The sequence below is a fragment of the Alishewanella maricola genome, assembly GCF_016343785.1.
In the GTDB taxonomy this organism is placed as follows: Bacteria; Pseudomonadota; Gammaproteobacteria; order Enterobacterales; family Alteromonadaceae; genus Alishewanella; species Alishewanella maricola.
In genome coordinates this window covers 1-57,671 of the sequence record NZ_JAEINI020000009.1, presented here as the reverse complement: position 1 = coordinate 57,671, position 57,671 = coordinate 1, and the positions used below count along the sequence as shown (strand labels likewise).

The following is a 57,671-nucleotide window of genomic DNA, read 5'->3' as shown; positions in this document are numbered from 1 at the left end:
CCCGGATTTTAAGCAGCCTATTTTTGGCTTTTTTTGTCCTAATGCCCGGGCTTTAGTGGTGACCTATTTAACCGATCCGTTTTTCCAACAAAATTGTGTGGCGACCGGCCCTAACCCTTACCAGCTTTAAGCTGTTGGCGCATTCGCAAACCAGTGCTGCCAACTTTGCTGTACCTGCGCGCGATGCTGTGCCAAGCCGCTATCCACATTCACCGTAGCAGGCGCAAGTGTATGCCGATGCCCTGCGCCACGTAATACCTGATACGCCTCGGCTAAAGCCGTGGCTTCCGCTTCTGGCAGTAAACCACTGGCCGCTGCGGCCGCTAAAATACGAATATTATCGGTGAATTCAAACAACGCTGGATAGTCTTTACTATAAGCTAGCACTAAATACTGGCTGAGAAATTCCAGATCAACAATACCGCCAACACTGTGCTTTACATCATCCGTCGCGACACCATGATGCTCTCGCAACTTAGCACGCATCTGCAGAACATCTTGGGTTAACTGCGCAGCATCCCGTGGCAAAGTTAAAATGTGTTGCCGGATCTGGCTGAATTCGGAACGCAGTTCCGCCGAGCCTAAGATCATCCGCGCCCGAACTAAAGCTTGGTGCTCCCACGTCCAGGCATCCTGCTGTAAATACTGCTGATAGGTGTCGATATGAATAGCTAACAAGCCAGAATTACCGGAAGGCCTTAAGCGCGTATCAATCTCGTACAGCACGCCACTATTGGTGCGCGTGGTACTTAAATGTAGAATACGCTGCACAAGTTTTAAGTAAAATTGCAACGAATCGATGCTGCGATCGCCAGAGGTGCCTTCTTGGCTGCGGCATTGATGCAAGAATACCAAGTCAAGATCCGAACCATAACCCAGCTCTAAACCACCGAGCTTACCATAACCAATCACCGCAAAACCTTTATCCTGATCACTGGCTCCCGCCGGTAAACCATAACGAGCCACCATTTGTTGCCACGCTAAATTTACCAACTGTTCAACAATCACTTCGGCTAACCAGGTTAAGTGATCACTCACTTTCATCAAGGGCAAAGCCCCCGAAATATCAGCTGCGGCAATACGTAGCTGCTGCGCTTGTTTAAATTGCCGCAAGGTTTCCATTAATAACTCTAAGTCATCTTCCGGCACCCGCAATAAATATAAACGTAAGCGATCACGATAGTCATCAATGGTGGCCACCTGATACAACTGGCTCGGATCAATCAATTCGTCCAGCAACATTGGATAACGGGCCAGTTGCTCGGCCAGCCAACCGCTTTGCGAGCAAAGCAGCACCAATTGCTGCATCGCAGGCGGATTTTCAAAAAGTAATTCTAAATAGGCGGTGCGGGTAACGATTTTACTAAATACACCAAGGATCCGACTTAAAATGGTATTAGAAGCCTGTTGATGCTGTAACCAATGCAACAGTTGTGGCATCAGCTTGGCTAAATATTCACGGCCACGCGGGCCCACTGAGCGGCGTTGACAATCCAATTTAAACTGCTGTAATTGTTCGAGCAGTGCGGTTGCCTCAGCCATATCTAACCAATCAACTTGCTCGGCTAAGTCCGAGCCCACACTATCACTGTCCCACAATAGGCGCCCAAGGCTTAACTCTTGCGATTCCAAGTTGTCTTCTGGCTCAATCACCAATTTAAAATACTGATGAATACGCTGCATAGCCGCTTCAATGTCTGCCTGCAAACTGGCCCAATCGGTTCGCCCTAAACAGGCTAATAACTGTTGTTGACCAACCGCCTCGGCCGGTAAGGTTTGTGTTTGTTTATCGTCAATACCTTGCAGGCCTTGCTCTACTTGACGCAGCCACAGATAGTCTTGCTGCAAGGCGGCAGCATGCTCGGCACTCAGCAACTCGTGCTCTTGCAGTAAAGGCAACACCTTTAACAGCGATTGTTGCTGTAATTGTGGAATACGCCCACCACGAATTAACTGCAAGGTTTGCACAATAAATTCCACTTCGCGGATCCCGCCTGCGCCAAGCTTAATGTTATCGCGCCGATTGCGCCGACGATTCTCTTGTTCAATTAACTGTTTCATCCGCCGCAGCGATTCAATCGCGGAGAAGTCGATATAACGCCGATAAATAAAGGGTTTTAATAAGGCTTGTAACTCAGGCGCGTAACGCTTATCGGGGTTAAGTACGCGCGCTTTTAACATGGCGTAACGTTCCCATTCACGCCCTTGCTCTTGATAGTAATCTTCCAGCGCTGCGAAACTGAGGACCAGCGGCCCGCTGTCACCAAAAGGCCGCAACCGCATGTCCACACGATAGCAAAACCCATCAGCCGTTACCTGATGTAAGGCGGCAATCAGCTTTTGCCCGACCTTAGTGAAAAACTGTTGATGCTCTAGGGGCCTGCGTCCGCCCACCGTTTCGCCGTTACTGGGATAAGTAAAGATCAAATCGATATCAGATGAGAAGTTCAGCTCACCACCACCCAACTTACCCATGCCTAAAATCAGTAACGGCATGGGCTCGCCCTGTTCATCTAAAGGCAGACCACTACTGAGGCTTTGCTGCTGATAAGCCCATTGATAGGCGCTGTTAATCAAGGTATTCGCTAATTGCGATACCGACGTCAGGCTGGCGGCAATTGGTTGTAATTCAAAAATATCCGCCGCCATAATCAAGCATAAACTGGCATTTCGATAACGACGGAGTGCAGAAAATACATCGCTTTCAGCCGTTGAAGTGATGGCAGTTAAGGGATCATGAAAACCAGCGGCTAAATGCTGCTGTAAGCGTTCACTATCACAACAGAGCGCCAGCAACTGCGGCTGTTGCCTGAGCGTACGGCCAATAAAAGTACTAGACTGCAACAGACGAGTCAGCTTAGCCAACGTTGCCGCGTCCAATTGCGGTGATAAGGCTTCAAAATCGGCTTGCCAATAGCTACCCTGCCCCTGTGATGCGGTCATGTTGTACTCCTTTGCTTAAACGTCTTGTAACAGTAAAGCGGATACCTTTAATAACAGCAGATGATACGCCTGACTGTTAAAGACTAAAGCACCGCTTTCTGCCAACTCTCTGGCCGCTGTGCGCGCCTGACTGGACAAGAGTTGTTGTCCTTCATCGGTTAATTGATGCGCAAGTTGCTGTAACGCGTCTTCGACCTCGCTCAACAAATCAGGCGCTAACTCTTGTAAATAGCAGTTTTCTAATTGCTGTAAACGCTGCAAATACACCAGTAGCGGTTGTGCGGCTTGTTGGGCAGCTAACGGCTTGGGTCTGGCGGTGGTTTTGTTATGAAACAGTTGATAACCGCGGGCGGCTTTACTGAGCCAACCGGTGCGTAATGGCAGGGCTTTTAATAAGAATTCGGCGAGTTCAAACAAAGCTTGTGGCCGCCCTGAAAGTAACTCCAGCTCCATTTCCGAAATCGCTTGGCGCCGCTCCCCGGCTCGCACTTCGCCATTATCGTAGACCACTTCAATTTCAGCATCCGGCAATTGTACCACCCAGCTACTGCGCTGAAAGTCAGTACGAAATAGCTCAACCAGCTGTGTTTGCAATGCGCTGATATCTGTGTCTACGGGCCACACTTCAGCTGGAAACTGGTCAAGCTGCGGTATAACGCCATGACAAGGTACATTGTATTCTGGGCGAATTTGCAAGGCGCCATGTTGTTGCCCCGCTAGCTTTAAGGTTTGCTCAAAACGCCCTAACTTTAAGCGCGAGCGCAATCCCATATCATGTTGCCGAAACCAATGCTCTGCCGTATCAAAGTAAGCATTTAGCAGTGATTGCGGTTCAGTTGTACGTAAAATGGGGTAAAGCTGCAACAGATCCGGCAGTAACGCGGCATCTGCAGCACTAATTAAATACTTAAGTTCAAGTTCCAGACTCATTACCACTCTCCGACAGCGAACTGGCCTTACGGCTATTAGTCCTTGTCAATTGCCACACAACTGCCTATTATCGCCGATATTGTTATATGACATCTGTTTTCAATTAAGTCTCAGGATACCTATGTTTAGATTATTTCGCAGCTCTGTTCGTTCGTTATTTTTACTCAGTCTCTTACTATGCTGGTTACCGGCACAAAGCCAAACTGAGCAAAAACCGGCTTTTATCAGCGATGCCTTAGTGGTGTACTTGCACTCTGGGCCGGGTAATCAATATCGTATCGTCGGCACGTTAGCGGCCGGTAGCAGCGTGGTATTCCTGTCTGAAGACAATAACTATGCGCAAATTCAGTATGAAGAAGATAAAACCGCTTGGTTGCCAAAAGAGCATCTGACGTTTACGCCCGGTTTAAATGCCCAACTGAGTGAATTAACGGCCACTTTTCAAGAGCAAAGCTCGCGCTTAAATAGCCTTGAGCAAGGCGCCAGCCAACTGCAAGCCACTTTAGATCAAGTGACACTCGAGCGTGATTTAGCCGTACAAGAATTAGAACAACTGCGACGTAATAACGAGCGTTTAACGACTGAGCTGAATGCCACCCAAGCGAGTTTTTGGCAGCAGCCAATGACCATTGGTGGTGTGATTTTAACCTTCGGTTTAGTGTTCGGTTTATTGTTACCCAAATTAATTCCAAGCCGTCGCAACAGCGACCGCTGGATGTAACACGCCAACGCCCCTATTGCGGGGGCGTACTGGCATCAGCATGTGTTTTTAAAGGTAAACCGCGGTCGTTTTTCACTTGCTCAATCACCACATAGGTGTGGGTTTGCGCTACGCCGGGTAAATCGACTATCTTGGCAAGGATCTGCCGGTAAGCTTCCATCGTCGGCAATCGCAGTTTCAGTAAATAATCAAAACCCCCAGCAACCATATGACACTCTGCCACTTCCGGGATCTGCACCACGGCATCGCGAAACTTATCAAACACATCACTGGTGGTTCTATCTAACGTTACTTGTATAAAAGCCGCGGTGCCATAACCTAATTTGCCACTATTGAGCCTTGCGCCATAACCTTCAATAAACCCTTCTTTTTCAAGGCGTTTTACTCTATCAATACACGGGCTAGCACTTAAATTGACTTTTTTGGCTAAGTCAACATTGGCAATTCGACCTTCTTTTTGCAACGTATCGAGAATACTGATGTCAATACGATCAAGTGCTTTCGCTTTGGGGTTCGAGTTCATAGCAGTATTTTCTTGGGTATTTGATATTGTTGACAGAATTATATACGGTTAAACCGCAAAAATAACCACCCTATGCTGTGGTCTTTTCTCTAAAATGCCGCTGATAACAATAAAGCCAAAGGCATGTTCGTGCGGGTCATTAATGACAACGCCAATTCACGTATCGACAATCAGGATAATTCTATGCTGTTTAATGGTTCTTTGGTCACCACAGACCCTATCCGCCAACTCATTCGCGATTATTACCGCGCCGATGAAGATGACGTTCTAGACTTTTTGTTGCCACTGGCAGAAGTGGATGCGAAGACACGCAGTCGGGCCTGGGAGCGTGCACGGCAACTGGTTTTATATATTCGCCAAGCGCAGGTGGGTAAAGGCGGGGTTGATGCCCTATTAAACGAGTTTTCACTGTCGACAGAAGAAGGCTTGGTATTAATGTGCCTAGCCGAAGCCTTGCTGCGTGTGCCTGACAGCCTAACAGCCGATCGACTGATCCGCGATAAATTATCGCAAGGCGATTGGAGTGCTCACCTGGGCAACAGCAACTCGTTATTTGTTAACGTTTCAAGCTGGGGCTTATTGGTCACAGGTAAATTAGTTAATTATTCTGATGACGAGAAAAAACAACAATTTGGTTTGCTCAAGCGTACCTGTGGTCGCTTAGGCGAGCCAGTGATCCGCCAAGCCGTGCGCTATGCCATGCAAATTATGGGTACGCAATTTGTCTTGGGTACCACCATTGATAAAGCACTAGAACGTGCTAACGTCATGGAAGCCAAAGGGTTTAGTTATTCTTACGATATGCTGGGCGAAGGCGCCCGTACCATGGCCGATGCAGATCGCTATTTTGAGGCTTATTTAACGGCCATTGAAGCTATTGGTAAAGCAGCCAAAGGTCGGGGCCCCATTGTTAGCCCGGGTATCTCGGTAAAATTATCAGCCATTCACCCACGCTATGAATTTAGCCATTTAGATCGGGTGCATGCCGAATTAGTGCCGCGCTTAAAACAACTGGCGTTAGCCGCTAAAAAATACGATATCGGCTTTACCGTGGATGCGGAAGAAGCTGACCGCTTAGACATGTCGTTAGATGTGATTGCTAAAGTGTTTAGCGATCCCGATCTGGATGGTTGGGAAGGCTTTGGTTTAGCCGTACAAGCCTATCAAAAACGCGGCTTCTATGTCATTGAATGGCTGCGCGAGCTCACGGTGAAAGTTGGCCGTAAAATGATGGTGCGCTTAGTAAAAGGTGCTTATTGGGATACTGAAATTAAGTTATCGCAAGTAGAAGGTTTAGCCGACTTCCCAGTATTTAGCCGCAAACCGGCTACCGATGTCTCTTATCAAGCTTGTGCCAAAAAACTGCTCAGTTATCGTGACAGTATTTACCCGCAATTTGCCACGCACAATGCCTATACCGTCGCCACCATTATTGAAATGGCAGGTGATCTGACTGGCTTTGAATTCCAACGTCTGCACGGTATGGGTGATGCACTTTATGATCTGATTGTCGAAAATGAAAAGATCCCGTGCCGCATCTATGCCCCGGTAGGCGAACACTCTGACTTATTAGCCTATCTGGTGCGTCGTTTATTAGAAAACGGTGCCAACAGCTCTTTTGTTAACAACATTATCGACGATTCTATTCCGGTTGAATCCTTACTGCATGACCCGGTAGAAATCGTGAAAGGTTGGCAAAGTAAACGTAACCCAGGCATTCCACTGCCCATCGCCTTATTTGGCCACAGCCGTAATAACTCGCGGGGTTTAGATCTCACCGACATCAACCAGCTGACGCCGCTAAAACAAAGTATGGAAGAGTGGGAAGACAAACTGCACGTCGTCAGCAGCGACGCGGATGACGTAGCGGTAGTAAACCCGGCCAACTTAAAAGAAGTGATTGGTTACCTGCAATATGCTACCCCTGAAGCCATGCAGCAAATGTTAAGCGATGCCGACGCCGCTTTTGCCAGTTGGGCCGATACGCCGGTTGCGGAGCGTGCCGCCTTATTACGCCGCTTAGCCGATGCCATGGAAGCACATCAAGATGAATTACTGACCCTCTGCGTTAAAGAAGCCGGTAAAGTGCTGGCCGATGCTGTAGCGGAAGTACGAGAAGCAGTTGATTTTTGTCGTTATTACGCGCATCAAGCTGAGCTGTTGTTCGCTAAACCACAACAAGCCCGTGGCGTGTTCTTATGTATTAGCCCATGGAACTTCCCGCTAGCCATTTTTATCGGCCAAGTGGCCGCCGCTATTGTTGCCGGTAATACTGTTGTTGCCAAACCGGCAGAGCAAACCAGCTTAGTTGCCGTGCGTACGCTCGAGCTGTTAAGTGAATGCGGCATGCCTAAGCATGTGGTGCAGTTGGTCATTGCACCAGGGCGCCAAGTGGGTGAGCACATTGTGCCGGATCTGCGTGTGCAAGGTGTGATGTTTACCGGCTCAACAGAAACCGGTTGTTGGATCGCCCGCAAATTAGCTGAGCGCGGCGGTGAACCTGTGCCGCTTATCGCGGAAACAGGCGGTCAAAACTGTATGATTGTCGACTCGACAGCCTTGCCTGAGCAAGTGGTCGATGATGTGATCTCTTCGGGTTTCCAAAGCGCGGGTCAGCGCTGCTCGGCTTTACGCGTATTGTTCCTACAAGAAGATGTTGCAGATAAAATTATCACCATGATCAAAGGCGCCATGGCAGAGCTACACGTAGGTGATCCGGCGTGGTTAAGCACCGATTTAGGCCCGGTTATCGATAGCAAAGCACATGAGCGTTTAACCAATCATGTACAGTATTTGCAAGATAAAGCGACGCTGCATTTTGCTTGTCCGATCCCAGCAGAAGGGGAGCATTTCTTCTTTGCACCACACTTATACGAAATTAGCGATCTCACCGTGTTAGAGCGTGAAGTGTTTGGCCCTGTGGTGCATATTATTCGCTTTAAAGCGGAAGAGATTGATAACGTGATTGCGCAAATCAATGCCACCGGCTATGGCCTAACCACCGGTGTGCACAGCCGTATTGATCAGTTAACGCAAAAAGTTCGCCGTGAAATTAAAGCCGGAAATATTTACGTAAACCGTAACATGATCGGTGCCGTGGTTGGTGTGCAACCCTTTGGTGGTCGTGGTTTATCGGGTACCGGCCCCAAAGCCGGTGGCCCACTGTATTTGCAGCGCTTAGTCAAAGATAACCTGAGTGTTGATTGCCCAGCGTTAGATGAAGGTAAAAAAGTGCGTTTGCTGGCAGAAACCACCAGCCGTGCCGTGGCTTATGCCATGCCAGCGGCGGATATTGCACAGCATAAATGGGCAGCCTTACCCATTAATCAGCGTACATCTGTGTTACGGCAGTTCTTAGCCTCTTTGGCTTCTAACAAGGTTGTCAGTCGACAAGAGCCTGATTTAGAGCAAGTGTTAACCGTGGCCCGCAGCAAGTTACAACGTGTTGAACTGGAGCTGCAACGGCCGATTAATCTGCCAGGGCCGACAGGTGAAAGCAACACTTTAACGTTAGATCCACGCGGGATCTTAGCGTTACTGCGTGATGACACCAGCAGCTTTAGCCATTGGTTATTAAGCATTATTACTGCTTTAGCCGCAGGTAATGCCGTGATCACCGCGGTTGAAGAAGACGATGTTATCGAAGCGGAAGCCTGTATAAAAGCGTTAATTGCTGCCGGTATGCCACAACATCTGTTAGCGGTAGTTCGCTTAGATTGCTTAACGACGTTATTAGCGCATACCGATCTGGCCGGTGCCGTAATTGAAGTCAGCAGTGCTTTAAAACCGCTGGCAGCAGAACTCATCGCCGCGCGTGAAGGTGCAATACTGCCGTTAATCACCGCGCCTGCCGATGAACGGATGTTACATCGCTTAGTCACTGAAAAAACTATTACCATCAACACCACAGCAGCTGGCGGTAATGCCTCGTTAATGACAATGGCTGAAAACGTCGGTTAACGCGGCAAAATAGAAGCTTGTGCTACTAAAAAAGCCCGCTTAAATGCGGGCTTTTTGCTATGCTAGGAATAAGACCTAGTTGAGTCTCATCACTTTTCACGGATGCAAAGATCATTAGATGCCATATCAAAGAGTGTCGATAGCCCAATTACAGCCCGGCAGCTATATTGTCAAAGTGCTGGAGCAAACCGGACAACTGGCCATCAAACATGCTGGCTTTGTCCGCACACGTGAAAGCATCCGCAATTTAAAAAATCAAGGCGTGCTTGTGGTTGCCATTGACCCGAGCAAACAACTGACCCCACGCCCAGTCGAAACAAAACCGCCACCACCTGAAAAAGAGCCCGAAGCATTTCGTGCAGTATTTGCCGAAGAGCAACCCAAAGCCGAGCGCAGTTTAGAGCAAACTAAAAAAACACAGCAGCAGGTGCTAAAAGCCGCCGCCAACGAAGAGCCTATTGATTTGAGCCTGGTACATGAAGTCAGTGCCGGGTTATTTGATTCGGTTAGTCGCAATCCGGATGTTTTGCTGTATCTGACTCGTATCGCCGAAAAAAGCGATATGCTGCTACAACACTCCATTAACTGTGCCGTTTATATGGCCGCTTTCGCCCGTTTTTTAAATTTCCCCAAACACAAAGTCCAAAACCTGATCACGGCAGCCTTGCTGCATGATGTGGGTAAAGCGCAACAGCCGATGCTGTTGCAACAACCGGATGCTAACGCTATTAGCACCAGTTTGATGGTGTTGCAGCAAAGCACGGCTTTGGCTGGCGAAGTGTCTTTTTGGATCAGCCAACATTGTGCCTTGTTAGATGGCAGTGGCTCACCGCCACTCCAAGAACAACAAATCAGTAATGGTAGCCGTATGCTAACCATCGTTAATTTGTATGAGAAATTAAGTAATGTGCAAACCAGCTACGTGAATCCGCTTAATGTGATCCGGCAACTGATGGCGATGGCGCCAGCACAATTGGATAATAGTTTATTACAATTGTTCATTAAATGTATTGGCGTTTACCCGCCAGGTAGCGTGGTACGCTTAACGACTGGGCGGCTAGCCTTAGTATTGGAGAATAATCAGAAAAAGCCGACGTTGCCACGGGTAAAAGTGTTTTACCACAGTGTGCATCAGCATCATCTGCCGCCGCGAATCATCGATTTATCGCGGCAGCAAGAAGAACAAATAGAAGGCTGTGTTGATTTAAGAAAATATGGCTTAGAAGTGCGTAACTATTTGTAACTCACCACTCGCTTAACGCCCGCATACTAAAAAGTTGTTGGCCAAATTCGAGCAACACATATTGTGGTGTAATTTCCCGTAAGCGCACGTCAGCCGTTATCCATTGCCCTTCTTGTAATGATTTACCATTCACTTTCACCCAACGCTGAGCAGGCTGAGTAGCAAAAACATGGGCTTCAAAACGTAACTTGGGTAATTGCCGCTGTAAAGTGAGATCCAGCATGGCAATATCTTGCGCCGGCGCACTGTGTGTTGTCAGATTATTCGAGGCAGAACGCGGATTACCTGCTGTTTCGGCCAGTGCACTGGCAAAACGCTCACGTAACTCAGCCGAGATTTCCGGCTCGTTCACCGGCTCAGCTTGTGGTGTATTCGCTGTCACAGTTACCACCTGTGGCTCAGGCGCAAAACGCTCTGGCTCAGCGGCCGGTTCTGGCTCTGTTGTTGCAACCACCGGTGCTTCAACCGCTTTAGTCTCTAGGGTTTTTGCGATTAACGCTGGGCCTGCGGGTTGCGCTGCCTCGGGGATCAGTGCGGCCGGTTGAGTCACATCGCTTGGCGATTGTTTGCTGGCTAACAGCATATAACCGGCTACAAAACCAAGGGTAGTGGCTAAAATTAAGGCAAGGCTAATTGCCACATTGCGCCAAAAGGTGGATGGCACCTGAGGCGCGGGTTGTTGCTGTTTTAACGCATCCATTAAAATGGACATAATCTTTACTCTCCGCGCAGTATCGGCACAATTTGTAGCGCCAATAAAAACCCAAGTATTATACCTAATAGCGCTAACAGCTGCCATAACCAGTTAGGTAAAGCTTGTCGCTGACTTGTGGCTGGGTGACTAGGCAAAATTTCGGCTGCGGCCCGTTGCACATGTGTTAATTCGACTAACGCTTGCTGTTGACTATAGGCTGCTAATAACGCTCTGTCGGCGAGTAAATTCAATAACCGTGGAATACCGCCGCTTAATTCAAACAGTTTTTTTACCGCCTTGTCACTGAATACCGGTCGCTGACAACCCGCCACTTGCAGACGATAACGCATATATTGCTGCACTTCGGCTAAATTAAGCGGCAATAAATGATAACGCGCCGTAATACGTTGAGCTAATTGCCGTAAATCGTTACGTTGCAACAGCTGCTGTAATTCTGGCTGGCCAATTAAAATCACCTGCAATAATTTTTTGGTGTTTGTTTCTAAATTGGTGAGCAAGCGTAACTGTTCCAATACAGCAGGCTGTAAATGCTGGGCTTCATCAATAATTAAAATGGTTTTCTTGCCGGCATCATGGTTTTTTTGCAGCCGTTGGGTAATTTTGTCGCCTAATAGTTTTAAGCTCGCATCAGTTTTGCGGTAACGAATTTTCAACTCGTCACAAATGGCCGCCAGTAATTCTAATTCCGATAACGTGGGGTTAAGAATAAACGCCACATCGGTGGTCTCATCTAACTCTTGCAGCAAACTGCGTGAGACGGTCGTTTTACCGGTACCTACTTCGCCGGTCAGTAGCACAAAGCCGCCGGCATCCCCCAAGCCATAACGCAAATGAGCTAACGCTTCAGCATGACGTGGGCTAAGATACATAAAGTCGGGATTCGGCGCTATTGAAAATGGCGCACTGTTTAAACCAAAAAATCCGGTGTACATCACATTCCTTTAGCAAGGCATTTCATCGCAAGGCAGGTATAATGGCAAAAAAACCAGCAGCAGGAAAGCTTGTGCAAATTTATCTTGTCGGCGGCGCAGTACGCGATCAATTACTCGGTTACCCTTTTCACGAACGTGATTGGGTGGTTGTGGGGGCAACACCCGCAGAATTACTCAGCCAAGGCTATCAACAAGTTGGTAAAGACTTCCCAGTATTTCTGCACCCGAAAACGAAAGAAGAGTATGCCTTAGCGCGCACAGAGCGCAAAGCGGGTTCAGGTTATACTGGTTTTACGGTATACGCCGCCCCAGATGTCACTTTAGAACAAGATTTAGCCCGGCGCGATCTGACCATCAATGCCATCGCCCAAGACGCAGCAGGAAACTATATAGATCCTTTCCACGGCCAGCGTGATATAGAGCAAAAACAGCTACGCCATGTCTCTGACGCCTTTGTTGAAGATCCGCTGCGCGTGCTTCGTGTCGCGCGTTTTTATGCGCGTTATGCTCATCTGGGTTTTACGGTAGCGCCTGAAACCTTAGCACTGATGACACAGCTTAGTCAGCACGGTGAATTAACCACACTCAGTGCCGAGCGCGTTTGGGTTGAAACCGCTAAAGCGTTAAATACCGAGCAGCCTGCTGCTTATTTTCAGTTATTACAGCAATGTGGTGCACTGTCGGTATTGATGCCCGAGCTTGCCGCGCTTTGGGGCGTACCACAACCCGAGAAATGGCATCCAGAAATTGATAGCGGCATTCATAGCTTATTAGTGCTGCAACAAGCGGCCGCGTTAAGTCAACGCTTAGACATCCGCTTTGCTGCGTTGGTGCATGATGTAGGGAAAGGGCTGACGCCAACAGCAGAATTACCCGCCCATCATGGTCATGAACATCGTGGTTTAGCGCTCATTACGGCGTTATGTAAAAGACTACGCGTACCCAACGACTGTCGCGATCTGGCATTGTTGGTCTGTGAATACCATCAGCTGTTCCATCGTGCCGCAGAACTTAATGCTAAAACCGTATTAAAACTGTTTAACGCTATCGATTTGTGGCGAAAGCCTGAGCGTTTGAGCGATATTTTACTGTGCTGTACTGCTGATTTACGCGGTAGAACAGGCTTTGAACAGGCAGACTACCCGCCTGCAGTGCTGTTACCCAAGCTGGCCGAAGCAGCGATGGCGGTAAGTGCAAAAGCCCTGATCGCACAAGGCATAACAGGGCCCGCCATTAAAGAGGCCTTGCAAAAAGCACGCTTGCAAGCCATTAGCCACGCACAACAAACGCTAAATGGTAATTAGTTCGCAGACAGGCTTAAAAACGCCAACAAGCCGATACCTAGCAACATGCGGTAAATGACAAAGGGCAACATGCCCATGCGGCTGATAATCTTTAAGAAGAAGTGAATACAAATGGTGGCACTGATAAAGGATAACAATACCCCTAACAAGATGCCGCCCATATCATACTCGGCTGGCTCACTGAGCAGTTTGCTGGCCTGATAGCCACCGCTAAGTACGATGATCGGGATCGACAGTAAAAATGAAAAACGCGCAGCGCTAACTTTATCTAAACCAATTAACATAGCCGCCGTCATGGTGATCCCCGAACGCGACGTACCCGGGATTAAGGCAATGGCTTGGGCAAAACCAATAAACAAGGTTTGTTTTAAGGTTAATGCATTCATCGGAATATGCTGTTTTGCCGTGACATCAGCCCACCATAGCGCCAAACCAAAAACGATGGTGGTGATAGCAATCACCCACGGCGAGCGCAAAAAGGTTTCGATTAAATCGGCCGCCAGTAAACCAGCCAAGGCTGCAGGGATCGTGGCTAAAATCACCCACCATGCTAACTTGCTATCCGTGCTGTGGTGACCACCGAGGCTTTTCACCCAACCCACGGTTAAATTGCCAATATCCTGTCGAAAATACAGCATCACTGCCAGCAAGGTGCCAACATGCACCGCGACATCGAAGGCAATACCCTGATCTTGCCAGCCAAAAACGGCAGAGGGCAAAATTAAATGGGCCGAAGAAGAAATAGGTAAAAACTCGGTTAATCCTTGGATTAAAGACAGGATAATAACTTCAATGGTACTCAAGTTGGCTCACTCCATGAAAATTCAACGGGCCATATTTTTTGGGATTGGTTGTAGCCCTGCCATAAAGCGGCATAGCTTAAACCGGTGGTAGGATGGATCTCATCTGCGGCAATTTCAGCCAAAGGCCACAGTACAAAAGCATTCTCGGTAATTTCTGCCCGAGGTAACACCACGGGTGAATCACAAATTTGCTGATCGTACGTCAACAAATCTAAATCCAGAGTACGACCAGAAAACTTCTCGGCACCACGCACGCGACCAAATTGATCTTCAATGCGCTTTAATAAACTAATGCAATCAACAATAGATAAATCGGTGTCTGCACCGAGCACCATATTAAAAAAGTCATCGCCAACAAAACCTACAGCTTCACTTTGATAAACAGAAGATAACGTTACCGCACTCAGTTCACTGACTAAGGCGCGTACACCATGGCGCACATGAAAATCACGATTAATGTTAGAACCTACACTAATATAAATACGTGGCATCAGTGATTAACCTCTGGCGCAAAGCGCGTGATCTGTACCCCGACCGTTTGCGCTTGAGGCACCGCACCGGGTTTACTGACCGTCACTTCCACTTGGCTGGTACTAAATTCTGTTAATAACAATTGCGCCACGCGCTCAGCCACTGTTTCAATTAATTCAATAGGTTCGGCAGTAATTAACTCAATCACGCGGGCACTAATCACCGCATAATCAAGTGTTAAGCGAATATCATCTGCTTGAGCGGCAGCCCGCTGATCGGCGGTTAAGCGAAGATCTAACAGCAAGCGCTGCTTGATAGTTTTTTCCCAGTCGTACACGCCAATCACGGTATCAACCTGTAGCTGCTTGATAAAAACGATGTCCATCCAGTTAATTCCGCATTGCGTTATTTTTCGTTTCAGGTAGGCTGGTCGGATAGAATATATACAGCAACGCCCGTATTTTGCTGTCCGACAAATATGCCGCAATAGTATCGTAAAAAAGGGTGCTGAGGAACCATGGAATGACCCTGCTGATCTTGTTAATGATGCTTATTGCTTACCTGCTAGGTTCTATCTCTTCGGCTGTGCTGGTTTGCCAACTTTTTCGCTTACCTGACCCACGTTTTCACGGCTCGGGTAACCCGGGTACCACCAATGTGCTGCGCCTTGGCGGTAAACTCCCGGCCGTTTTGGTCTTAGTGTTCGATATTCTCAAAGGCACTATTCCGGTTTGGGGCTCTTATTTCTTAAAAATCGAACCGGTATGGTTAGGGGCTGTGGGTATTTGCGCCTGTATCGGTCACATTTATCCGATATTTTTTGGTTTTAAAGGCGGAAAAGCCGTTGCCACCGCGTTTGGGGCAATGATGCCGATTGGCTTAGATTTAGCAGGTTTATTAATTGGCTCTTGGCTAACAGTGGTATTAGTAACGGGTTACTCTTCGCTGGGCGCAATAATGACCGTGGCTTTGGCACCGCTATTTACCTGGTGGATTAAACCTTTATATACCCTGCCGGTGTTTATGCTTAGCCTGCTGATTATTGCACGGCATCGTGAAAACATTTTGCGCCTCTACCGCGGCCAAGAAAGTAAAATTTGGGATAAATCAAAACGGGTGCGTGAATAAGCACCCGAGATTTTTATAGCGCAGGTAACTGCTCTAGCGGCCAACGTGGCGTTACACCTATGGTTAAATCTTGCTGTTGCCCAGCCTTTAAACGCTGATAACCCGCAAACGCAATCATCGCGCCATTGTCGGTACAAAACTCCTTGCGCGGATAATACACCTTCCCCCCTAAACTACTGAGCAACTCTGCTAATTGCTGTTGCAGCGATTCATTCGCGCTGACCCCACCAGCAATCACTAAACGCTTATAGCCGGTTTCTGCCAAGGCACGACGGCATTTAATCAAAAGGGTATCAACCACTGCTTGCTGGAATGATGCGGCAATATCAGCTTGCACCTGTAAAGCGTTGCCTTCTTTTTGAATTACCATAGAGGCTGCTGTTTTTAAACCGCTAAAACTAAAATCTAAACCAGGACGGTCAGTCATCGGCCGCGGGAATGGGTATTTTTCAGCATCGCCCGTTTTCGCTAACTTAGCCAGTAACGGGCCACCAGGGTAATCTAAACCCATTAACTTCGCTGTTTTATCAAAAGCTTCACCGGCGGCATCATCAATCGACTCGCCCAGTAAACGGTATTGACCAATGCCCTCTACCGCCACTAATTGCGTATGGCCGCCCGACACTAATAATGCTAAAAACGGAAAGGCCGGTACGTCTTCTTCAAGCATTGGCGCCAGTAAATGCCCTTCCATATGATGCACCGCCAGCGCCGGTTTCTGCCATGCAAAAGCTAAGCTGCGTCCCAAAGTGGCCCCCACCAACAAGGCGCCAGCCAAACCTGGCCCCGCCGTATAAGCAACACCATCAATATCTGCTGCCGTTAAACCGGCTTCTTTTAAAGCTTGTTTAATCAAGGGTAAGGTTTTGCGCACATGATCGCGTGACGCTAACTCAGGCACCACGCCACCGTAATCAGCATGAATAGGGATTTGGCTGTATAACACATGGCTAAGCAGCCCTTTTTCACCATCATAAATGGCGATACCGGTTTCATCACAAGAGGTTTCGATACCTAATACACGCATTCTTGGAGCCTCAGCAGATTATTTGCGCCAAGCACGACGAAAATGCAGAAAAACGCAAGCAGACGCTGCTTTTTTCCGTTATGATTGCCGCCCTGAAAACGCGCATTGTAACGGCTTGCAGCACCTATAGCCAGATGATCTGATTTAAGATCGCAGAAGCGCTTTACATCTGGGGCGCTTTTTGCGTAAAATACCGCACCATTTTTAATCGTATTGGTTAACGACAACCAGTTTTGGCCTGAGGTGAGAATTTAATGCCTGTAGTTAAAGTAAAAGAAAACGAACCCTTTGACGTAGCTTTACGTCGTTTCAAGCGCTCTTGTGAAAAAGCCGGCGTATTAGCAGACGTTCGTGCAAAAGAGTTCTATGAAAAACCAACTTGGATTCGTAAGCGTAAGAAAGCAGCAGCGGTAAAACGTCATGCTAAGAAGCTTTCTCGCGAAAACGCACGCCGTATCCGCCTGTACTAATCTACAGCTGCCGGTTATCGGTAGAAAGCGGAGCGCAGTGCTACTGCCAAGTTAATTACTTGCCGCTTTCGAAACATGCTTTATCTGCACACCGTGTTCTTGTAACACGGTTTGTCTTTTTCTGAAACAGCATTAAAAAGGACAAAAGTGGCAGGACAAATTCCCCGTCAATTTATCGATGATTTACTTGCTCGTACCGATATTGTCGAGCTGATCGATAAACGCGTACCGTTAAAAAAAGCAGGTAGTCGCAACTACACCGCTTGCTGCCCTTTTCATAACGAAAAAAGCCCCTCTTTTACCGTTAGCCCCGATAAGCAGTTTTATCATTGCTTTGGTTGTGGCGCGCACGGTAATGCCATCACCTTCATGATGGAGTTTGAGCAGCTAGAATTTGTTGAATCGATTGAAGAGCTTGCCAAAGATCTGCATATGGAAGTGCCGCGTGAGCAAGGCAACCAACCGCACAGGCCGGCACCGCAAGCCGATGATTATAGCTTGATGCAAAAAGCGGCTGATTTTTATCAGCAGCAGTTACAACAGCATAGTAAAGCAGCGGAAGTGCAAGCGTATTTAGCTCGTCGTGGTTTAAGTGCCCAAACCGCTGCCGAATTTCAACTAGGCTATGCCCCAGAAAGCTGGGACGCACTGATGAAAGTACTCAGCGGCCAAGGTGGTAAAGCGATACGAGATCAGTTGTTACAATTAAAACTGATTAGCCGCAACGAAAATGGCCGTGAGTTTGATTTTTTCCGTGACCGACTGATGTTTCCGATCCGCGATAAGCGCGGACGGGTCATTGCTTTTGGTGGTCGAGTACTCGGTGATGGGCAACCCAAATACCTTAATTCACCCGAAACAACCTTATTTCATAAAGGTCGGGAGCTTTACGGTTTATATGAAGCACGCCAACAACCTGGTCATCTAAGCCGACTGTTAGTGGTTGAAGGCTACATGGACGTTGTGGCACTGGCGGAACATGACATTCGTTTTGCTGTAGCCTGTTTAGGTACAGCGACCACTTCAGATCATATTAATACACTGTTTCGGTATGCTCCGCAGGTCATTTGTTGTTACGACGGTGATCGCGCCGGTCGCGATGCAGCTTGGCGCGCCTTACAAAATGCCTTGCCGCAACTAAAAGACGGTGTAGAACTTAACTTTGTGTTCTTACCTGATGGCGAAGATCCAGATTCGTTGGTACAAAAAGAAGGTAAAGAGGCCTTTTTGGCTCGCTTAGAGCAAGCACAACCGCTGTCACAATATTTATTCGAGCATTTGTTGGTGATGCATGATGTGGCAACCGATGCGGGTAAATCGGCACTGGCCAATAAAGGCGCTGAATTAATTAAACAAATACCCGGCAGTTTTTACCGCGAGCAATTAACCGACAAACTGGATAACTTGTTAGGCCGTAAAACACAACGGACTAAACCCAGCAACGCCAGGCCTGTAGCGCCACGCCCAGCCAGTGCTAATCTAAAAATTACACCGATGCGTCGCGCAATGGCTTTGTTATTACAGTATCCGTCTTTAGCAAAGGTTATGCCCTACGCTCCCGAGCTGGCAACAGCAAGCATTCCTGGCATGAGCTTGTTATTAAAAATACAAGAACTGTTATTAGAAAAACCCGAGCTAACTACAGCTCAATTGTTGGAATACTGGCGAGATTTGCCTGAGCATGCCATCCTGTTAAAGTTAGCTACATGGGAACATCAAATCGAACCGGAACAATTAAGTCAGGATTTTCTCGACACGTTTCACTCGATCGAAGATATATATTTACAACAACGACTAGAAGCGTTGGAACGAAAAGATAAATTAAAACAACTAACACAAGCAGAACAACATGAGTATGTTTTGCTGTTAAGAGCTTTAAAAAGCAAAAAACCGCGAACAGTTGGCTAACGCGGCTGGCTAGAAAAGCCCCGCTTTGTTATAATCACTAGTTCGCATTTTTAGATTAATCAACTTTGGTGGAAGATAAGTCTCTATGGAGCAAAGTCCTCAGTCGCAGTTAAAACTCCTGATCCTGAAAGGTAAAGAGCAAGGGTATCTAACCTTTGCTGAAGTTAACGATCACCTTCCACAAGACATTATCGATTCAGATCAGATCGAAGATATTGTTCGTATGATCAACGATATGGGCATTCAAGTGTACGAAACTGCACCTGATGCTGATGATCTGATCATGTCCGATGCCGCCGCCGATGAAGACGCTGCGGAAGAAGCTGCTCAAGCGCTAGTTAGCGTAGATAAAGAATTAGGTCGCACCACAGACCCTGTACGTATGTATATGCGTGAAATGGGTACCGTTGAGTTGTTGACGCGCGAAGGCGAAATCGTTATCGCTAAGCGGATCGAAGAAGGCATCAATCAGGTGCAAACTTCGGTTGCTGAATATCCTGAAGCCATTACTTACCTGTTAGAACAATGGGATAAGTTTGAAGCAGAAGAAATTCGCCTAAGCGACATTGTCTCTGCTTTTATTGATCCGAACGAAGTTGAAGAAGCACCTGTGATGGGTAGCAATATCGGCTCTGATTTACCTGAAGAACATCAGGATGACAGTAAAGATACCGACGACGACAGCGATGATGATAGCGACAGCGACGATAGCGATACGGATACGGGGCCTGATCCAGAAGTTGCTCGCGTAAAATTTGCTGAGTTGCGTACCCAATATGAAGTGACTCGTCACTCCATCGTACAAAACGGCCGCGAACACCCCACAACCAAAGAAGAAATTGAAAAACTGAGCGAAGTGTTCCGCTGTTTCCGCCTGGTGCCTAAGCAGTTCGATCGCTTAGTGAAAAACATGCGTGAAATGATGGACCGGGTACGCGTGCAAGAACGCTTAGTGATGAAACACTGCGTTGAATACGCCAAAATGCCGAAGAAAAACTTCGTGAAAGCCTTTACCGGTGCCGAAACTTCTACTGCTTGGTTATCAGCCGAGATCGCAGCCAATAAAGCCTACTCGCCGAAACTGCAAGAAATGCAGGAAGACTTAGTACGCAATATTGAAAAGTTGAAAAAAGTTGAAGAAGAAACTGGCCTCAGCATCTTTAAAATTAAAGATATCAACCGTCGCATGTCGATTGGTGAAGCGAAAGCTCGCCGCGCCAAAAAAGAAATGGTTGAAGCTAACTTACGTTTAGTTATCTCTATCGCAAAAAAATACACAAACCGTGGCTTACAATTCCTTGATTTAATTCAGGAAGGTAACATCGGCTTAATGAAGGCTGTAGATAAGTTCGAATATCGCCGTGGCTATAAGTTCTCAACCTACGCGACTTGGTGGATCCGTCAAGCGATCACCCGCTCTATTGCTGACCAAGCTAGGACTATTCGTATTCCAGTGCATATGATTGAGACCATCAACAAACTTAATCGTATTTCACGGCAAATGCTGCAAGAAATGGGTCGCGAGCCATCACCTGAAGAACTATCAGAACGCATGCAAATGCCAGAAGATAAGATCCGCAAGGTGCTGAAAATTGCCAAAGAACCTATCTCAATGGAAACGCCCATTGGTGATGATGAAGATTCGCATTTAGGCGACTTTATTGAAGACGGTGCGGGTGAATCACCACTCGATTCCGCCACCATGGAGAGCTTGAAAAACGCTACCAACGAGGTTTTAGCCGGCTTAACCGCCCGCGAAGCCAAAGTTCTACGGATGCGGTTTGGTATCGATATGAATACCGACCATACCTTAGAAGAAGTAGGTAAACAGTTTGACGTAACACGCGAGCGTATCCGTCAAATTGAAGCGAAAGCGTTACGTAAATTGCGCCACCCTTCACGTTCAGAAGTATTAAAAAGCTTCTTAGACGAGTAAGCACAACGCATAAACAAAGGCGCCGATTGGCGCCTTTGTTATTTCTCGGCCATAAAGCCTAAAAAATCAGCAATTAACTCCACTTAGCCTAACAAGCCGGATGACAAAGCGCCGAAAAGTTTTTATACTGCCTGCGATTTAAGTTACTTAGCATCAAGATGTTGAAATGGCCCCATAGCTTAGGTGTAAGGCGGTCACTGCAAGTGGCGAGAAGTGATTTAACACATACATATAATGGCCCCATAGCTCAGTTGGTTAGAGCACTCGACTCATAATCGATCGGTCGCTGGTTCGAGTCCAGCTGGGGCCACCAATCTTTTCAATGACTTACATTCTTTCTTTGGTTTAAATAAATTCTTTTTAAAGCGCAGGGATCAGATAGGGAACATTTTAAGGGTTCTTGGATTAGCTTTTATTAGAATCTTAGTATGATACTGTGGCAATCTTACCAATCTGTTTGGCTATAATCACTTTTCGGAAAGTTTGGTTTTTTTACAATAGTTGAAACTTCGAACTCGTCCATATCACCAATAAAGATAGAGGCTTCAATTTTGATGCCCGGTTGCATATTAATAAACCAGTATTCGTACTCTTCAAGTAAAACCTGTTTTGCCGAATCATCGTTCTCAATGCCGTCCTCATTGACATACCAATATAAAACCGACTCCGAATAGCGTTCGTTACAATTGTTACTCCCATCAGCATAAAGGTTAAATTCAAAACCTCCCGGATTCAACGTAACGCTTAAGTAATAGTTTTCATGGCCGTTTTTATCAGTGACGGATAACCGGAAACCTGCCTCAGACTCTAAGCTACCGTCTAACAAATAACTTACTTGAGCCCTAAATAGCTTACAGTAATCTATAAAGCCATCTCCAAGTGACTCATAGGCCTCCAAATGTTGAATTCTGCCTAACAGGCTCCCTACCCAGAGCAGTATGCGTTTATCTTCATCTGTGAAGTGATGCGGTGCATAAGGGTTGAATACATCAACCTTTTGAATTGAGCTAACAAAAAAACGCTGCGCACCAGGGTGATATTTTAAAGCTGTGTAAAGGCTTTTTATGCAACCGTAAATTTCTGTATGGAACTCTGCATCAAGGTTATATAGCAAATACTCTTGCGCTTGTTGAATTGTTAAACGCTGAGGTAAACATTTGTCGAAACAGGCAGTGAGCAGTAAATTAAGCATCTCCAGATAAAACCCGGTATCAACTTGCGGCAATTCGTCTAAATTGAAACGCCTTACATCAGCCAACGTGCTTTCACGTTGAATAAAAGAAGATGGCACACCATACACTGCGGGGTTAGCCAATATCTGGGCATACAACTGCTTAAGTGTCGGCAATGCTTTTTTCTGATCATAACCATTTTCCCTGCATTGGCCTATCACATAAGCCGCCCAATCCGGAAATAGTGTAATACCAGAGTTAAATGCTTTTATGCCTTGTTGTTTTAAAAAATCCATCTAGTAACCCGGTATTGAAAGTTGATAAGTAAGTTCAATCCCATTCACTTTCAGAGTAATCAATTGAATGATCATGTTCGAAATCGTCATATTTATTCCATTCATTTCTCATTTCTCTAGCATCTTCATCAGCTACCCAATAATATTTTTCATAATCCTCATCAGGTTCCAAATAATCACTATCATTGTAATCAGCAGGATCAGAACGAAAATCATAATTGGATTGATGAAATTGTTCTCTATCATTAGTTAAGGCATTAACCAAGAAAGCTGATGAAGCAAGTCCTGTAAGTAGCAATCCATTATTAGAAAGCGTTGAATTATTAAAATCTTCTACACTGCAGTCTTTTTTGTTAAAAAATGCTATGTATTCAGAACTCTCAGACTTTCTAATTAATACCTCTTTCACCGTGTCTGTTTTTAGTACATCACAAGTAAATTTCGCAGTTCTCCCTTCGGATAGAATATTGACGTTTAGGTAAGGCTCACTATTGCTGTTATATGACATGTTAGGCATGGATGCCTTATTTGATAACCCTTCCAATAACATAACTCCCTTATTCTTATGTAGCAGAATGATTCTATGCTCAGGTTTATAAATCCTCTGAAAATCCTTTAAAAAGTAGTAAAGTAAAGAAGGTTTAAAGCTTAAAAATTGATCAGTTTTACTATCGTAACCATTTAACATTTCACCACTTACAACACGATTTTTTATATAAGCGCGTAAATAAATATATAAACCAATCAGGCCTTTCGAGTTCTTTCCAATGCTTGCCACATGCCCTTCCCCCTCTGAAACACCTATATTGAGAATCATTTTTGCAAATTCATCAGGTAGGTTTCCGACACAACCAAATTCAGACTGCACAGAGACACGGTTAGGGTACTTTTCATCAGGAATGTGCACTAAAGATAACTTTGCACCCTCTCTGAGACGCGATAAGATGTCTTGCCTGTTTGTTCCATTAGTATTGGTAAAAGATACACCTACGACCCTAATCTCTGAAAAAAATAGCGTTATATAATCACTCCTATCTTTCTCAAGGGACTTGGGAAACTCTTTAGCCTTATCAACACTACTGGCAGACTTCCTAACTTCATCTTTTTGAGTGTAGTGGTTTGGAGTGGGGTAATTTTTAGGTGGGTTTAAATATTTAAATACTGAATATATTTGATAACACAGGAGCAAGAATGCAATAAATAACAAACCAGTGCCCATCGTAAACAAAATCAAACATAGAACAGTGATTATTTTTATTAAAAAAAGATAATCCCTCATTATTGCTTTACCCCGCCAACATTCTTAAAATCAACCGCGCAAAATCTTTGCCCTTTTGCTGAGATGCCAGCACTTCGGTGGCCAGTTTTTCGTTATCACCCATTAAATCTAAGATGGTATCAGTGACCAGCTGCGGGAAGCGGCCATACATCACCTCATCAGGAGTATGTTTGCTGATTTGCGCCATGGTTGGCTCGTCCTTGCGGATACGCTCAGCCACGCCACGGGCGAAGTGAAGCTTGTCATCGTCGCTTACCTCAGCGCCAAATAAGTCGTTAAGGGCATCGATAATTTCAGATAGCTTTTTCTTCTCAGGGTCATGCGCTTTACCACTGCCAACTTCGGTAATGCCTTTCAGGTAAGGGCCATCTTCTTCACCTAAGCGAATGGCCAGTTCCTGCTTTTTGGTAATACGGTAATGGGTAAGCTCTGTGCCGGTTAGGTCAAAGTCTTCCGGGTCTTCCAAGCGGTCAGCGCGTAACAATGGCAGCAGGTTTTTACCGTAAACACACAGGGCTTCCAGATCGTTATCTTCATAAGGCACAATCTGCGACATAAACTCGTACAGCCGGATAAACGACGTTAGGTTTTTCTTAAACAGATCTAACTGGTCTACCGTTTCACCCGCCTGCTTTACCCCCTCTTCCGCTGCTTTTATACCGTAGGTATTACCGTCTGCTTGCGCCTTGGCTTTGGCGTCACGGGCTAGTTGATAGGCTTCTTTCGCTTGCCGATAACGCAGCGTAAAACGCTCTTTAGCGGGCTTAGCAAAGAACGACAGTTTGCTAGCACTGGCTTTAGGGTCATAGAAAGTTTGAGCAAAACCACGCACTTCAGACCATTGGTAAATATGCTCATCATCCAGCTTTTTCTGAATGTCATAAATCAGGTAAGGGTCGGTTACTGTCTCAATTTCAGAGCGGGTGTAATAAGGCGCAAAGCTGTTTTTCACATCCTCTGCCGCATTTACAAAATCCAGAATAAAGGTCTGGTTTTTACCGGGGAAGGTACGGTTTAACCGTGACAGGGTTTGCACACACTCCACGCCAGCGAGCTTTTTATCCACATACATAGCGCACAGCTTGGGCTGGTCGAAACCGGTTTGGTACTTGTTCGCCACAATCAGCACATTGAAATCATCGGAATCCAATGCCTTAGCATGGTCACGCCCTTTTAAACCGGGGTTGAGTAGCTGACTGGTTTCTGTGACTTCTTCAGGTATCACCTCATTGGGTAAAATACTGCCTGAAAACGCCACTAAGGCATGCACATCAGCATACCCTTTATCTTTGATGTATTGCTGCATCGCCAGCTGATAACGCACCGCATCTTCACGCCCTGCCGTCACTACCATAGCTTTGGCCTGGCCGTTTAGCAGGTGGCGTACGTTGGTACGAAAATGCTCCACAATAATCTCAACCCGCTGGCTGATATTGTAAGGGTGTAACCGCACCCATTTCGCCAGCTTAATGCGTGCCTGCTTGCTTTCCACTTCGGTATCTTCACCGTCAGGATGGGCAATCTTCCAGGCGGTGGCATAGGTGGTGTAGTTATTAAGCACATCAAGAATAAAGCCTTCTTCAATAGCCTGACGCATCGAATACAGATGAAAGGCAAATGGCTTATTGCTATCACTTAATGGCTCATCAGGATGCTCGGGGCGACCAAACAGCTCCAGCGTTTTACCTTTAGGTGTGGCGGTAAAGGCATAGTAACTAATACGGTCTGTAGGAGTTCTGGCCTGCACGGCAGCGCTTAGTAACTCTTCAGCACTTAATTCTTCACCCTCGGGTTTATCACTACCTAAAATCGCCTTCAACTTGGCTGCAGACGAGCCGGTTTGGGATGAGTGAGCTTCATCGGCAATAACAGCGTAATGCCCGTCAGCTAGCTTAGGGTAGCGCTCTAACGCATCATATAAAGCCGGAAAGGTTTGAATGGTGACAATTATTATACGGGTATTGCTTTGCAGCGCTTCGGCTAACTGTTCTGATTTACTCAGGTTACCAATATCTCGGGTTACCGCTTTAATCATGCCATCGGCATGTTCAAACTGGCGGATGGTATTTTGCAGCTGGCTGTCCAGCACGGTACGGTCTGTTACCACAATCACCGAGCTAAATAGCTTTTTATGCTGGCCGCGTTCATCCTGCTGATACAGTGACGCCAGCTGATGCGCTGTCCAGGCAATCGAGTTAGATTTACCCGAACCGGCACTATGCTGAATTAAATAACGCTTACCAGGCCCTTCGCTACGGGTGGTATTAATCAGCTGGTTAACCACATCCCACTGATGAAAGCGCGGGAATATCAGGGTTTCTTTACGGCTAATACTGCCATCGAACTGCGGCTTTTCATCTACCTGTAAGTGCATAAAGCGGGCAAGTACGTTTAACCAATTGTCCTTGGCAAATAGCTGCTGCCACAGGTAGCTTGTTGCATAATCACCGGTTTTCGGAGTTGGGTTGCCAGCACCGCCTTCATCACTGCCCATATTAAACGGCAGGAAAAAGGTGTCATTACCGGCCAGCTTAGTGGTCATTGCCACTTCATCCTGCGTTACCGCAAAATGCACTAAAGCACCGCGCTTAAACGCCAGCAGCGGCTCGGGTTTACGGGTTAGCGGGTCTTTTAGTGGCCTATCTTTTTTATACTGCGCTTTGGCATGTTCAATGGTTTGCTTAAACTCGCTTTTAAGCTCCAGGGTAGCAGTGGGTATACCATTTACGAATAGCACTAAATCAATACGCGGGTTATAGCTCTCTGTTGAATTGGCCCCCTCACGGGCATGTGGTGAGTACGATACTTCTTCCACTACTCGCAACCGGTTTAAACCATAACGGCGCTCAGTATCCGGGTTCATACCATGATCAGGCTTAAAGGCGCAGATATTGATATGGCCGCCAATCACCTTGAAACCGTGCCGCAGCACATGCAAAGCGCCATCACGCTCTAGCGCTCGGGTTAGCGCCTGAACTAATACTTTTTCAGGGTTGGCCGGGTTACTTTTGACAAACTTCTCCCAGCGTTCAGGATAGGCTTCACGCACAAAGTGCAGTAAATCCTCTGTATAAAGCGCGTTAACCCGGTCATACTTGGCCGCTTTACCTACCAACCAACCTTGAGCTTCCAGGCTGTTTAAAATATCAGTTTGAAAGATGCGTTCTTTGGTGTCAGTCATTCACCACCGCCTGTTGTTTATTACCTTTCGCAGCCGGAGCAGTTTTATTCTCGAGCTTTGGTACTTCTGATTTAGGGCAGTATTTATCCATCAACGCCTTGTAATTAGCCTGAGTTTGTTTATAACGCGCTTGTCGATCGTAATACTCCAGCACAAACTGAAACACCTCAAAGGCGTGCAGCAAATTGATTTCAGAAACATCAGAGGCGTGTGTACCTTCATTACCAATTAATTTAAGTGACTCAAGATAATCTGCTAATTCCGGCTGGATTTTACGTAATGAGCTGATTTGCTGATGTAACCCTTTACCTTCCAACTTCATGTCTTTGCAGAACTGTTCAATGGCACGGCGTAGCTTTGATGCTGAAGATAGTGGGTCGAAATGAAAGTGTTTAAACGCATCGAGCAATTCGACTTTAATCGGCTCGGGGACATTATTAGACACCGGAACAATAGGTATAGTGGGTGTAAAATGCTCTACTTTAACCAAGGTTGTTTGTGGTCTGTTTTGTGTTGCTTCAGCGACAACTTGCATACCTGATGCTGCAACTGACCCATCACAAGCGTGGCAAGTTAAATAACCGGTCATCAAATGAGGTAAGCCGTTAATAGCATCTTGCTGTTTAACTATTGCTTCAGCAAAAATTAACCCAATCCCAAGCAGTTTTGTCCAGCCATTAGCATCGCCAAGTCCATCCAATAAAACGCTAGGTTTCTTATTTTCCTCTTTGGCCTGGCGGTATTTCTTAGAAATACTATCAGCCATATCTTTTGTTACAGGCCGACTATCAACACTTTCAGGATCAAAATGCAATTGCTCTTCGCCACAGTACGGGCAATTAAGTACGGGGTATTCATCAACATTGACGAAGTTGGCAATACGCTGCCATTTACCGATATGGGTGTTTTCTAAATTTTTAATCAACGCATACTTCCTTGTTTGCGGGGTTAATTTTCTCTACCGGAGGCTGCCAGCCCCGAACGTCGATTTTACCAGTAACAGCGGCGGAGATAAGGGCTGAACGCCTTTCAATCAAATAATCTATTGCTTCAATAGACTCTTTTAACAAACGCTCATATTTTTGAGTTTCAAAATCTACGAAATTGGCAATTTCCAGTTGTTCATTTATATCAGGAGGAAGAGTAACTTTAATTCCTAGGACATCACCATTTGAGAGGTTAGCTTGCTTTGTACCAGATGGTAGAGAGTAAAGTGCACTTAGGTATGCATCTGAGCGAAGGACATTAATTAAATAGTCACTAAGAATTTTTAGGTTGTCAGGAATAATTTTCGCAACACGCTGATTCATCAAAAGAGGCTCGCTACTTTCAACTTTAACTGCAAAACCATAATCACGTTTACCTAAAGTTCCAGTCAATGACATTAAAATGTCACCATTCGTTATCACAAAATTTGGTAACTCATCTACAAGCGTTTTTTCAACAAAAATCGGCTGCCGCTCTAGGTCTAAAACGTTCTGATACAAATTGCCAATTCTGACAACCTGAACACCTTCTTCGGTCATCGATTCACTGTTGAAAGCGAAACCACCTTGAATGGTGCATAAGTATTTAAGATTGAGAACAACCCAATGCACCGGAACTTGCCCCAGCCATTCCACACCGGAATCTTTCATCGGTGCATCTGGGTTTAAGCCTTTGGTCACTGCATGGCTAATGACCGCCTGGCGCTTTTCTTTTAACAGCGCAATTAGCTTTTCCTGCTCGGCAATAAGGGCGTCGATTTTGCTGACTTCGTGGTCAAGGAAGCGGGCGATTTGTTTTTGTTCGAGTGCGCTAGGTAACGGAGACTTGATACCTGCCAATAACTCAAGATTTAAACCATCCCTATCATCACCACCAGCTAAATTCCTTATGTTTTGATAGTTAGAGGACAGCCAATAAAACAGAAATCGAGGTTTGATGCGCTTCGGAATAATTGCAGCCATAGATTGATTGCAAGTAGAACCAATATCCAGTTGCGCTACCATGCCCTTGGTTTTTCCTTGGCCTGCTAAAGCTATTACTAATGCACCTTTTGGTATCCATTTAGCACTGCTTTTAGCCAGTGCCTCTTCAGTAATATAAGCGGAGGGCTCATTAATCAAAGTCTGGTTTACAGCCCCTGAGTTTAGCCATGGCACAGTACCGTCTGTCCAAAAGTCGAGGTTGTCTTTGCTAGGCGTACCCCCTGCATAAATCAGTGTTGACCAGCGGAGTGAAATCACGCTCCACTCGACTGGAATTTCATTACACCAATCAATTAAAGAGCTTTTGTACTCTTGATAAACGGCAAAGCTCATGCTGATAACCCTTCAATCATCCCCTTAATGCGGTCGGTACAGGCTTTTAAATCAGCATCAATATCACTCAGAGGCCGTGGCGGGGTAAACACATAGAAATGGCGGTTAAAGGGTATTTCAAAGCCGACTAAACCTACCTCACCATCTAACGGGTCGGTTTTACTGGTATCTATCCATGCATCGGGTACATGCGGTAATACTTCACGGGCAAAGTAGGTATCAATTGATTCAGTAAGCGGCACGTTTTCATAATCACGCAGGTTGGTATCGGGCTCTGGATTACCTTTGGCATCATGGCAAATATCGGCGCTATCGTCGCGCTCTGATAGCGCATTAAGCACCGCCTTTTTAACCGGTGCAGCAATTTTAAAGCTCACTGTTTTCAGCTGTTTATCGAGTAGCTTGATAAAGCTTTCGCGGTTTTTATAAAGGGTATCACCCAGCTTACTGCAGGCCAGCATCAGCTCATTAAACTCAGCGCCTGATAGCTTTTGCAACGCCGTTTCTTGTTGCAGCTTGCTCATACGCTCGCTACTTGCGCAGAAATTTAGCCGCAATGGCCGCTCAACGGTAATACGGCGATAGCCAAAGGCTTCATTCGGGAACAGCTTACTGATGGCCGACTGCTCCATACTACCGTACACGCGCACCAGCTCGTTGATATGCTCTTCAGTTAGGTATTTACGCTTACTACCCAGCGATTTACGCATTTTGGCAAAGTGGTTACTGCCATCAATCAGCTGCACTTTACCTTTGCGGCTAGCCGGTTTGCTGTTAGATAAAATCCAGATATAGGTGGCAATACCGGTGTTAAAGAACATGTCGGTAGGAAGTGCGACGATGGCTTCAACCAAGTCATTTTGCAGCAGGTAGCGGCGAATTTCAGACTCACCCGAACCGGCCGAGCCGGTAAATAACGGGCTACCGTTAAGCACTATGCCAATACGCGAACCGCCTTCTTTAGCATCACGCATTTTGCTCACTAAATGCAGTAAGAACAGTAAGGAGCCATCGGATACACGGGGTAAGCCAGGGCCAAAACGACCATCAAAGCCCTGCTCTTTATGCTCTTTGTCGATAACCTTTTGCACGCCTTTCCAGTCAACACCAAAGGGCGGATTACTTAGCATGTAGGTAAAGCGTTCACCCCGTAATTGGTCATTCGATAGCGTGTTACCAAGCTTAATATTACCCACCGCTTGGCCTTTAATCAGCATATCGGCCTTACAGATAGCGTAAGACTCAGGGTTAAGCTCCTGGCCAAGCAGGTTAACGTCTACGCCTTTGCTGATGCTTTGAATATACTCTTCAGCTTCCGATAAAAACCCGCCTGTCCCCGCTGTGGGATCGTAGATGGTAACAATGCTATTGGGCTGCAGAATATGATCCTGCCCGGTAAGCAGTAATGAGCTGGCTAAATGCACGCAATCACGCGGGGTAAAGTGCTCACCGGCAGTTTCATTGGAGCTTTCAGCAAACTTACGGATCAGCTCTTCAAAGATAAGGCCCATACCAAAATTGCTGATGGATTTAGGTGATAGGTCAAATGACGCAAAACGCTGGGTGACCTGATACAGCAAATCAGCTTGCTGTAGCTGATGCACAAACTCTTCAAAGTTAAAGTGCTCGAAGATTTCCCGTGCTTCACGGCTAAAGGATTGCACATAGCTAATCAAATCTTCAGCAGTCTGGGTATCAGATAAGGTAGTTAAACTCAGCGCAGAGCTGTTGAAAAACTCTTGCCCAGCCGCACGGCGTAATAACTGCTCACGCACTTCATCCGGTTTATTGCTATGCGCCGCAGCAGCGTATAACACATCGGCTTTGGTTGCTTCAAGCACACACTCCATTCGACGCAGCAGCGTAAAAGGCAACACCACCCGGCCATACTGAGACTGTTTAAAGTTACCGCGCAGTAAGTCAGCGACAGACCAAATAAAAGATGCAGTTTGGGAGTGATTTTCAACGACCATATAAAACCTCTGAGGCAGCAGCGGTTTTGCAGGCCATTAGGGGTTAATGGCAGGTGAAAAGGCAAGTCCGTTGCTGCGTGTTGTTATTTTGAATACTTATATCATTTAACAACAGAGATCAGGAGGTTGCAAGGACTTAAAATATTAACATATTAAGTCTTTACGAAAATACAAAATGAGTTTATCGATGAACTTGAAGAGTTTTTGACTAATAAAAAAGCCGGTCATTTTAACCGGCATCAGATATTTTATTTTTAACCTACAGCAGCTTTCAATGATTCAACACAATGCTGCTGTGGTTCTACTTGAATTTGCATAGCTTCATTTCTAGCTGCAAGGATTTTACGTTCAGCCACAACAAATCGTTTAAGCAGTTGTCGAACCATTGGTTGATAACCGATTCCATGTAAACCAGCAATTTCTTTTAAATCAGCTATTAATTCATCTTGTAAACGAATTGAAATCAACGTCATAGAAGCAGCCTTATCAAACTGAGTCATAACGTCAAGTGACAACTCGGCTTTAAGTACATGCTCTTCACTGGTACCGTAAGTACCATCGTCCCACTTGACGTCTTGTGAATCGTCGTAGGTAGGTTGTTTCATTTTTTAACTCTCCGTTGTGGTACTAAGCGTATTTGTTGTATATAGCTAACTCTCGAGGGTTTGCTTCATACGCTGTTCTGATGATCAAGGTGTCATCTTTATAAATGAATGCGACTTTAATTTTTTTTCCAAAATCTGTACTGCCGATAAACCAGTATGTTGGCGGGTCGCTTTTATGCTCCTCTCTGGTATCTGCAAGGAAACCAGCGAGCCGACCAGATATAGCTTCGTATACTTCATCAAGCGTTAAACCATGTTTTTCTTGTATTTTATTTTTCACCTTATCTGAAATATATATAGCCACTACTTAGTTCCTTGCCAGTTAGTGTATATACAGTATATATATATAGAAGATAAAGTGATAGCTTTAAGAGAAAATAATATTCTGCTTAGCTTGCGCTTTATACTCTATTAAGCAATAACAAATTTTCTCGGAAGCAATATCAAATGTCATTGATCAAAAGTTGCAGTGTTTCTAAGCCTTTGCAAGACCGAAAATTCATCTGCAATCGCCAAAATGGCGATGTTTCTCAGCTTGCGATAGCGCTGCACTAAACGCTGATAGGTATGTAAGTGCATACCTTTAGGTCTGCCGCCTTCCGGGTATAGAATACCGAGCTGCCATCCAAGCTTTGCTCGAATGCCATCGGCTTTGCGAGCCATTCTGTCCATATGGCTTTCGTTTTTGCTTTGATGGCTCAGGTTTAAGCAATGCCTGCAACCAAGCCTATGCGCAATATAAAGCTTCTTTACTCTTGTGCCGCACTGGTTATAAGGGCATAAAAACCATGCACGCTCTCCATTAAACTGAGTATCTGTAAAAGACAGCGGTACACGGTACAATTCATCTTTGTAATCCCCCCCTTGTTTGATGGCATAGCAAAACCAAACAGCACTGTCGTCTGTTTCACCAGTGATTGCACCAAAATCGTTGGCAAAGACAATATCAAATTGCGCGCCAGGCATTAACACCCCAGCTTTTTTCAGTTCAGCCACATCAATGCATAAATGCGAAGACACAACGGCCTTACCATCATAGCGCCTACCACTGCCGTAACCACCCATACCAACCTCTTTGGATTTACCGAAATCATCTGCAAAGTTAAGCTTAACGTGTCTTTGTTTTTTTGCCGTTACACACGTTACAGCCGTTACGCGTTACAAGCTTAACTTTGCAGCACACCCTATTGACTGCTACTGCGCATCGTTTGGTAAGCAAAGCGCATGCACCTTAACGGGCTTGCCATGAATACGCTTTACCAATGCGCGCTCCTTCGGCCCCGTTTGATAGTACAAACCAGCTTGAAAGAGTGCCCTCACCACCCGCTTGCTATCCATGCTAGGAAACATATCTTTTAGGCCAGTACTGGTAACGTAATACACGCACTGACTATTGATAAACTCAAAGAATCCAGTCCTTGGGCTTGCCCGATGATCCGCATCGCTTAAGGCGCTAAAGCGGGTATCGCTGTAGCGGGTTATGTAATCAATAAAGCCAGTAATAATAGCTTGATCTTCATGACTGCCCTGCGGCTGTGACGCTTGCCATTCAGCATAGAGTTGCAGGCAAAGCGTAAGCGCATGCTGTTGTGGCCAAGGTAACAATTGCCAACGTTTTGCTAGCTCGGCAGCAAAAGCAATAACAGCAAAGCGTTTTGCTATGCGATTGCCTTGCCCATGCCCAGCATCAAACTGTTGCAAAAAGCCCGCAAATTCCTTTTTTAACTCGCTAGTATTCTGCTGCACCAACCTACGCACAAAGGCCGTACCTAGATGCCCGTAGTGTTGATTGCAAGCTTGATTTAAGTGATCAGCCAGCTCTGCACCTCTGGTAAAAGCATGCAAGGTGTCAAAGCAACCATGTTGGCGCAGTGCAGAGATGGATGTTAGCCGCACTTGCTGCCCTGCTTTTAATTGCTGTCGCGCTTGCTGCAACACCGCTTCAATAGGGTGCTCGCCATTTGATAACAGCATCAAACGCCAGGTTTGTACCGGCCTTACCCCACCGAGTTTATCTGCCCGGATTTTGCCCTGGCCATTACCGAGCTGGTAGATAATTTTACCGACTTCAGCCGGATCAGACTCGCCTATTTCATCGAGCACTAACAAAGTATCATTCCGACTGGCAGCAACGCCCTCTTGACCATTCAAAGTCGCAAGCCATGTTTTGATAAACTTATCCGGTGCTCCCCACACACTGCAGGCAACCCGGCTTATTGTCGACTTACCTATGGACGAATCACCGTACACATGAAAGCCACCGTTACTCAGTTCAAGCTTTAATAATAAGGGGCCAGCCAGTGCAGAGCCTATTGCCACTACCAACCAAACGTTATCTTGCGCATAAGCGGCGACCTGTTGCTGCCAGTCTTGCATGGTTCCTGCAATACCATAATCTGCAGAGCCAAATGGGTTGTGAGCAAGTACATAATCACCGGTACCAATATCCACATCAGGTAAAAGAAAGCTGTGTTCATCGGCCCACCCCGTTTTTTGTGCCAGCTTTATCCGGCGCTTGGGTTTTGCTTTGTTGATGTAATCTCGCAATAAATGAAAACGCTTCAGCTCAAGGCTTAGGCCCATATCTAAAAAAGCACCCTTAAGATCTTCGGCTTGCCCCTTAAGCATTTGCATTGGCAGCAAGAACTCGCGCTGCTGATCCTCTGCATCAACAAAATGCAGTAACTTGGAATAGCTGTGGCCGGTGTCTGACGCCATAGCTACCACCTCAAGCGATGCACATAACCAATGATCACAACTTCGCTTGCTGCGCCCATCGTCTATGCTGTCATGAAAGTACAACCCAGCGTCATAGCGCTTGCCGTTAACTTTAAAAGCTTCGGGATAACAGCGGTAACATGGCCGCTGCTCCTCAGTTGGTAGTGTTACGCCTTTTTTGGCAGCCGCCGTGCTAGGCACGGCAGCTAAGTGGCTGTTTTTATTTATAGTTACGTCTGTTACGGCTGTAACTGCTACTTGCGATAACTTTTCACTCATAGCTGGTTACCCCCATGCACCAGACATCCAGAAAATCACCGTATGTATTTGCTGGTAGGTAATACGATGGACAGTAAACCTTGACCTGCCGCCCTTCTTTGCGCAAACGTGCAGCAAGCGCATGTGCAGCCTTGGCACCTTCACCACTTAAATCATGATCTGCAAAAATATGCACATCACAAATCTCAGCAGGTAAGCGTAGCGTGCGCATGCCACCGGCAGTTAAGGTAGCCCATACTGGTAAACGTGGTCGCATGCAGCGCACGGCCAGCGCAGTTTCAATACCTTCTGTAATGCACAGCGAGTGCTTGGCAGGATATAACCGCACTGCAGCGCCATGCATGGCACCTTCAAATGCAGCAGGTAAACTCTTTTTGGGAGTGCTAACGGGGGCTTTTTTGCCGTCTGCACTCAGGTAGACGCGATGCCCGCCAATCAAACTGGCTTCAACATCATGCACTGCAGCAAACATGCAGCCAAAGCGTTGCGTTCGCTCGCCAGGGTTTCTGTATTGTAAGTTCGGAATGAAGTACAGATTGTCTGGCAAATCGTTTCCGTCGATCAGCACGCCTAAGCCTCTGTTACGCAAATATTGCGTTGCTGCATTGCGATTCGCGCTTTGTAGTTGCTTACTTTGCTGCAGATGCTGCCTCAAGACCCGCAACCGCTTAGTGGGATCGGATATACTTGCGTTAACAGGACGTGCAACTTGAATGTGTGCCGGTACTCTTTCATCTTCAAGCATGCGCGTTACACTGCAGAATGACATATTAAAGCTTTTCATTAGCAGCCCAATGCCGTTGCAGTTACCGCATTGATTGCAGATAGACGCGCCGGTTTCTGGCCAATCACTAAATAGCCGGAACCGGTCTTTTCCGCCACAAGCCGGGCACGGTTGGTGCCTGGTATTAAGCCGCAACTCTGGCAAGCATTGCTTAAAAACCTGCTCCCAGTTAAAACCACGGCACGCTGCATTAGGTTTCACAAAGGTTTGGTTACTCATAATTAAGCTACCTCGCCATTGATTAGTGCCTGAATCGCATCAGCTGGCCACAGTAAGCGGCCTGATGGGAGTTTGATCGGTTTAATACCGTAGTAGCTGCCCGTCTTGCAAAGGCGGGTGCGGATGGTGCTGGGTTTGCCATGAATAGATTCGGCAAATTGCTCAGTAGATAAATAAAGTGATAAAACTGTGGTTTGTTGCATACCAATTCTCCTGTGTTGATTGGTATGCGTATTTAAAAACTTACCTCGTGCTAGCCACGGCTAGTGCGTACTTTTTCAGCTAATGCATCACGAAATCTTTTGTAATGAACCATCTCTAACCCGCTAACTTCCTCACCTTTTAATCTACGAAAAGTAACTGACCAAGTTTCAGGATTAGTTGAATTTCTCTTTTCCTCTTTTACATCATCAGTGAACATCGAATTATCTAATGCACTGATGAACTCTTGCCATAACTCTTTTGGAGTTAAATCTGCCCCTGATTTACGCTTAGCTAATTTTGAGTAAATGTCACTCAGTAAAGGGTCGCGTGGTTTTTCAGAATTCTTCTTTTGTGATGGGCCTATTGTGTGATAGTGATCCCACAATGTAGTGACATGTCCAAATGCAACTGCATGCTCCAACCGAGTTATCGTGTCTAACTCCTGATCAATCATCTCTTCAATGTGCCAAATGAAACGTGCTGCCAGCGCCTCAAAAGAGTCATGCTCTAATCCATACCCACCATGCTCCAGATTAGTAATGAGATAATCGAATAGATTTGAAAAAAGTTCCTCTTTATTGTCAGGAACCTTTAGTGGCAAGCTTTTTGAAGCTAAGTACTTTTTTGCGAAATCTAAATCATCCGATACTTTTTGTAGAAAGTTAGTTTGATTCTCGTGCATGTACGCAACAGCTTCTTCATGCGAACTAAATTGCCTATCGATACGTTCGCTTCGGGAGCGACCAACTTTAGCCTTTGCGGTTACACCAGATTTCTTTTCAGATTCTAATATTGGTAATTGTTCACCTTTCAGCCGTTTTTTCATGACACTACCTTAAGGTTAGATTTTGGCGTTTTGTTGCTAGCACTCAACCCTGCCTGCTCTAAAAACCAGGCTTCTATTCGCTCATGCCAAACCCTGAGCAAGTCCAGCGGCCTTTGCTTGTAATGCTTTTCAGCGGTAGCACTGGGTTTATGCCCCATAATCTGCGCTACGACCCCAGCGGGTACTTCTACCCATTCCGATAAGGTGGCAAAGCTACGGCGTAAACCGTGTAAGGTTAAACCCTCAATACCTGCGGCGATTACTGCGGGGTCAAAACTCTTGCGGGGGTCTACTAACCTGCCGTCTTTACTTGAAGGGCTAGAAAAAACCCACTGATTGCGGCGGGGTAGTTGGTTTAGCAGGCTGGCAACATAAGGCGTTAACGGAATGACGCGCACCCCGGCAATACTGCCTTTACTGGTGCCCTTGTCGCGTATAGTCATGCTTTGCCATTTAAAATCAACATCAACCCATTGCAGGCCCATTAATTCATTGCGCCTAGCTCCTGTTAATAACAACGTTTGAACATAAGCGGAAATTACATGGTTTGATATTTTTAGCAGCTCGGCAAAAAAGCCGGGTAATTGTTCACGCTGCAACACATCATCGCGGGGCTTTAACTTGGTAACGGTCTTTTTCACAGCTTTGCTTTTAAGCCCTGCAACATCAACCAGCCCAGCATAGTCTGGCTGCTCATTGCACCAACCTAAGCAGGCAAACAACAAACGATAGCTTTGCGCTGCAACGCCGGGGCGGGTTTTGTTTTCGTTGTCTAACCAGCATTTAATCACTGCAGCAGTTAGCTCGCCAAGCTTTACATTCATTAGTGGATACAGGCAACCGGCTTTGGTAACACGCCGGCCACGGTCACAAGGTAAGCCCGGAGCTTGCACAAAATTAAGGTGATCACGGTAATGCTTTTGCCCCCAGTCGCCTTTGTTAGCTTCTACATATTCAGCCCATACCGTACCGAATGTAACAGATCCGCGTTTTACTTCTTTTTCTTCTGCTAGTTCAGCTGCTGCTTTTTCCCGCTTCAATTTAGCCGGACTAATGTTTTGGCTGGCTAATACGCTTAATCGTTTGGCTTCCACTCTGGCTTGAGTTATGTCGTAGCTATCAACATTCCCGATACGACTGCGGCGCGTTTTGCCGTTTACTGTTCCCTGAAATACATAAGCACGGTCCCCCGAAGCTTTAGCCCTGATACCCAAACCAGTCGTTTGAGTGTCCCATAAATAGGCTTCTGCTTTATCGTCAGGGCATTTAAATCGCCTGACAACATCTGCTGTGAAATTGACACGATTGGTTTTTGCTTTAATGGTAGAATCTTTTACAGCCATTTGAACCCCCTTATGGTTCGTCTGGTAGCCCCGTTTGTGTTGACGCACTAGCGGGGCTTTTTGTTGCGTTTAACCCCAGGGATCAGGCCGGGAACATTCCAGGGATCAGATAGGGATCAGATTAACGTCAATATACATCAATTCCGGACAACGCGCCAGCAAAGGGGTTTGGAGGTAAATGCTTGATATTTAGTGGTTATGACATGCAGATAAATATAGAAAAACACGCTATACACTCGACTCATAATCGATCGGTCGCTGGTTCGAGTCCAGCTGGGGCCACCATTCTTTTCAATGACTTACGTCAATTCTGAAATTCTACAAATTCTTATATTTTCTCTGCGGAGCACTAGAGGATCAGAATTGCGGAAGAACACCCTTTAATCTTCACGTAATCTGCCCACTCAATATCCTTTTTCATGACCATTTTTCCATAAATAATATGCACCGCGATTATCTTGGTCATCCCTACAAAGGTTAAGATAAACTGCTGGGATTGAAAGAATTCACCATATCGGGCTGCACTTTAGACGGAATAACGCGTCGGTTGAAGAAAGTATGAACGCTATTGCTGAATATGTCCTTCCTCATTTTCATGTAAATACGGATAAAAAATGTAATTACAACTAAGGCACAAGTTAATTGCTGACACCTAGCCAACATTGCTGCATCTGAGCGTTGAAAAGATAAGAACATTACGACTTGAAAAAACACACACTATTGCGCAGCAATCTGCTATCGACTACTCTCTAAAGGCTTCAGCATTTTTGCTTCCTTATGACTTTTTCATTTAAAGCAGATTTAACCTGATAAACAACGCATTAAGGATATATTTCATGATGAAAAACGTATTAAAAGTCGGCATTATCAGTTCGATGTTAATTCTGGGTATGGGCCACGCAACCGCTGGGGTTTATAGCTCTAGCCAGGTAATCGTGAGCCAGCAATATCAGTTTAATAAGCAGCAAGTGTTATCATTTGTAAATAACGCCGACGTGCAAAGCAAACTCGTTGAGTTAGGCGTTAGCGCTGCGGATGCGGAAAAACGCATTGCGAATATGACCAGTGAAGAATTAGCTGCTTTAAACTCGCAGTTAAATGATATGCCCGCGGGCGGTGTTATTGGTACCGTAATTACGGTATTAGTGGTTGTTGCGGTTTTAGATTTAATGGGCTTAACCGACGTATATCCGTTTATTCGCCCTATCGGCCGATAAATGTCGGTGCGTAAACTTCTACAAACCAGCCCTTGGGCTGGTTTTATTTTGACCGTATTGTTACTGTCGGCCTGTCAAACGCCACCACAAACGCAACAATTACTGCGCGAACCACCCAACATCACTTTTTCTTATCTGATCGCGCAAGTGCCCTTTTATCCACAACAACAATTTTACTGTGGCCCAACCACCTTAGCGGAAGTGGCGAATTTTCATGGGCTTGAGGCGTCACCGGATACTATCGCGGCCCATACCTTTACCCCGGGTCTTGAAGGTACCTTGCAAATTGAAATGGCTGCAGCCACTCGGCAGCTTGGGCTGGTTGCTTATCAGCAACGTGGCAGCATGCAACAATTATTGCAGCTACTGGCGGAAGATATTCCGGTTATTGTGTTACAGAACAATTCTGTTGCTTGGTTGCCACAGTGGCATTATGCCGTAGCAATTGGTTACGATTTGAGTAAGGCAGAAATCATCTTACATAGCGGTGTTACCGCAGCGCATCGCTTGAACTTCGCCACTTTTGAGCGCACTTGGCAACGCGGTAAATACTGGATGCTGGCCATGTTACCTAGCCACATCACCAGCGCGCACTTAGACCCTTTTATTTACAGCAAAGCTTGCCATGATTTACTGAACACGCAACAAGCTGCAGCCGGTGTAGCTGCACTAATTAGTGCTACACAGCAATGGCCTGATTACTGGCTACCTTATTTTTTATTAGGGAATCATTACTTTAATAGCCACCCCAACTACGCGGCACAATGGTTTGCCAAAGGCTTACCCTACGCCAAAAATGAAGTGAGTTATTTAAACAACTACGCGATGCTATCAAGTGAGCTAGGCTGCCAGCGTAAAGCTATCGCCCTGATCAATATGGCACTACAGTTAGCACCAGAAGACGCTAACTTGCTCGATAGTCAGCAGCAAATTTTATCTGCCGATTTAAATCAGGAAAATCTTGCGCCGTGTTTAGTTGATTTGAAGTAGCACATAGTTAACGTTGCTAAACTGAACACCGCGCTGTCAACCAGGAAAACAGGCATGTTTGAAATGATCAAGAAAACCGTATTTTTACTCACATTTATGTTGTTGGGCTGTAGCCAAACATTTGTTAAACAGGCAGAAAAGAACGCTGATACAAACAGCTATGTGGGGCCGCCGAAAATTCAGGTGCTCAACCTAGGCAGCTTTCACTTTGGTCAAAGTAGTGATGCCCATACCGTGGAATTTGATGAGCAAGATGCGGCGAACCAACAAGAAGTCAGAGCCATTGCACAGCTGATTGCGCGGTTTAAACCCACCATTATTTGTTTAGAGTTTTTACCCGAGCAGACCGAGCAGATCAATCAGGCTTATCAAGCGTTCTTAGCTGATCCCACTGAGTTAGATACCCGCTATGGTGAACTGAGTATGCTGGGTTTTGACGTGGCCAGATTAAGTGGCATCAGCAAGCTTTATGGTATCGATTATCATCTAGGGTATAACTACAGCCTTGGCGATTTTATTGAACAAAGTGACGAGCTCGAAAACGCTATAGACCGCAGCACCTACTTACAACTTTCACATCAGCCGCTAAAGCATTACCCGCAATTAGCAAAACGCTATGCGCAGTTTGATAGCTTAAACTTGCAGCAAAAGTTAATACTGACCAACGAACCACTGATGCTGGATTACTCTTTGAATACCAATGCAGACAAGTTGTTTTATGTTGGTATTGGCGAGGGTTTTGAAGGTGCCGAGCAAGCCGCACAGTTTTATCTGCGCAATATGAAAATTTATTCCAACCTAAACCGGATCCCACTGCGCAACGATGACCGCGTGCTGATTTTAATGGGCAGCGCACATACAGCAATGCTGCGTGAGTTTATACAACGTAGCCCTAAATTTCAGATGGTCGATACGCTTCACTATCTTAAGCCTTAATTTGATGCGAAAATGCTTAAGCTCACAGCAGCAATTGCAACCGCCTGATAATGCGCTCAACCTAACATACCTAAACAGCCGTTTACGCTGCTGTTTAGGTATGTTAGGTTGTGCAATGGTAAGTGATAACCAGACAACTAAATTCATCATGATCCAGCTAATTCACTTTACTTACAATTATCTCGTTATTCCGCAACTTCAACTGATCTGATCTTGTCTGTTACTCTATACCCTTTATGGTAAATCGAATCCTGTTAATCTCTCGAGGTTTTATGAACATTTTCCCGATGCTTGCACTCGCCACTGCGCTAGGTGTTGCACCCGCAATATCGGCTAGCACCACCCCATTTCAAGCAGAAGATATTTTTAAACTCGCGGCGGCGAATGATGTACAGATCTCGCCTGATGGCAAATACATTGTTTATGTGCGCCAACAAAACAACATTATGACGGATCGTACCGAGAGTAACTTATGGTTAATCGAGGTCGCAAGCGGCAAGCACTCGCCGCTTTTTGCCGATAAGTTCAGTTACAGCCAACCACGCTGGGCCCCTGACAGTAAACGTATTGCCTTTGTCTCGGACCGTGACGGCAGCAGCCAAATCTACGTGCACTGGCTAGCAGAACAAAAAACCGCAGCCATTAGCCAACTGCAAGTGCGTCCCTCGCAACTGAGTTGGTCTCCTGATGGTAAGCACATTGCATTTATGGCTGAAGTGAGCGCCCCCACTACCGATTTTGCGAAAAGTGTTTATCAACCGAAAAAACCGGCTGGAGCGAATTGGTCGCCAAGTCCCATCGTAGTAGAACGCACTTATTATCAGGCCGATGGCCGAGGTGTGATGCGCTCTGCGTATAACCAGTTATTTGTGTTACCCAGTGAAGGCGGTGTAGAGCAGCAACTCACTGAAGGCCCTTATGCGCATCGCGGGCCAGTTGTTTGGACCAAAGATAACAATAACCTGATTTTCTCGGCTAACCGTAATGCCGACTGGGAATATCAAAGCAACCAAGGCGATCTGTATAAAGTTAGCATTAACAATCAGCAACTGACTCAATTAACCCGCCTTGATGGCGCAGAAAGCGAACCCGCTTTATCACCCGACGGTAAAACCTTGGCCTTTACCTTTAGCAGCCCGGCTGCCGTTTCTTACAGCAACACTAAACTTAAATTGTTAGCGTTAGATTCAGGTCAATTTAGCGATCTTGCCGCCAACTTGGATCGCAGTGTTGAAAGCCCTAACTGGGTCGACAACAGCACTTTAGTGTTTCAATATGCTGATCAAGGGCAAACCAAAGTAGCGCAAATCAGTACCCGTGATCGCATGACCGACTTGGTAAACGATCTCGGCGGCACCTCATTGGGTCGGCCTTATTTAAGCGGCATGTTCAGTGTGGCCAACAATGGCACCTTGGCTTACACCCAAGGCACTAGCCAGCGTCCAGCCGATGTAGCGGTTTACTCGAAAAATAAAAGCCGCACCCTTACGGCTTTAAATAGCGGCTTATTGCAGCAACGCCAGTTGGGTAAAGTAGAGGAAATTCGTTATACCTCAACTGCGGGTAATGAAGAAATTCAGGGCTGGTATATTACCCCGCCGAATTTTGACCCGAACAAAAAATATCCGCTGTTAGTCGAAATTCATGGTGGCCCACACCTAGCCTATGGCCCACAGTTCGCCGCTGAATTACAGCGCTATGCAGCTGAAGGTTATGTGGTGTTTTATAACAATTATCGCGGGAGTACCGGTTACGGCGAACGCTTTGCCATGCTATTGCACTATAACTACTCGTCTGAGTTTGATTATCAAGATCATATGTCAGGCGTTGACGCGATGATTGCCAAAGGCTTTATCGATGAAAACAATCTGTACATCGCTGGCGGCTCAGCCGGCGGTATTGCCACGGCTTATGCCGTGGGGTTAACCGATCGTTTTAACGCAGCCGCCGCTACGAACCCGGTGGTGAACTGGACGACTAAGGTACTGACTGCTGATAGCTATATTGGGCAAATTCAGAACCAATTTCCTGGGGTGCCTTGGGAGCATCAAGCCCATTATTGGCAGCGTTCACCGTTATCTTTAGTCGGCAATGTGAAAACGCCGGTACTGCTGTTTACCGGTGAAAAAGACCGCCGCACGCCCATTTCCGAAACAGAACAGTATTATCAAGCATTAAAGCTGCGCCAAGTGGATACTGCGATGGTGCGGGTGCCTGATGCTTATCATGGCGTGACTAATCGGCCATCTTGGATGATTGCGAAGGTAGAGCATGCGCTAGCCTGGTTTAAGCGTTATCAAAAAGCGCCAGCGCAGTAAGTCCACGTTCATTCGCGCAAAAACAAAAACCGGCACCTAAGCTCATCACTTAAGTGCCGGTTTTTTTTATCACAAGATCTACTATCTGAGTAACAACTAAGGCGCTTTGTTGCTGAATAAACCGTTAACTGAGCAACGATTTGTCCATCCCCCGTTTAAAGCCCACCAAGGTACAAATATTTTAAATCGGTATAATCATCTAGCCCGTATTTTGATCCTTCACGCCCATATCCTGACTGCTTGATGCCGCCAAAAGGTGCCGCAGCATTAGAGATAATACCTTCGTTAATACCCAGCATGCCAAATTGTAAGGCATCGGCCACACGAAACACTTGCGCTAAATCTTGGCTGTAAAAATAACCCGCCAAGCCATATTCAGTAGCATTGGCAAGTTGTATCGCTTGCGCCTCGCTGTTAAAACTACTGATGGCCACGACCGGGCCAAAGATCTCTTGTTGTGCTATTTCCATATCAGCACGCACATCGGTTAATACTGTGGCAGGGTAAAATAAACTATCTGCGGCTTGGCGCTGACCGCCACAATGCAAAACAGCCCCTGCTGCCAAGGCTTTTTCAATCAACTGCTCTACTTTTTGGATGGCTTTTTCATCAATTAAGGGGCCAATTTGCGCGCCCTCTTGCTCACCAGCAGCCATTTTTAGTGCCTTCACTTTGGGTAATAGCATCGCTAAAAAGTCTGGTAACACGCTTTCTTCAACTAAAATACGATTGGCGCACACACAGGTTTGGCCGGCATTACGAAACTTCGCCGCCAGCAGGCCTGTTACCGCTTGCTCTATGTCGGCTTTGGCAAACACAATAAAAGGCGCATTGCCACCAAGCTCCATGCTCACCCGTTTTACTCCAGTCGCGCACTGTTGTAGCAGTTTTTTACCAACGGCAGTTGAACCGGTAAAGCTGAATTTATTCACCTTGGGATGTTGCGTAAGCACCTCACCCATGCCCTGGGCATCAGTGCCAACCAACACATTGAAGATACCAGATGGTACACCGGCTTGTTGCGCTAATTCGGCACATGCTAAGGCAGACAAGGGGGTTTGCTGGGCTACCTTGACCACAAAACTACAGCCGGCCGCTAAGGCGGCAGCGGCTTTGCGCATCATCATGGCATTGGGGAAATTCCAAGGGGTGATCGCGGTTACAACGCCCACGGGCTGCCGCTGTACTAAAATGCGTTTATCTGAGGCCGGTGCAGGAATGAGGTCGCCGTAAAGTCGTTTCGCTTCTTCGGCAAACCATTGCAGGTAAGAAGCACCATATTCGATTTCCGCCGCCGCTTCAGTTAGCGGTTTGCCTTGTTCTAAAGTCAGAAGCAGGGCTAAATCAGCTTTATGCTGCAACAACAACTGCTGCCAGCGCAATAATACTGAGGCTCGCTGTTGAGCCGGTTGGGCAGCCCAGGCGGCTTGGGCCGCCGCCGCGGCGACTACCGCAACCTCTGCCATGTCGGCATTAGCGCCATGCACGTCCAGCAGCACCTGTTGTGTTGCAGGGTTTGTTACGGCAAAACTATCAGGGCCGGCTTGCCATTGGCCATTAATAAAGGAACAGGTTTTCAATAAACTCGCATCTACGTTAGTCAGCATCGCATCGGTCTCCTTGTATCGCGATTAACCAGCCTAGACGTTCAGACTACAGGAAACAACCCTAACGCTTATATTGTGTTGGACAATACGCCCGACTAACGGCGGGATCACGTAACTGTAAATGTTTCGTTTTACGGCCCGTTACTCGCGCTCGCCATAGCCGAAAACTTCCGGCTTTGAGTGTTTTGCGCATTAATTTAATGACAGCACTTTCATTTAAGCCATACAGCCCTTCGATCGCCTCAAACGGCGTACGATCTTCCCAAGCCATTTCGACAATACGAGAGACATCTTCTTCAGATAAGGTCTGCATCGTTACTCCTTAAGCGCATACTGCTGATACAGCGCTAATTCGGCAAACTGCAGCGCTTTGCTATGACAAGCCGATAGCTTTAATAAGGGCGCAACGCCGGCCTGCTCGGCTTCTAACCAACGCATGGCACAAAGACACCAAAAATCGCCCGGTTGTAAGCCAGGAAAATGCCACTCGGGCCGGGGCGTAGTCAAATCATTGCCCTGACTTAAGGTAAAATCTAAAAACTCCCTGCTGATTTGACCACACAGCACATGACTGCCGCTATCTTGTGCGGTTGTTTTGCAAAAACCATCACGAAAATAGCCGGTCATTGGTGAGTAGCAACACGCTTCTAGCGCACCGCCAAGAATATTTTTATCCATATCATCTGCTTTTTGACACTGTTAAGCTTGTTAAACGTATAGAATCCCCGAGTCGATTAATCATCTGCAAAATATTTAAACAGGAGTGGTTATGCGTTTTTTCTGGATCTGCCTATTTTTGCTAACCGGTTGCACCGCCGTGCCCGATGGCGTAACGCCGGTGCAACCTTTTGAGCTAGAGCGCTATCTTGGTACCTGGCATGAAATTGCCCGGTTAGATCATTCTTTTGAGCGAGGCTTAACCCAAGTTACCGCAGAATATCAACGGCGTGACGATGGTGGTGTGAGTGTTATTAACCGTGGCTACGATGCTAAAAAACAACGCTGGAACACCGCCAATGGCAAAGCTTACTTTGTGGAAGCCGCTAATGTTGGCCGCTTAAAAGTGTCGTTTTTTGGGCCTTTTTATGGCGGCTATAATATCGCTATGTTAGATGCCGATTATCAAATTGCCTTGGTAATAGGCCCTAATACGGATTACGCTTGGCTACTGGCACGCCAACCGCAATTAACGGCGGCAGAATGTGCGCCCTTCTTAAAAGAAGCCGAACGGATCGGGGTGGCGACTGACAATTTGATTTGGATTGGCAGCTGCAAATAGTGCGCTAGCCCAAGAAAAAGCCGCAGTAATGGCTCACTGCGGCTTGCTTAGTGACTTAAGCTGCGGTCTTTTCCGGGATACGCTCTAGTACTGCTAACAGCAATTGCCAATACTGGCCGACCGTTTCGATATTCACCATTTCGTCAGGGCCATGCGGATAACGAATGGTTGGGCCAATCGATACCATATCCATCTCAGGATAAGGCTTTTTAAATAAACCACATTCTAAACCCGCATGGATCACCATTATCACTGGCTCTTTATTGTAGATGTCTTCGTAAGTGGCTTTAACGATAGCCATTACCGGTGAATCAGGATCCGGCTTCCAACCTGGATAAGCACCGTTAAATTTGATCGAGACACCGGCTAATGCCGCCAAACTGGTCAATACCGACTCAACATGCTCACGGCCCGAATCGATCAGTGAGCGAATTAAACACACCACCTGTACACTGTCGCCACCGGTGGTGATCACACCTAAGTTTAACGAGGTTTCAACCACACCCGCCACGTCATCACTCATCCGCATCACGCCATTCGGACAAGCATGTAATAAGTTTAATAGCGTTTGTTCACACTGTGGCGCCATGACTTGTGAGGGTAAAATGGTTTCCGCCATAGCAAAGCGGATCGCTGGCTCAATAGCCGCTAACTCTTGCTGTAATAACGCTTCAAAAGCCGCGACTTTTTCAGCTAACAAGGCTTGATTCGCCGCAGGCAAGGTCACCGTAACACCGGCTTCACGCGGAATGGCATTTCGTAAAGAGCCGCCGACTATTTCACTGATCCGCAAACCTAATTCAGCGGCCGACATCACTAAAAAGCGCGCTAATAGTTTGGCGGCATTACCGCGACCTAAGTGAATATTCACGCCCGAGTGGCCGCCCTTTAAACCGGTTAAACTCAACCGACATGCTTGATGTCCTGCGGGGATCGGCTGCCACTGCATCGGCACACTAAATTCGGCGTCTACACCACCGGCGCAGCCCATGTAAATTTCACCTTCTTGCTCTGAGTCGGTATTAATTAAAATTTCCGCTTCTAACACACCGGGTTGCAAAGCAAAAGCGCCCGTCATGCCCGCTTCTTCATCTACCGTTAGTAACACTTCTAATGGGCCGTGTTTAATGTCATCACTGCCTAAGATGGCTAACGCAGATGCCATACCGATACCGTTGTCTGAGCCCAGCGTGGTGCCACGTGCCGTGACCCATTCACCATCAACGTAAGCATCAATAGGATCTTTTGTAAAATCATGCACTTTATCGGCATTTTTCTGTGGCACCATATCAAGGTGCGCTTGAATAACCACGGCTTTACGGTTTTCCATGCCTGCAGTAGCGGGTTTTTTAATAATTAAGTTGCCAACCTGATCTTCATGCACGGCTAAGCCTTTATCTCGCGCCCAGGCTTGAATATGCCGGCTAAGTGCTTGTTCATGTTTTGAAGGATGAGGAATAGCACAAATTTGCGCAAACCATTGCCATAAGGGTTGTGGATATAAGCTAGATAAAGCAGTCACAAAGGCTCCTGAAAATCGAAGAGAACGACAGGCTCTGCGCGAACATGCAGGCAAAGCCAAATTGACGCCAGTTTAACATAAGCCAACATCAGAGTTGAGTTTCTGCCGCAGCGCACACACCGGCGCAGGCTAAAGAGATCGCAGAGCTGTAAAGGTAGGCTGCCAGTTATAGCGCAATAAGTTAATTTATCGGCAACGTGCTTTCGCCCATTTAAAACCGCGAAATGACGAAAGGCGGCGAATTTACATTAACAACCTCACCAATATGCTTTAGTCTTAGATGCATTACCTGATCTTATCTGCAGACAACAAGGTTTCATTATGAAGTTAAGCACCCTGCTCAGCATGGTTTTTGTCGCCACACTCAGTTTTACCAGTCAGGCGAATAATACCGCCGCAACTCACCATAGCTTGACTCTAGCCGAAGCTAACAAGCTGGTGACATTACCGCTGCATTGTGTCGAAACACCTTATCCATACAAAACGGGCACCGTATTGGGCAGTGCCGCGGATTTACAAGAACCGTCGGTAGTGCACCCGATATTTTATGGCTGCTTTGATTGGCACAGTGCGGTGCATGGCTATTGGTCAATGGTTACCTTACTGAAACAGTTTCCTGAGCTGGCGCAAGCTGAAGACGTTAAAACCATTTTAAAACGTCATATCACCGCTGAAAAAGTGGCACAAGAAGTCGCGTTCTTTAGCAAAGATATCAATGCGTCGTTTGAACGCACTTATGGCTGGGCCTGGTTGTTAAAGCTCTCCGCAGAGCTGCACAGTTGGCCCGATCCGCTTGGCCAACAATTGGCTAAAAATTTACAACCACTGGCCGATGTGATTGTGAGCCGCTACGAAAACTTCTTACCGCGCTTGGTTTATCCAGTGCGAGTGGGTGAACATACTAATACCGCCTTTGGTTTAAGCTTTGCTTACGATTATGCGCTTACCCTGCAGCATACCGCGTTACAACAGCTGATCAGTGAGCGTGCCAAAAGCTATTATTTAGACGATGCCAACTGCCCCATCACCTGGGAGCCCAGTGGTTACGACTTTTTATCGCCCTGCTTAGAAGAAATTGGCCTTATGCAGCGCATTTTACCTGCCGGTCAGTTTTTACGCTGGGTAAACCGCTTTATGCCGCAATTAGCCAATAAGAACTATAAACTGGCCGTTGGCCAAGTTAGCGATCGCAGCGATGGTAAACTGGTGCATTTAGATGGTTTAAACTTCAGTCGCGCTTGGAATTTATCGGTGCTGGCCAAACAATACCCACGCTATGCCCATTTACAAGCCATTGCCGATCAGCATGTTGCACATTCCTACCCGAACCTAATCGGTGATAGTTACGAAGGTGGTCATTGGTTAGGTAGTTTTGCAATTCATGCTTTAAATAGTGCTAAACCATAAAGGGATTAACATGAACAGCTTTGTGAAAAGCCTATTGAAAGGCTTGGTGATCATTTTACCCTTAGTGATTACCATCGAGATCTTACGCTGGCTGCTGCATACCATCGAAAGCAGTTTGGCACCGTTGTTTAAAATGGTTCTGCCGGGTGAATGGTATTTTCCGGGTTTAGCGATTGTCGGCTTCCTATTAGTCTGTGTTGCAGTGGGGTTTAGCTCACGTTGGCGCAGCCTGAATTGGCTGTGGCAATTACCCGGCAAAACGCTGATGAAATTGCCCGGCACCAAACAAATTTACGGCATGCTGCAAGATATTATTGATGTGATGTCGGGTAAAAACTTTAAAGATGGCTCGGTGGTACTGGTTAAGCTGCCCTCATCCGAGATTGAGATGATTGGTATTGTCACCAAACAAGGCGGCCAAGCCGATGACCGCATGTCGAGCTTAATGCAAGAAGAGCAATTAGCCGTCTTTTTACCGATGGCTTACAACGTGGGCGGTTATACCATTATTGTACCGCGCAGCTGTACCCGCACAATTGATATGAAACCCGCAGAAGCACTACAACTGGTGTTAAGCGGGGGTATTGGCAGTGCCAAAGCACCGCCTAAGCCCGATTAAGCGTTAATCGACTAGCATCCACAGCGCCACGCCAAACATCAGGCTGGCGCCGATGCGATTGAGATATTGCACCCGATTAGACCGTGTTAAAAACAATGCCAAGGCTTTACCGCCACTGGCATACAGCAGCATAGATAAAAACTCTAGCAACAAAATAATACTGATCAAAATAGCCAGTTGTGGCCAAAACGATAGCGAACTGTCGATAAACGGCGGTAATAACGCCATATGAAAAGCCCAGCCTTTCGGATTGGACACTGCGGTGATAAAGCCCTGACTAAACAAGGCGCGGCGCGATAACAATTGCGGTACGGCGCCAGCACTGGGTAAAGCTAACTTGCCTTTAGCCCGCCACATTTGGATACCCACATAGCTAAGATAAACAGCGCCAACAATTTTGAACCACTGAAATAACGCCGGAAACTGCAGCATCAAGGCTGCGACACCCAAAACTGCCAATACGGCAACTAAGCCGACGCCAAGCATTTCGCCCCACATCATCCAAAAGGTGCGGCGCACGCCTTGGCTCATACCCAGCGTCATTGCCAGCGTCATACACATGCCCGGTGTTACCGACACAAACAAAAACGTCGGAATAAACGCACCCAGCAAAGCTAAATTAACCATAGTGACCTCATTGCAGTAGGCGGCTATTTTGGCGATTAGTTGGGCACTCAGCAAGTGACTTTAAACAGGAATTACCACCATTTAGGTATTTTGACGGTTTTATCAAAGCAAAAAGCTGGATTACTCCAGCTTTTTATCTTTAAGCACGGCAAACGGTTTTTACTGCAGCTGGATCGCACCACCAAAACTGCGGTAAATAGCCACTAAGCGACCAAAACTTTGTTGCTGCAGTTGCGCTAACTGATCGCGCGCGAACAGCTGCTCGCGCTCGGCATCTAATAACGCTAAAAACTCGCCGCTACCGGCATTGTAACGTTCACGTGCTATACGCAGCGCTTTATTGCTAGCTTGCCATTGCCGCTCAGTGCTCAGTTGCTGCTCACGGCTCAAATTGTAGCTTTGCAAGCTCAGTTGCATATCGGCAATGGCATTGAACACCTGCTGCTCAAACTGGGCTAAGGCCATAGTGGCATTGGCTTCAGCCACACGGATCCGCGCTTTCACCGAGCCTAAATCGGCAGCTTGCCAGCTTAGTGTGGGCGCTATCGCCCAGCTTTGATTATCGCTGCCCAACGAAAAACCCGGGCCAGATAAAAAGCCTAAAAAGCCCGATATCGACACATTCGGATACAAATCGGCGGTAGCCACACCAATATCGGCAGTTCGTGCCGCTAACTCGCGCTCAGCGCTGGCAACATCGGCGCGATAACGCAGATAATTTTCACCGGCGACCACGGCGACAGGCTCGGCCAACTCAGGCAGTTTCGGTACAGAGCCTAAGTTAAGTTTGCCGGGTTGTTGCGCTAATAACGCTGATAAAGTGGCATCGGCAGTTAACAAGGCTACCCGTAAGGCGGGCACCGCGGCTTGCACCTGATGATATTGCACCTCAATTTGCGCTAACTCTAATTCAGACGCTAAACCGGCTTCAAGCCGAGCCAGCACGATGTCTCGGCTTTGTTGCAAATTCTGCAAATTTTGCTCTGCCACTAATAACCGCAGCTGAGCACCGCGATATTCACCATAGCTGGTGGCAACTTGGCTAATCAGCTGCACTTGCGCATCATGCCACAAGATATCGGCTTGCTCTGCCGCCGCGGTTGCCGCTTCGGTGGCCCGCCGTAGCTTACCAAATAAATCGATATCCCAACTTAAGCTAGCGCCATTGCTAAAACCACGGGTAATGACACCGTTATCGCTGCTTGACACTGTGCCATTTTCAGTTGCTTGATAACTGCTCGCTAAACTCCCCTTGGGCAAGCTATTATTTTGCGTGTCACGAAATACCGCATAGGCGCGGTCAACGTTAGCGCGAGCTTGCACTAAGGTGCGGTTCTCCACTAAAGCACGGCTAATTAAGCGGTTTAACGTGGCATCATCGAACGCTAGCCACCAGCTTTGAGCTTGCTCTGCTTGTTGATAAGGGCTATCAAAGTTAATGGTGGCTACCTGAGTCGGTTGCTGATAATCTGGCCCCACCGTGCAGGCACTTAACGTAGCGACCAGTATTGCCATCGTTGATAGCTTAAACATGTTAGGCATCAGAAGCCTCCACAGTCGAGTTTTGTTGCACTGGCGTCGCGGCACGTTTTTGCTGTTGCCGACTGGCCAGTAAATAATAAAACAACGGGGTTAAAATTAAGCCGAAAATAGTGACACCAATCATGCCGGCAAATACCGCTACGCCCATCGCTTGGCGCATTTCTGCACCGGCACCACTGGAGAACACCATCGGTACTACGCCCATAATAAAGGCAATAGACGTCATTAAAATCGGTCTTAAACGTAAGCGACCGGCCTCTAAAATGGCCTCTAAAGCTGTCATGCCTTGGTCTTGCAACTCTTTCGCAAACTCGACGATAAGAATGGCATTCTTCGTTGCCAAGCCCACCAACACAATTAAACCGATTTGCGTAAAGATATTGTTATCACCGCCGTATAACAGCACACCACTTAATGCCGATAATAAGGTCATTGGAATGATCAGGATTATCGCCAGCGGCAAGCTTAAGCTTTCGTACTGCGCCGCTAACACCATAAACACCAGCAAAATCACTAACGGGTAGATAAACATGCCCGCATTACCGGCTAAGATTTGCTGGTAGGTCAGTTCAGTCCACTCGTAAGTCATGCCATTGGGTAGCGTTTCTGCCAAGATTTTCTCAATAGCCGCTTGCGCTTCACCACTGCTAAAACCGGGCGCCGCACCACCATTTAACTCTGCCGTGGTAAAACCGTTGTAGTGCATCACGCGATCAGGGCCGGCGGTATCGGTTACTGTGATAAAAGAACCAAGTGGGATCATCTCCCCCTGGACATTCGGTACTTTTAACTGGCTGATTTGTTCTGGCGTTTGTCTAAACTTTTGATCAGCTTGCATATTCACCTGATAGGTGCGACCAAACTGGTTAAAGTCATTGACATAAACCGAGCCCATATACGCCTGCAACGTTTGAAACACCGTGTCCAACGAAACTTGCTGTTGTTTCGCTTTGGTGCGATCAATATCTAAATCTAGCTGCGGCACATTAACCTGATAACTTGAAAAGACCCCGGCAAGTTCAGGTGTCTGCCACGCTTTCATCATTACCTGCATGGTCACATTGTACAGCTCTTCATAACCATAATTAGCACGGTCTTGAATTTGCAATCTAAAGCCGCCAATGGTGCCTAAACCTTGTACTGGCGGTGGTGGGAAAATAGCAATATAAGCATCTTCAATACCGGCAAATTTTTGGTTTAACGCCGCCGCAATGGCATTAGCGGATAACGCTGGATCTTGACGCTCGTCAAAGCTGTCTAACGGGGTAAAGACCACACCACTGTTCGGGCTATTGGTAAAGCCATTGATGCTCAGTCCTGGAAAGGCCACCGAATTAGCCACACCTGGCTGTGCTAAGGCGATCCGTGACATTTCTTTCACCACCGCTTCGGTACGCTCAAGTGAAGCGGCATCCGGTAGCTGCGCAAAAGCAACTAAATACTGCTTATCTTGCCCAGGCACATAACCGGTTGGCGTAGTGGCAAACTGCAAGCCGGTTAAACCGACCAGCGCGACATACAGCAACATCACGATGGCACCAAAACGGATGATTTTTTGCACCAAATAACCATAGCCATTCGACAACCGCGCAAAGAAACGGTTAAACGGTGCAAACAACCAACCGCCTAACAGTTTGTCCATACCACGGGTTAGCGCATCTTTTTTCTCGCCATGCCCTTTTAACAAAAGGGCCGACAATGCCGGGCTCAACGTTAAAGAGTTAATCGCCGAAATAAAGGTAGAAATAGTAATCGTTAGCGCGAATTGCTTATAAAATTGCCCAGTTAAACCCGACATAAACGCCGTTGGAATAAACACGGCCGCTAATACCAAGGTGGTGGCCACGATAGGCCCCGTGACCTCTTTCATGGCTTTTTGTGTAGCCGCTACCGGTGATAAACCTTCGCTGATATTACGCTCAACGTTTTCGACCACCACTATGGCATCATCAACCACGATACCAATTGCTAAAACCAAGCCAAATAACGATAAGGCATTTAATGAGAAACCCATTAAGTGCATAAAGGCAAAAGTACCTACTAAAGACACCGGCACGGCAACTAATGGAATAATAGATGCGCGCCACGTTTGTAAAAACAGCACCACGACCAGTACTACTAGTAAAACCGCTTCTAATAAGGTTTTAACAACGGCCTCAATTGAGCCGCGCACAAACACGGTTGGATCGTACACAATGTCGTAAGTTAGGCCATCTGGAAAACTCTTGCTTAACGTTTGCATGGTGCTGCGCACATCATTAGAAATTTGGATAGCGTTTGAACCCGACGCTTGGAAGATCGGTAAAGCGACGGCATCTTTGTTATCTAATAAAGAGCGTAACGCATAGGTGGATGCACCTAATTCAACTCGCGCCACATCTTTTAAGCGACTGATCTCACCGCGTTCACCCACTTTAATAATGATATCTTCAAATTCAGCTTCGGTGGTTAAACGGCCTTTTACATTGATCAATAATTGAAAATCGGCATCGCCACTCGGTTGTGCGCCCAAACTACCGGCTGCCGCTTGTTGGTTTTGCTCACGAATGGCACTGGCAATTTGGCTTGGCGATAACCCTAAGGCCGCAACCTTACTCGGATCTAACCAGATACGCATACTGTAATCACCCGCACCAAATACCCGTACCGCGCCAACACCTTCAATACGCGCTAATTCATCTTTAACATTTAGCGCAGCATAATTTGATAAATACAGCATGTCGTAACGATCGTCTGGTGACGTTAAATGCACCACCATGGTCAGATCGGGTGACGATTTCTCTGTGACAATGCCCAGCCGCTGCACTTCTTGCGGCAGCCTTGGCATAGCGCGATCAACCCGCGCTTGCACCTGACTTTGCGCTAAATCGACGTTGGTACCAATGGCAAAGGTAATGGTTAAGGTCATGCGGCCATCCGAGGTGGCTTGCGATGACATATACAACATATCTTCAACACCGTTGATTTCCTGCTCTAACGGCGAGGCAACGGTTTCAGCAATCACTTTAGGGTTGGCACCCGGATAATTTGCGGTGACCACCACAGTGGGTGGCACCACTTCTGGATATTCCGTTACCGGCAGTTGCCAAACCGCAATGGCACCACTGATAAAAAACAGTAATGAAATAACGGCAGCAAAGATCGGCCGTTTGATAAAAAATTGAGAAAACATCGAAGAGCCCTTAACCTTGAGTCGCGCTGTGTGCGGCTTGTGCTGTTAATGCGGCATGGCTTTGCTCAAGCAGTTGCTGTGCCTGACGAATTTGCGTTAACTGCGTTTCATTTGCCATCTCCACCATTTTCGGTGAAATTTGCATATTCGGCCGTACCCGCTGCAAACCATTGACCACGATCTTATCGCTAGGGGCTAAGCCCGCTTTAACAATGCGCAAATCATTGATTTTTTCCCCTAAAGTCACGGCGCGATATTCCAGTTGATTATTGGCATTCACCACCAATACAAACTTATTATTCAAATCCGTACCAATGGCTTTTTCATCAATTAACACGCCGTCATAGCTGTTACTGCCAACGAGCTTTAAACGGGCAAATAAACCGGGTAATAACTGGTTATCTTGATTAGCAAAACTGGCGCGAAGACGAATAGTGCCAGTGTGTTGATTAACACTGTTATCCACAAAATCGATCTGACCGATATGTTGATAATCTGTATCGTTAGCCAGCGCCATATAAACGGGGTTGCCCGTTGCATCACGCGTATCGGCGCGTTTTCCTTCGTTGCTTAGGCGGGCGTATTTTAAATAGCTTTGCTCGTCTACATCGAAATAGGCATACATTTTGTCAGTCGAGACCACATTGGTCAGTTCAGTTTGCCCAGCGGTCACAAAGTTACCGGCCGTTACCATCGCATAAGACACTCGGCCACTAATAGGGGCCGTTACGCGGGTATAACTTAAATCTAACTCTGCGCGCTGTAAGGCGGCTTTCACCGCAGCAACAGTGGCTGCTGTTTGTTGTTGCCGTGCTAAACGGCTGTCCAGTGCTTCAGTAGAAATAGCTTGCTGCTTGCTTAACCTTTCGCCACGCCGAAATTCACTTTCAGCTAAGCTGGCCGCGCTTTCGGCATTTTGTAATTCGGCTTTTAAACGCGCCACATCTGCGGTAAACGGGCGAGGATCGATTTGCAGCAGTAAATCCCCTTGACGCACCAAAGCGCCCTCGCTGAAATGCACCTGCTCAATATAACCGGATACACGAGGCACCAGCTTCACGGTTTGCGGAGCTTGCAAACGGCCCGTAAATTCGTCCCATTCGGTGATACGCTCAGCGACAACCTGTGCCACACTCACTTCAGGAGCAGTAGGTGCAGTTGCTTGCTCAGCGGCTTCCGGGTTGCCACAAGCGGACAGCGCTAATGCTGCAACGCTGGCTAACATTAAAATTCTCACCTGTTTGAAACTACTCATGACGCACGTCTCCACTTTGTTGCGTAATTTGCATTAAATCCGCTTGTTTTGTACCGGTCGGTAAATATATAGATTTATCTCTTACTGTCAATCTATTTTGTACCAAGTGGTAAATATAATAAGTTTGCCTTTATAACGATTCGTTATAAGCGTTAGCTGGGGGTCAGGTTTTATACCTAGCGGTATATAACCCTTGCTGGACATGGGGCGATTTGCTGTTTACTATATAAACACTATTTTCAGGAGCAGAGCCATGACCGTAACAAGTTGCCCACAAAGTGTCGGCCGCCCCCGCGCCTTTGATACAGATACCGCGCTTGAGAAGGCTCTAGAGGTCTTCTGGCGCAGAGGATACGATGGCACTTCATTAGCCGATCTCACCGAAGCCATGGGAATTAACAAACCCAGCTTGTATGCCGCTTTTGGTAATAAAGAACAGCTTTTTTTAAAAGCCATTGAGCTTTATGAAAGCCGTCCTTGCTCGTTTTTTTTACCGGCACTAGAAAAACCCACTGCCTATCAAGTAGCCGAACATATGCTTTATGGTGCGGCGAATAATATGGCCGACAAAACACAACCCCAAGGCTGTTTTGTGGTGCAAGGCGCCTTGTCTTGTAGCGAAGCGGCATCAGCCGTTAAAGCAGCATTAATTAATCGCCGGTTGGCTGGTGAACAAAAACTGCATGAACGCTTTGCTCAGGCAAAATTAGCAGGCGATCTTCCGGCACACGTTGATGCAGAAGTGTTGTCACGCTTTATGGGAACCGTGTTACAAGGCATGGCGATTCAAGCCAATAATGGCGCCACAGCAGAGCAACTGCAGCAAATTGCTGAAATGACGCTGCAGGCCTTTCCACGCTAAGTTTTACCTGCACTTTTTGCGGCTGAATATTCGTTGATTTAGCCTAAGTGCCGAGGCAAGATTTCACCTGCGGTGACAGACTTTCTTTTGCGTCCCTAAAAGAAAGTCTCCAAAGAAAATGC

49 protein-coding genes, 1 tRNA gene and 1 pseudogene (1 of these 51 running past the window's edge) are annotated in these 57,671 nt (G+C 46.6%); 18 read left to right on the top strand and 33 right to left on the bottom strand.

The genetic code is table 11. The features are described from left to right. Window positions 1–130: the final stretch of a TcpQ domain-containing protein gene (locus JAO78_RS12705; RefSeq protein ID WP_226751735.1), read on the top strand. It extends 455 nt beyond the left edge of the window; only the last 130 of its 585 coding nucleotides appear in the window; the start codon falls outside the window, past its left edge; the stop codon is at window positions 128–130. On the opposite strand, the gene glnE is transcribed toward JAO78_RS12705, so the two are convergent. Continuing rightward, window positions 127–2,943, bottom strand: coding sequence for a bifunctional [glutamate--ammonia ligase]-adenylyl-L-tyrosine phosphorylase/[glutamate--ammonia-ligase] adenylyltransferase (gene glnE / locus JAO78_RS12700; RefSeq protein ID WP_226751734.1), 2,817 nt, complete (start codon window positions 2,941–2,943; stop codon window positions 127–129). The genes JAO78_RS12705 and glnE overlap by 4 nt on opposite strands. Window positions 2,944–2,958: 15 nt before the next feature. After that, entirely contained in the window at window positions 2,959–3,873 is a 915-nt protein-coding gene (locus JAO78_RS12695; protein ID WP_226751733.1) for a CYTH domain-containing protein, read from the bottom strand. Window positions 3,874–3,994: 121 nt separating this feature from the next. Between JAO78_RS12695 and JAO78_RS12690 the strand changes: the two genes are divergently transcribed. After that, entirely contained in the window at window positions 3,995–4,594 is a 600-nt protein-coding gene (locus JAO78_RS12690; protein WP_226751732.1) for a TIGR04211 family SH3 domain-containing protein, read from the top strand. Window positions 4,595–4,607: 13 nt separating this feature from the next. On the opposite strand, the gene JAO78_RS12685 is transcribed toward JAO78_RS12690, so the two are convergent. Further along, window positions 4,608–5,117 carry an Lrp/AsnC ligand binding domain-containing protein gene (locus JAO78_RS12685; RefSeq protein ID WP_226751731.1) on the bottom strand — a complete coding sequence of 170 codons (510 nt, stop codon included), beginning with the start codon at window positions 5,115–5,117 and terminating at the stop codon, window positions 4,608–4,610. Between the two features lie 183 nt (window positions 5,118–5,300). Between JAO78_RS12685 and putA the strand changes: the two genes are divergently transcribed. After that, window positions 5,301–9,077: a bifunctional proline dehydrogenase/L-glutamate gamma-semialdehyde dehydrogenase PutA gene (putA, locus tag JAO78_RS12680; protein WP_226751785.1), complete on the top strand. Its 3,777-nt coding sequence runs from the start codon at window positions 5,301–5,303 to the stop codon at window positions 9,075–9,077. 118 nt (window positions 9,078–9,195) lie between these two features. Continuing rightward, entirely contained in the window at window positions 9,196–10,320 is a 1,125-nt protein-coding gene (locus JAO78_RS12675; RefSeq protein ID WP_226751730.1) for a cyclic di-GMP phosphodiesterase, read from the top strand. Window position 10,321: 1 nt separating this feature from the next. Here JAO78_RS12675 and JAO78_RS12670 read toward each other — a convergent pair whose 3' ends face one another. Both JAO78_RS12670 and JAO78_RS12665 read right to left on the bottom strand, forming a co-directional pair. Further along, window positions 10,322–11,032 (bottom strand): general secretion pathway protein GspB, encoded by a 711-nt coding sequence (locus tag JAO78_RS12670; RefSeq protein ID WP_226751729.1) that lies wholly within the window; start codon window positions 11,030–11,032, stop codon window positions 10,322–10,324. Window positions 11,033–11,037: 5 nt separating this feature from the next. Further along, window positions 11,038–11,967 (bottom strand): ExeA family protein, encoded by a 930-nt coding sequence (locus JAO78_RS12665; protein WP_226751728.1) that lies wholly within the window; start codon window positions 11,965–11,967, stop codon window positions 11,038–11,040. A gap of 71 nt (window positions 11,968–12,038) precedes the next feature. Here JAO78_RS12665 and JAO78_RS12660 point away from each other — a divergent pair, with 71 nt between their 5' ends. Next, on the top strand, window positions 12,039–13,271 hold the full coding sequence (locus tag JAO78_RS12660; RefSeq protein ID WP_226751727.1) for a multifunctional CCA addition/repair protein: 1,233 nt from the start codon (window positions 12,039–12,041) through the stop codon (window positions 13,269–13,271). Here the strand turns inward: JAO78_RS12660 and JAO78_RS12655 are convergent. The 3 genes from JAO78_RS12655 to folB are packed head-to-tail and all read right to left on the bottom strand — an operon-like array spanning window position 13,268 to window position 14,930. Continuing rightward, window positions 13,268–14,074: an undecaprenyl-diphosphate phosphatase gene (locus JAO78_RS12655; RefSeq protein WP_226751726.1), complete on the bottom strand. Its 807-nt coding sequence runs from the start codon at window positions 14,072–14,074 to the stop codon at window positions 13,268–13,270. The genes JAO78_RS12660 and JAO78_RS12655 overlap by 4 nt on opposite strands. Then, window positions 14,071–14,565 (bottom strand): 2-amino-4-hydroxy-6-hydroxymethyldihydropteridine diphosphokinase, encoded by a 495-nt coding sequence (gene folK / locus JAO78_RS12650; RefSeq protein WP_226751725.1) that lies wholly within the window; start codon window positions 14,563–14,565, stop codon window positions 14,071–14,073. The genes JAO78_RS12655 and folK overlap by 4 nt, the downstream gene beginning before the upstream one ends. After that, window positions 14,565–14,930, bottom strand: coding sequence for a dihydroneopterin aldolase (folB, locus tag JAO78_RS12645; RefSeq protein WP_226751724.1), 366 nt, complete (start codon window positions 14,928–14,930; stop codon window positions 14,565–14,567). The genes folK and folB overlap by 1 nt, the downstream gene beginning before the upstream one ends. Before the next feature lie 137 nt (window positions 14,931–15,067). Between folB and plsY the strand changes: the two genes are divergently transcribed. Further along, on the top strand, window positions 15,068–15,673 hold the full coding sequence (gene plsY, locus JAO78_RS12640) for a glycerol-3-phosphate 1-O-acyltransferase PlsY (RefSeq protein WP_226751723.1): 606 nt from the start codon (window positions 15,068–15,070) through the stop codon (window positions 15,671–15,673). A 13-nt stretch (window positions 15,674–15,686) separates the two neighbouring features. Here plsY and tsaD read toward each other — a convergent pair whose 3' ends face one another. Together tsaD and JAO78_RS12630 are read right to left on the bottom strand one after the other, a co-directional pair. Continuing rightward, a complete protein-coding gene (tsaD, locus tag JAO78_RS12635) occupies window positions 15,687–16,700 on the bottom strand; it encodes a tRNA (adenosine(37)-N6)-threonylcarbamoyltransferase complex transferase subunit TsaD (protein WP_226751722.1) in 1,014 nt (337 codons plus the stop codon). After that, a complete protein-coding gene (locus tag JAO78_RS12630; RefSeq protein WP_226751721.1) occupies window positions 16,688–16,927 on the bottom strand; it encodes a hypothetical protein in 240 nt (79 codons plus the stop codon). The genes tsaD and JAO78_RS12630 overlap by 13 nt, the downstream gene beginning before the upstream one ends. Window positions 16,928–16,954: 27 nt before the next feature. On the opposite strand from JAO78_RS12630, the gene rpsU reads away from it, so the two are divergent. The 4 genes from rpsU (at window position 16,955) to JAO78_RS12610 (ending at window position 21,327) form a co-directional block, all read left to right on the top strand. Further along, complete coding sequence (gene rpsU, locus JAO78_RS12625; protein ID WP_189430033.1) at window positions 16,955–17,170, top strand: 30S ribosomal protein S21; 216 nt, start codon at window positions 16,955–16,957, stop codon at window positions 17,168–17,170. 147 nt (window positions 17,171–17,317) lie between these two features. After that, complete coding sequence (gene dnaG, locus JAO78_RS12620; RefSeq protein ID WP_226751720.1) at window positions 17,318–19,078, top strand: DNA primase; 1,761 nt, start codon at window positions 17,318–17,320, stop codon at window positions 19,076–19,078. A gap of 85 nt (window positions 19,079–19,163) precedes the next feature. Then, window positions 19,164–21,014 (top strand): RNA polymerase sigma factor RpoD, encoded by a 1,851-nt coding sequence (rpoD, locus tag JAO78_RS12615; protein ID WP_226751719.1) that lies wholly within the window; start codon window positions 19,164–19,166, stop codon window positions 21,012–21,014. A 236-nt stretch (window positions 21,015–21,250) separates the two neighbouring features. Beyond that, a tRNA-Ile gene (locus tag JAO78_RS12610) sits at window positions 21,251–21,327 on the top strand. A 132-nt stretch (window positions 21,328–21,459) separates the two neighbouring features. Here JAO78_RS12610 and JAO78_RS12605 read toward each other — a convergent pair. From JAO78_RS12605 to JAO78_RS12535, 15 genes and pseudogenes are all read right to left on the bottom strand, one after another. Beyond that, window positions 21,460–22,482 (bottom strand): hypothetical protein, encoded by a 1,023-nt coding sequence (locus JAO78_RS12605; protein ID WP_226751718.1) that lies wholly within the window; start codon window positions 22,480–22,482, stop codon window positions 21,460–21,462. Between the two features lie 34 nt (window positions 22,483–22,516). Next, window positions 22,517–23,761 carry a hypothetical protein gene (locus JAO78_RS12600; RefSeq protein WP_226751717.1) on the bottom strand — a complete coding sequence of 415 codons (1,245 nt, stop codon included), beginning with the start codon at window positions 23,759–23,761 and terminating at the stop codon, window positions 22,517–22,519. Window positions 23,762–23,768: 7 nt separating this feature from the next. Continuing rightward, window positions 23,769–26,942 carry a type I restriction endonuclease subunit R gene (locus JAO78_RS12595; RefSeq protein WP_226751716.1) on the bottom strand — a complete coding sequence of 1,058 codons (3,174 nt, stop codon included), beginning with the start codon at window positions 26,940–26,942 and terminating at the stop codon, window positions 23,769–23,771. Continuing rightward, complete coding sequence (locus JAO78_RS12590) at window positions 26,935–27,867, bottom strand: DUF4145 domain-containing protein (RefSeq protein ID WP_226751715.1); 933 nt, start codon at window positions 27,865–27,867, stop codon at window positions 26,935–26,937. Before JAO78_RS12590 ends, JAO78_RS12595 begins: the two co-directional genes overlap by 8 nt. Beyond that, window positions 27,860–29,245: a restriction endonuclease subunit S gene (locus JAO78_RS12585; protein ID WP_226751714.1), complete on the bottom strand. Its 1,386-nt coding sequence runs from the start codon at window positions 29,243–29,245 to the stop codon at window positions 27,860–27,862. Before JAO78_RS12585 ends, JAO78_RS12590 begins: the two co-directional genes overlap by 8 nt. Next, window positions 29,242–31,218: a type I restriction-modification system subunit M gene (locus JAO78_RS12580; protein ID WP_226751713.1), complete on the bottom strand. Its 1,977-nt coding sequence runs from the start codon at window positions 31,216–31,218 to the stop codon at window positions 29,242–29,244. Before JAO78_RS12580 ends, JAO78_RS12585 begins: the two co-directional genes overlap by 4 nt. Before the next feature lie 254 nt (window positions 31,219–31,472). Further along, the gene (locus tag JAO78_RS12575) at window positions 31,473–31,823 is read right to left on the bottom strand and encodes a hypothetical protein (protein ID WP_226751712.1); all 351 of its coding nucleotides are present in this window, start codon (window positions 31,821–31,823) and stop codon (window positions 31,473–31,475) included. 22 nt (window positions 31,824–31,845) lie between these two features. Beyond that, window positions 31,846–32,127, bottom strand: a complete 282-nt coding sequence (locus JAO78_RS12570; protein ID WP_226751711.1) for a BrnT family toxin — start codon at window positions 32,125–32,127, stop codon at window positions 31,846–31,848. 146 nt (window positions 32,128–32,273) lie between these two features. Beyond that, window positions 32,274–32,888 carry a hypothetical protein gene (locus tag JAO78_RS12565; RefSeq protein WP_226751710.1) on the bottom strand — a complete coding sequence of 205 codons (615 nt, stop codon included), beginning with the start codon at window positions 32,886–32,888 and terminating at the stop codon, window positions 32,274–32,276. A 129-nt stretch (window positions 32,889–33,017) separates the two neighbouring features. Next, window positions 33,018–34,820, bottom strand: coding sequence for a DUF927 domain-containing protein (locus JAO78_RS12560; RefSeq protein ID WP_226751709.1), 1,803 nt, complete (start codon window positions 34,818–34,820; stop codon window positions 33,018–33,020). Continuing rightward, on the bottom strand, window positions 34,813–35,604 hold the full coding sequence (locus JAO78_RS12555) for a DUF7146 domain-containing protein (RefSeq protein ID WP_226751784.1): 792 nt from the start codon (window positions 35,602–35,604) through the stop codon (window positions 34,813–34,815). The genes JAO78_RS12560 and JAO78_RS12555 overlap by 8 nt, the downstream gene beginning before the upstream one ends. Before the next feature lie 21 nt (window positions 35,605–35,625). Further along, window positions 35,626–35,823 (bottom strand): annotated as a pseudogene (locus JAO78_RS16880) (primase-helicase zinc-binding domain-containing protein); the annotation flags it as partial. A gap of 2 nt (window positions 35,824–35,825) precedes the next feature. After that, a complete protein-coding gene (locus JAO78_RS12545) occupies window positions 35,826–36,026 on the bottom strand; it encodes a hypothetical protein (RefSeq protein ID WP_226751708.1) in 201 nt (66 codons plus the stop codon). Window positions 36,027–36,076: 50 nt separating this feature from the next. Further along, window positions 36,077–36,853 (bottom strand): hypothetical protein, encoded by a 777-nt coding sequence (locus JAO78_RS12540; protein WP_226751707.1) that lies wholly within the window; start codon window positions 36,851–36,853, stop codon window positions 36,077–36,079. After that, window positions 36,850–38,196: a tyrosine-type recombinase/integrase gene (locus tag JAO78_RS12535; RefSeq protein ID WP_226751706.1), complete on the bottom strand. Its 1,347-nt coding sequence runs from the start codon at window positions 38,194–38,196 to the stop codon at window positions 36,850–36,852. Before JAO78_RS12535 ends, JAO78_RS12540 begins: the two co-directional genes overlap by 4 nt. Window positions 38,197–39,035: 839 nt before the next feature. On the opposite strand from JAO78_RS12535, the gene JAO78_RS12530 reads away from it, so the two are divergent. The 4 genes from JAO78_RS12530 to JAO78_RS12515 all read left to right on the top strand — a co-directional run bounded on the left by JAO78_RS12530 (window position 39,036) and on the right by JAO78_RS12515 (window position 43,657). Further along, on the top strand, window positions 39,036–39,413 hold the full coding sequence (locus JAO78_RS12530; RefSeq protein WP_226751783.1) for a PA2779 family protein: 378 nt from the start codon (window positions 39,036–39,038) through the stop codon (window positions 39,411–39,413). Then, window positions 39,414–40,403, top strand: a complete 990-nt coding sequence (locus JAO78_RS12525; RefSeq protein ID WP_226751705.1) for a PA2778 family cysteine peptidase — start codon at window positions 39,414–39,416, stop codon at window positions 40,401–40,403. A gap of 54 nt (window positions 40,404–40,457) precedes the next feature. Then, window positions 40,458–41,339, top strand: a complete 882-nt coding sequence (locus tag JAO78_RS12520) for a DUF5694 domain-containing protein (RefSeq protein WP_226751704.1) — start codon at window positions 40,458–40,460, stop codon at window positions 41,337–41,339. Between the two features lie 272 nt (window positions 41,340–41,611). Next, entirely contained in the window at window positions 41,612–43,657 is a 2,046-nt protein-coding gene (locus JAO78_RS12515) for a S9 family peptidase (RefSeq protein ID WP_226751703.1), read from the top strand. Window positions 43,658–43,812: 155 nt separating this feature from the next. Here the strand turns inward: JAO78_RS12515 and JAO78_RS12510 are convergent, their stop codons facing one another. The 3 genes from JAO78_RS12510 to JAO78_RS12500 all read right to left on the bottom strand — a co-directional run bounded on the left by JAO78_RS12510 (window position 43,813) and on the right by JAO78_RS12500 (window position 45,942). Continuing rightward, a complete protein-coding gene (locus JAO78_RS12510; RefSeq protein WP_226751702.1) occupies window positions 43,813–45,264 on the bottom strand; it encodes an NAD-dependent succinate-semialdehyde dehydrogenase in 1,452 nt (483 codons plus the stop codon). Window positions 45,265–45,325: 61 nt separating this feature from the next. Continuing rightward, entirely contained in the window at window positions 45,326–45,577 is a 252-nt protein-coding gene (locus tag JAO78_RS12505) for a TIGR03643 family protein (protein WP_226751701.1), read from the bottom strand. Between the two features lie 2 nt (window positions 45,578–45,579). Further along, complete coding sequence (locus tag JAO78_RS12500; RefSeq protein ID WP_226751700.1) at window positions 45,580–45,942, bottom strand: DUF2237 family protein; 363 nt, start codon at window positions 45,940–45,942, stop codon at window positions 45,580–45,582. Window positions 45,943–46,033: 91 nt separating this feature from the next. Here JAO78_RS12500 and JAO78_RS12495 point away from each other — a divergent pair, with 91 nt between their 5' ends. After that, the gene (locus tag JAO78_RS12495) at window positions 46,034–46,543 is read left to right on the top strand and encodes a lipocalin family protein (RefSeq protein ID WP_226751699.1); all 510 of its coding nucleotides are present in this window, start codon (window positions 46,034–46,036) and stop codon (window positions 46,541–46,543) included. A 55-nt stretch (window positions 46,544–46,598) separates the two neighbouring features. Here JAO78_RS12495 and JAO78_RS12490 read toward each other — a convergent pair whose 3' ends face one another. Beyond that, window positions 46,599–48,065, bottom strand: coding sequence for an aminoacyl-histidine dipeptidase (locus JAO78_RS12490; RefSeq protein ID WP_226751698.1), 1,467 nt, complete (start codon window positions 48,063–48,065; stop codon window positions 46,599–46,601). Between the two features lie 321 nt (window positions 48,066–48,386). Between JAO78_RS12490 and JAO78_RS12485 the strand changes: the two genes are divergently transcribed. Continuing rightward, complete coding sequence (locus JAO78_RS12485) at window positions 48,387–49,472, top strand: DUF2891 domain-containing protein (RefSeq protein WP_226751697.1); 1,086 nt, start codon at window positions 48,387–48,389, stop codon at window positions 49,470–49,472. 10 nt (window positions 49,473–49,482) lie between these two features. Continuing rightward, window positions 49,483–50,091 carry a DUF502 domain-containing protein gene (locus JAO78_RS12480; protein WP_226751696.1) on the top strand — a complete coding sequence of 203 codons (609 nt, stop codon included), beginning with the start codon at window positions 49,483–49,485 and terminating at the stop codon, window positions 50,089–50,091. Between the two features lie 3 nt (window positions 50,092–50,094). On the opposite strand, the gene JAO78_RS12475 is transcribed toward JAO78_RS12480, so the two are convergent. From JAO78_RS12475 to JAO78_RS12460, 4 genes are all read right to left on the bottom strand, one after another. Further along, window positions 50,095–50,718, bottom strand: a complete 624-nt coding sequence (locus JAO78_RS12475) for a LysE family translocator (protein ID WP_226751695.1) — start codon at window positions 50,716–50,718, stop codon at window positions 50,095–50,097. A gap of 159 nt (window positions 50,719–50,877) precedes the next feature. Further along, window positions 50,878–52,260 (bottom strand): efflux transporter outer membrane subunit, encoded by a 1,383-nt coding sequence (locus JAO78_RS12470; protein ID WP_226751694.1) that lies wholly within the window; start codon window positions 52,258–52,260, stop codon window positions 50,878–50,880. Next, the gene (locus JAO78_RS12465) at window positions 52,253–55,432 is read right to left on the bottom strand and encodes an efflux RND transporter permease subunit (protein WP_226751693.1); all 3,180 of its coding nucleotides are present in this window, start codon (window positions 55,430–55,432) and stop codon (window positions 52,253–52,255) included. Before JAO78_RS12465 ends, JAO78_RS12470 begins: the two co-directional genes overlap by 8 nt. 10 nt (window positions 55,433–55,442) lie before the next feature. Further along, window positions 55,443–56,657: an efflux RND transporter periplasmic adaptor subunit gene (locus JAO78_RS12460; protein ID WP_439647513.1), complete on the bottom strand. Its 1,215-nt coding sequence runs from the start codon at window positions 56,655–56,657 to the stop codon at window positions 55,443–55,445. Between the two features lie 283 nt (window positions 56,658–56,940). On the opposite strand from JAO78_RS12460, the gene JAO78_RS12455 reads away from it, so the two are divergent. After that, entirely contained in the window at window positions 56,941–57,549 is a 609-nt protein-coding gene (locus JAO78_RS12455) for a TetR/AcrR family transcriptional regulator (protein ID WP_226751691.1), read from the top strand. Window positions 57,550–57,671: the final 122 nt, after the last annotated feature.

Bases quoted from the DNA above. Each gene is read 5' to 3' on its own strand.
- glnE (WP_226751734.1), bottom strand. From the start codon at position 2,943: ATGACCGCATCACAGGGGCAGGGTAGCTATTGGCAAGCCGATTTTGAA.
- JAO78_RS12695 (WP_226751733.1), bottom strand. From the start codon at position 3,873: ATGAGTCTGGAACTTGAACTTAAGTATTTAATTAGTGCTGCAGATGCC.
- JAO78_RS12690 (WP_226751732.1), top strand. From the start codon at position 3,995: ATGTTTAGATTATTTCGCAGCTCTGTTCGTTCGTTATTTTTACTCAGT.
- JAO78_RS12685 (WP_226751731.1), bottom strand. From the start codon at position 5,117: ATGAACTCGAACCCCAAAGCGAAAGCACTTGATCGTATTGACATCAGT.
- putA (WP_226751785.1), top strand. From the start codon at position 5,301: ATGCTGTTTAATGGTTCTTTGGTCACCACAGACCCTATCCGCCAACTC.
- JAO78_RS12675 (WP_226751730.1), top strand. From the start codon at position 9,196: ATGCCATATCAAAGAGTGTCGATAGCCCAATTACAGCCCGGCAGCTAT.
- JAO78_RS12670 (WP_226751729.1), bottom strand. From the start codon at position 11,032: ATGTCCATTTTAATGGATGCGTTAAAACAGCAACAACCCGCGCCTCAG.
- JAO78_RS12665 (WP_226751728.1), bottom strand. From the start codon at position 11,967: ATGTACACCGGATTTTTTGGTTTAAACAGTGCGCCATTTTCAATAGCG.
- folK (WP_226751725.1), bottom strand. From the start codon at position 14,565: ATGCCACGTATTTATATTAGTGTAGGTTCTAACATTAATCGTGATTTT.
- folB (WP_226751724.1), bottom strand. From the start codon at position 14,930: ATGGACATCGTTTTTATCAAGCAGCTACAGGTTGATACCGTGATTGGC.
- plsY (WP_226751723.1), top strand. From the start codon at position 15,068: ATGACCCTGCTGATCTTGTTAATGATGCTTATTGCTTACCTGCTAGGT.
- tsaD (WP_226751722.1), bottom strand. From the start codon at position 16,700: ATGCGTGTATTAGGTATCGAAACCTCTTGTGATGAAACCGGTATCGCC.
- rpsU (WP_189430033.1), top strand. From the start codon at position 16,955: ATGCCTGTAGTTAAAGTAAAAGAAAACGAACCCTTTGACGTAGCTTTA.
- rpoD (WP_226751719.1), top strand. From the start codon at position 19,164: ATGGAGCAAAGTCCTCAGTCGCAGTTAAAACTCCTGATCCTGAAAGGT.
- JAO78_RS12605 (WP_226751718.1), bottom strand. From the start codon at position 22,482: ATGGATTTTTTAAAACAACAAGGCATAAAAGCATTTAACTCTGGTATT.
- JAO78_RS12600 (WP_226751717.1), bottom strand. From the start codon at position 23,761: ATGAGGGATTATCTTTTTTTAATAAAAATAATCACTGTTCTATGTTTG.
- JAO78_RS12595 (WP_226751716.1), bottom strand. From the start codon at position 26,942: ATGACTGACACCAAAGAACGCATCTTTCAAACTGATATTTTAAACAGC.
- JAO78_RS12585 (WP_226751714.1), bottom strand. From the start codon at position 29,245: ATGAGCTTTGCCGTTTATCAAGAGTACAAAAGCTCTTTAATTGATTGG.
- JAO78_RS12580 (WP_226751713.1), bottom strand. From the start codon at position 31,218: ATGGTCGTTGAAAATCACTCCCAAACTGCATCTTTTATTTGGTCTGTC.
- JAO78_RS12575 (WP_226751712.1), bottom strand. From the start codon at position 31,823: ATGAAACAACCTACCTACGACGATTCACAAGACGTCAAGTGGGACGAT.
- JAO78_RS12565 (WP_226751710.1), bottom strand. From the start codon at position 32,888: ATGGGTGGTTACGGCAGTGGTAGGCGCTATGATGGTAAGGCCGTTGTG.
- JAO78_RS12560 (WP_226751709.1), bottom strand. From the start codon at position 34,820: ATGAGTGAAAAGTTATCGCAAGTAGCAGTTACAGCCGTAACAGACGTA.
- JAO78_RS12555 (WP_226751784.1), bottom strand. From the start codon at position 35,604: ATGAAAAGCTTTAATATGTCATTCTGCAGTGTAACGCGCATGCTTGAA.
- JAO78_RS12545 (WP_226751708.1), bottom strand. From the start codon at position 36,026: ATGCAACAAACCACAGTTTTATCACTTTATTTATCTACTGAGCAATTT.
- JAO78_RS12540 (WP_226751707.1), bottom strand. From the start codon at position 36,853: ATGAAAAAACGGCTGAAAGGTGAACAATTACCAATATTAGAATCTGAA.
- JAO78_RS12535 (WP_226751706.1), bottom strand. From the start codon at position 38,196: ATGGCTGTAAAAGATTCTACCATTAAAGCAAAAACCAATCGTGTCAAT.
- JAO78_RS12530 (WP_226751783.1), top strand. From the start codon at position 39,036: ATGAAAAACGTATTAAAAGTCGGCATTATCAGTTCGATGTTAATTCTG.
- JAO78_RS12525 (WP_226751705.1), top strand. From the start codon at position 39,414: ATGTCGGTGCGTAAACTTCTACAAACCAGCCCTTGGGCTGGTTTTATT.
- JAO78_RS12520 (WP_226751704.1), top strand. From the start codon at position 40,458: ATGTTTGAAATGATCAAGAAAACCGTATTTTTACTCACATTTATGTTG.
- JAO78_RS12515 (WP_226751703.1), top strand. From the start codon at position 41,612: ATGAACATTTTCCCGATGCTTGCACTCGCCACTGCGCTAGGTGTTGCA.
- JAO78_RS12510 (WP_226751702.1), bottom strand. From the start codon at position 45,264: ATGCTGACTAACGTAGATGCGAGTTTATTGAAAACCTGTTCCTTTATT.
- JAO78_RS12505 (WP_226751701.1), bottom strand. From the start codon at position 45,577: ATGCAGACCTTATCTGAAGAAGATGTCTCTCGTATTGTCGAAATGGCT.
- JAO78_RS12500 (WP_226751700.1), bottom strand. From the start codon at position 45,942: ATGGATAAAAATATTCTTGGCGGTGCGCTAGAAGCGTGTTGCTACTCA.
- JAO78_RS12495 (WP_226751699.1), top strand. From the start codon at position 46,034: ATGCGTTTTTTCTGGATCTGCCTATTTTTGCTAACCGGTTGCACCGCC.
- JAO78_RS12485 (WP_226751697.1), top strand. From the start codon at position 48,387: ATGAAGTTAAGCACCCTGCTCAGCATGGTTTTTGTCGCCACACTCAGT.
- JAO78_RS12480 (WP_226751696.1), top strand. From the start codon at position 49,483: ATGAACAGCTTTGTGAAAAGCCTATTGAAAGGCTTGGTGATCATTTTA.
- JAO78_RS12475 (WP_226751695.1), bottom strand. From the start codon at position 50,718: ATGGTTAATTTAGCTTTGCTGGGTGCGTTTATTCCGACGTTTTTGTTT.
- JAO78_RS12470 (WP_226751694.1), bottom strand. From the start codon at position 52,260: ATGCCTAACATGTTTAAGCTATCAACGATGGCAATACTGGTCGCTACG.
- JAO78_RS12465 (WP_226751693.1), bottom strand. From the start codon at position 55,432: ATGTTTTCTCAATTTTTTATCAAACGGCCGATCTTTGCTGCCGTTATT.
- JAO78_RS12460 (WP_439647513.1), bottom strand. From the start codon at position 56,657: ATGTTAGCCAGCGTTGCAGCATTAGCGCTGTCCGCTTGTGGCAACCCG.
- JAO78_RS12455 (WP_226751691.1), top strand. From the start codon at position 56,941: ATGACCGTAACAAGTTGCCCACAAAGTGTCGGCCGCCCCCGCGCCTTT.